Origin of the sequence: Paraglaciecola sp., from assembly GCF_039964565.1 — a bacterium.
Classification (GTDB): Bacteria; Pseudomonadota; Gammaproteobacteria; order Enterobacterales; family Alteromonadaceae; genus Paraglaciecola.
Genome location: NZ_JBDVXF010000049.1, coordinates 57,672 through 115,342 on the forward strand (window position 1 = coordinate 57,672; position 57,671 = coordinate 115,342).

Sequence of the window (57,671 nt, forward strand, 5' to 3'; positions counted from 1 at the left end):
GTCCATTTACGTTGGGACGCCATGTATTAAAACTATCAGCTAGCATTGGAGTCACAGTCTACCCTTGTGATCATACTGATGCAGAACAACTCATTCGCCATGCAGACCAAGCAATGTACATTGCCAAACAAAAGGGAAAGAATTGCTATCATGTTTTTGATATCGAATCTGAGGATGCGATTACCAACCATCATGTCATCCTACAAAATATTGCTGCGGCCTTGAAAAAACGTGAATTTGTACTTTTTTATCAACCTAAAGTAAATATGGCCACTGGCGAAATTATTGGGTTAGAAGCCTTAATACGCTGGCAACATTCCACAAGAGGTTTGTTATCACCCTACGAATTTTTACCCTTCATTGAAAATCATCAACTCGGTATCGAAATTGGTGAGTGGGTGATAGAAGAGGCATTAAAACAATTGAATATGGGAGATAAAACCTCTACGCAACTGCCTATTAGTGTCAATATCAGCGCATTACAAATACAGCAACATGATTTTACAGAGCGCTTAGAGTCTCTGTTATCTGCCTATCCCAATGTAGCACCTGCTAATTTACAAATAGAAATCCTAGAAACCAGTGAAATTGGTGATTTGGACCGTGTTTCAGAAAGAATGAAAAATTGCTTAAAATTTGGGGTGAGCTTTGCCATTGATGATTTTGGGACCGGCTACTCTTCACTTACCTATCTTAGACGTTTACCTGTAGACGTTATTAAAATTGACCAAACGTTTATACGAGATATGCTCGAGGATCCAGAAGACAGAGCAATTGTTGAGGGAATTATTGCCTTAGCAAAGTCGTTTAACCGCGCAGTCATAGCTGAAGGTGTAGAAACCATCCGTCATGGTTCAATGTTACTGCAAATGGGATGCGAACTAGCGCAAGGATACGGTATCGCTAGACCCATGCCAGCGGAGCAATTAGGTGAGTGGGTAAAAAGTTGGACACCAGATATAGAATGGAGGAATCAGAAAACGTCAAATAAATCATAAAATCAAGTGTAAAACCTAGTCCCATTCACTAGTCAAATATCTATTGAGAAATCGAAATAGGTGCAGAAAAGTGAGCGTCAATGCACATACATAGTTACTAAGTCATTGTTAACAAAAAGCCCGCTCCTATGACTTCAATCTACGGCTATACAAATATACGTGGCTCACATTGTAGGTTTAAGAGCCACGAAAATTTATTTCTAATAAGCGCCAGCAGCATAGGTTAATTCATAACTGTGACTGTATATTTCTAAAATATTTCCAAAAGGGTCTTCCATATAAATCATTCGATAAGGTTTTTCGCCAGGGTAATAATAGCGAGGCGCCTGCATACGTTTTTTGCCGCCAGCGGCAACAATTTTATCGGCTAACCCCTCAACGTCTGGATCTTGAACACAAAAATGAAACACTCCAGTTTTCCAATATTCAAAATTATTTTCTGGGTTTTCCTGCCCTTTAAATTCAAAGAGCTCCACACCTATTCTGTCGCCAGTAGAGAGATGTGCAATACGAAAATGCTCCCAACCGGCGCCAAAAACATCGGTACACATTTCTCCTATTGCAGAGTCATCTTCAGTAATTGCTGTTGGTTTCATAATCAGATACCAGCCTAACACTTCAGTATAAAATTTTACTGCGGCTTCTAAATCCGGCACAGAAATGCCGATGTGAGAAAAGGTTCGTGGATAGGTTTTGCTCATTTTGTTTACTCCGTTTAATTAATAATAAAAATATACACTCACCCATAAATTACGTAAAATTATCATTAATAATTAAAATAAGTACATTTTGTAATGATAAATCACAGCTGGTTAAAAACATTCTGCACCCTAGTAGAAGTCGCACATTTCACGCACACAGCAGAAAAGTTGTATATGACCCAATCTGGTGTGAGCCAACATATCAAAAAGCTAGAAATACAGCTGGAGAGACAACTACTGATTAGGGAAGGTAAAACCTTTTCTTTAACCGCAGCAGGGCAACAACTGTATCAAAAAGGTATTGAATTACTGCGTTCGAGTGACGATTTAGAAGCCTTAGTTAGACAAGATGAAGAAAAGGTTGGCTTAGTAAAAATTACCTCTCCTGGCAGCGTGGGTCTAAAACTCTACCCACACTTACTTAATATTCAGCAAGTTCACCCTAAATTGTCTATCGACTATAGCTTCGCTCCCAATAAAAATATTGAACAAGAATTATCTAAAGGAAATATTGATTTGGGACTGATGACCCAGTTGAGCCAAGCCAGCACACTCACCAGTCTAAAAATTGGCGATGAACCTTTGGTATTAGTCACACCTTGCGATGTAAAATCAATTCAATGGCAAAGCTTAATTGAACTAGGCTTTATCTCTCATCCTGATGCAGCACATCATGGGCAATTGTTATTGAGTGAGAACTTTCCTGACTTTGAACATATAGAGCAACTACCCCACAAGGGGTTTTCTAATCAAATTAGTTTGATTCTCACTCCTGTTAGCAAAGGCTTAGGGTTTACCGTTTTACCGTTATACGCCGCGAGGGCGTTTGCGGCTCAGCACCTCATACACATACATAACTTAGAAAAATCCGTATGTGAGACCTTGTATTTATGCGTCAATCGCCGCTCGCCGTTAACCAATAGAAGTAAGTTTATAAAATCAGAACTGCTTAACTTTCTTGCCTAGTTTTGTGCTTAAGCTGTGGGCGCCCCCCATTCGACGCAGAACAATTCTAAAATACTCATCTACATAATGTGGCTTAACTCAAATTAACAGCGACAATACTAGGTGGGCAACATGGCACTGAGCATAGCTTGGCGCAAAGTGCCTTGTATAGGTGTGGGTTTATGTGAATCCCTGTCTACAAAAACGTGAGTTAAACGCCCTATTGCTGAGGCGTTTTTTTCCTCTTCTTTAAAAATAGCGACAACATAATCGACTGAACTATTGCCAATTTTGTCTACACGCAATCCACCCACTAACTTTTGTGGATACGAAACTGGGCTAATATAATTACAGCTAGATCGAACGATAAATCCAATTTGTTGACTTGTTTGCGGTATAAAATTACCTTGTTCAATCAAAAACTGATTAATCACAGTGTCGAAAAATGAGTAATAGTTAACGTTATTCACATGACCAAACATATCATTGTCCATCCACCTTGTGGTTATTGGAAAATGAAACATAAAATCACTCTTTACTTGCCCTTCCATTAGTTATCACACCGTATTTTCTGTTACTTCTTTTGTAATCGATATTTAATCACAAATTATGCAGCGCGGGGGAATCTTAGTGATATTTAAAAAGGTTAGTAATTTGATAAAAAGGTTGACGCTGGAAGTTTACTCACACACAATAATTGTTAACGAGATGTTTATTTTTAATTAACAAAACGTATTCCCAACCATAAAAGAGACCGAATTGTATGATTTTAAATCACCTATGGGGTTTATATACACACCCAAAAGAAGAATGGCAGGTAATTGACGAGCGACATGAGAGTTATTTTTATAGTTTAAGCCATATAGCTATCATTTCTTTAATTCCCGTTTTGATGAGTTATTATTCAGCAGCCCATCTTGGGTGGAGTATCGGTGTCGGCGATATAATTAAATTAACTAAAAACAGTGCCATGCTCATGAGTATTGGTATGTATTTTGGTTTAATGACGGGAGTCATTGCGTTAGCAGTATTAATTCATGAATTAGCTAAAGCGTTTGATTCATCCCCGACATACACCCAATCACTTGAATTGGCTGCTTACACTGCTACTCCGTTATTTATGGTTGGTTTTGCGGCCTTTTATCCGGTGTTGTGGTTTGTTATGTTTGTTGGCCTAATTGGTCTAACGTATTCGGTTTATTTGCTCTATGCTGGCACGCCAATTTTGATGCATATTCCTGAAGGTAAAGGCTTTATATATGCAAGTACAGTAGTAACGTGTGGATTGGTCTTGCTGGCTATACTAATGGCGGCGTCAGTAATATTGTGGAGTATGGGAATGGGCCCCGTTTACGTGGGTTAACGTCTCTAGCTCACATAAAATGCCATAAAAAAACACGGTTGACTCAACCGTGTTTTTTTATGTTCGTCACTTAACAAAGCTTTAATCTAAAGTCAGATTAATCTTGAGTCATATTGTGCATTTCTAAGTTGTTCAATTCAACTTGCACACCCTCGTTTTTTGCCCCTTCATTTCGCATGTTATCAATACGCTGCAAATAAGCATTATCAATATCGGCAGTAATGTAGTTTCCGTCAAACACCGAGGTTTCAAAACGTTTGATCTCAGGATTCAACTCACGCACTGCATCGATTAGATCAGTAATATCTTGAAAAATCAAACCGTCTGCACGGATCAAATCATTGATTTGTTCAATCTCTCGGCCATATGCAATCAGTTCGTTAGCCGACGGCATATCAATCCCATAGACATTAGGAAAACGAATCTCAGGAGCAGCAGACGCAAAGTAGACTTTTTTCGCTCCCGACTCACGGGCCATTTCAATAATTTGCTCTGACGTGGTGCCACGTACAATTGAATCATCAACCAATAACACACTTTTATCTTTAAATTCCGAAGGAATCGCATTAAGTTTACGACGAACTGACTTACGACGCATAGTTTGACCGGGCATAATAAAAGTTCGACCAATATAGCGATTTTTAACAAATCCTTGGCGATAAGGTCTATCTAACTCTAAAGCAATTTGCAGCGCAACATCACTCGACGTTTCTGGGATAGGAATAACCACATCAATATCTATATCAGCCCACTCTTTGGCTATTTTTTGTCCCAGTTTACGTCCCATATTCACTCTAGATGCATACACTGAAATGCCATCGATAAATGAATCGGGTCTCGCAAAATATACAAATTCAAATATGCACGGAGCATTAACTGGTTGATGAGCACATTGTTGAGTATGCAATTCCCCAGACTCGGTGACATAAATAGCTTCGCCAGGCGCCACATCTCGAATAAAGGTAAAACCTACCGCATCAAGTGCCACACTTTCAGAAGCCACCATATATTCATTTCCGAACTCAGTTTTACGCTTACCTAAAGCCAGAGGTCGAATACCAAACGGGTCACGAAATGCCAGCATGCCATTACCAATAATCGCAGCGACTACTGCGTAGGCACCGCGGATTTTCGCATGAACTTTGGAAACCGCTTTAAATACTTCTACAGGCGTTAAGTGCAACCCCTCAGTATTTTGTAGTTCATGAGCAATAATGTTTAACAACAACTCCGAATCAGATGTCGTGTTAATGTGTCTTCTGGCGACTTTGGCAACTTCATCTTGCAGTTCATGGGCATTGGTTAAGTTACCGTTATGAGCGAATGCAATACCGTAGGGCGAGTTCACATAAAATGGCTGCGCTTCTGCCGAACTAGAACTGCCGGCAGTTGGGTAACGCACGTGTCCTATGCCAAATTGCCCCGTTAGTCTTTTCATATGGCGAGTATGAAACACGTCTCTGACCAAGCCATTATCTTTGCGTAGGTGAATAACATCATTATCTACAGTTACTATTCCAGCAGCGTCTTGACCTCTATGCTGGAGCACAGTCAGGGCATCATATAAAGCTTGATTGACTGGGCTCTTACCCACTATTCCGACAATACCACACATGCTATTTACCTTTTTAAACGGGCTTTATAAAACTTGAGTTATTTTGCAAGTATTCAAAAAACCACTCAATGATTAAACTAAATTCTGGAATTAGTACTGACGTCTCCCACAAGGTTGACGACGAAAATGGAGTAAATGTATCTAAGAAAAATAACAAAGCACTGACAACTAATATGCCTCGCAAGGCACCAAATACCAAACCTAAGGCTCTATCAGTGCCGCTCAGTCCAGTAAATTGGACCAACTGGGAAATAAGATAATTGACTAAACCACCGATAATTAAGGTCGACACAAACAGTATTGCGATGGCAACACCATTTCGAATCATCAAATCGTCAAGTTTAGTGAGATAAACGGCTAGATCTTTATAAAACTGGCTTGCAATAAAAAACGCAGTGAACCAAATAGCCAATGAGATTGCTTCTTTTACAAAGCCTCTAATTAAGCTAATAACGGCGGAAAACAAAATAACAGCCAGTATGGCGTAGTCAATCCAATTCATAAGACTCGTTTTTTTACCGTTTAAATGTCGAGATGTTTAGGCCCATCATTGCCCTTTTAACACCACAGAATTAAAATCGCGCGCATTCTATCAAAATGACTAGCGGAAATCCTGAAAAATTTCGCTGCTTTATTAACAATTCAACACTCATTTACGTCTAAAACTGCTCATATTATTGAACAGTGAATGGGGTCACCCTGCCTTGTAATTGCGTTAGTTCTTTTAGGTGCGAAAGTGCGTTATCTAAGTTGCTTTTTTGCAAATCAGGACCAACAAAGACTTTTGTCAAGGTTCCAGAGTTGGTTTTTACGGGCCGGCTAAAGGCTCGATAGCCCGCTTTTTCTAGGCGACTCAACAGCTCTTTTACATTTTTTTGATGGCGAAAGCTACCCAACTGCACCACCCACCCCGCACTCGCTAGTAAGCTATCAACATCTTGCTCTACTACTGTTTGCTGTTGCAAACTGCTAACCTGTGGTGTTTGTGTATCGACTTCATCTTTATTCGTTTCTTGAGAAGTTTCTTCTGGGTAGACATCAGCCACTTGAACATCTTCGGTGCGACTTTCAAGTTTTGCTTCAGGCTCTGAGGTAAAGTTAGAATTTTCGTCCACAGCCTGTTCAGAAATCACTTCGACTTTACGAGTCGCAGCTTCTTTGACTTTATCAGTGTCAAAAGCACTGGGTGATTTTACGGTTTTCATAGCCGGTTTTTGAGGTAACTCTACAAATAGATTACGTTTTGATTCTTGCTTACCATCTAATAAATCAGGCAAAAAGATCACAACTATCGCAACAACTATGGCGGTTCCTACCAAACGGTTTTGTAATGCGGATGACACTCTACGACACCTTTTCGTTAGGGGGTAACAACCCCATTTTTAATACATTTGTAACAGTAAAAAAAGAACCAAATACAATGACAAAGTCCTCATGATTAGCCGTGTCTAATGCACATTGATAGGCCAATTCAACTGATTCATAGTCTAACACTTTTTGTTCACTGGGTAATACTGCAGAAACCAAGGTACTTGCTTTTGCCCCCCTAGGCACATCTAAACTCGCACAGTACCATTCCGAGACTATGGGTAACATTGGAGCGAGCGTGTCCTCTATGTCTTTATCAGCTAACATCGCAACAACAGCTATTACCCGTTTATGGCGCATCTTTATAATGTCGCTGGCTAATAAACGAGTTGCCTGAGGATTATGGGCTACATCCAACATCACTAAGGGATTATTTTGGACCACTTGCCTTCTGCCGGGCAAACAGGTTTGCGCAAAAACTTGTGCCATTGAATTAGTGTCCAACTTTATACCCAAGGTTTCCAACACTTGTAAAGCGGTCGATGCATTTTGGGCAGGAATGTTAGGCACAGGTAGATTGTCATAGTGTGTATTGTCCCCTTGCCAATGAAGTCCCTGTGAATCTATTTGGAAGTCAAAGTTTTTGCCTTGCCATAAAGGCGCAACTTGATATTCAAATGCGGCCTCAACCAATGTAGAAGGAGGCTCCCGTTCACCGATAATTGCGGGAATATTCGCTCTAAAAATTCCTGCTTTTTCAATAGCGATTAACTCTCTCGTATTTCCAAGCCAATCCTGATGATCTAAATCGATACTCGTAATTACCGCTATATCAGGGTCAACAATATTAATTGCGTCTAATCGCCCACCCAAACCTACTTCTAACAATAAATATTTAGCATCCGATTCGTACATTAGCTGCAACGCTGCCAATGTACCGAATTCAAAATAAGTAAGGGCCGTATCACCTCGCGCTTGTTCCACCTTCAAAAACGCCTGACAATGAGCATTTTCAGTCAACATCATTCCAGCGACTCTTACGCGTTCACGGTAATCTAAAAGATGCGGAGAACTAAACACAGCGACAGAATTTTGAGAGGCCAAAATAACTTGTTCAATCAAAGCACAAGTCGTGCCCTTACCATTGGTACCAGCTACGGTGACAAGCACTCGCTCACTGAAATCGAGTTGCAAACGTTTAAAAACCTCAGCTACACGCTCGAGACCTAATTCAATATTACTTGGATGTATCTGTTCAAGATAAGTTAACCAATGGTCAAGAGACCAAGCCTCTTTCTCAAAGGCTTGGGGATCTGCTAGTTTAGACATTATTTAATGATGTTGGTGATGTAGTTTTGACAATATACTAAATAATTTATCACGCATTTCACGGCGGTCCACTATGATGTCAATAGCACCTTTTTCTAATAAAAATTCGCTACGTTGAAACCCTTCAGGTAGGGTTTCGCGAACAGTCTGTTCAATCACTCGTGGTCCAGCAAAACCAATCAAGGCCTTAGGCTCAGCCACGTTCACGTCACCCAACATTGCCAAACTCGCTGAGACTCCCCCCATAGTAGGATCCGTTAGTACAGAAATATACGGCAGGCCTTTTTCACTCATTTTTGCCAATGCAGCACTCGTTTTAGCCATTTGCATAAGCGACAAGAGTGCTTCTTGCATACGTGCTCCACCACTAGTAGAGAAACACACCAGTGGCATATTAAGCTCCAAACATGCGTTCACTGCTTTTACAAATCTAGCACCCACGACTGAAGCCATTGAACCGCCCATAAAAGCAAACTCAAAAGCAGCAACGACTACAGGCATACCATTCAATTTGCCTTGCATAACGACTAATGCGTCTTTTTCGTTAGTCGCTTTTTGCGCACTGGCTAATCTGTCTTTATATTTTTTCGAATCTTTAAATTTAAGTAAGTCTTGAGGTTCAAGATCGGCACCCAACTCTACCCTTTCACCTTTATCTAAAAAGTGATTGATACGAGCACGCGCTCCAATACGCATGTGATGACCACATTTAGGACAAACACCTAATTGTTTCTCTAATTCTGTTTTATACAGCACGGCGTCACATTCGCCGCATTTAGTCCAAATTCCCTCGGGCACATTACTTTTAGTCGAAGACTTAGTGCGCGGTAGTATTTTTTCAATCCAACTCATATAAAATCCTGTTATGCAATTTGCAATAAAACGCAACAAATTGACAATATTCAACGGTTTATTAGTACCCGTTTTAAGCCCTATAGGCCAAAAGAAACGCTATTAAATCACAACATCGATACATCACGAAATCAAAACTGGTCTTAGAAGTATCAATCAGGTAAAAATAATGGTCCTAATGGTGTTTTAGGTAGATCAAATTCTTCTGGGTAAGTTACATGCACCAAATATAGACCATTAGGTTTGGCGGTCGCTGCAGCCTTAGTACGATCTTTACCTTGAAGCAGCGTCTGTATCCACGTTGTGGTTTTTTCCTTGTTACCCACTTTCAAAAGGGAACCTGTAATATTACGCACCATGTGATGTAAAAAGGCATTTGCAGTGACATCAATCATAATGTAATCACCAAATCGAGTCACACTAATACTCGTCAAATTTCGCACCGGTGTATTCGCCTGACAATTTACCGCTCTAAATGCACTAAAGTCATGTCGTCCAACCAAATATTGCGCAGCATCATGCATCAATTCGTGGTCAAGATCACCACTATGAATATGGGTCACACCTTTTGGAAGAATGCTATTGCGTAAACGATGGTTATAAATAATGTACCGGTATCGCCTTGCGGTAGCAGAAAAACGTGCATGAAACTCATCACTGATATTTTTTACCCATTTAATGGCAATGGATTTAGGTAAAAACCGATTCAAACCTATGGTCCAGGCTCGGTCGGGCCGCTGACTAAGGGTATCAAAATGTACAACTTGGCAAGTCGCATGAACTCCAGCATCGGTACGTCCCGCACAAGTCACATTGATAGGTTCGTTCGCAATTTTAGCTAACGCCTCTTCAACGTGCTGCTGCACACTCGCTACAGTTTGTTGGCGCTGCCAACCATGATAAAGCGCGCCGTTATATTCAATGCCCAGAGCTAATCGCATTTGTGTACTATTGCCATTCAAAAAATTCGCGGTATTGTAAGGAACTTCAATGTAAATAACAGTGGTTTTTAGTGATTCCTTGGTAATGTTTACATTTAAGTTTGTCGCATACCTTTAGTCAGGCTTAAAATCAGCCGAATGTAGATTATGTTTTTTCATAAGCTTATGCATATCAGTACGGTTTCGACCTGCCAATTCAGCTGCTCTTGTCACGTTTCCATCTGTCATTTTAAGCAGTTTCAATAAGTACTTTTGCTCAAATGCATCTCTTGCTTCAGTTAAGGTTGGCCATTTTTGTTCAGAAGCCGACAACGCCTGTTCAACTAAATGAGAGGCAATCACTGGTGTTTGCGTCAAGGCAACACATTGCTCTACTACATTAACCAGTTGTCTCACATTGCCTGGCCACAAACAGGTCGTTAATAATTGCATCGCATCGTCAGAAAAACGACTGACCTTAACTTGGTGGCGTTCTGCGCTACTTTTTAGTAAATGCCGAGCTAACAACGGAATATCTTCGGACCGCTCTCTTAAAGTCGGTAGAGTTATATTCACCACATTCAGTCGATAATATAAATCCTCTCTAAAGTTTCCTACTTGCATTTCCTTGCTAAGGTTTTTATGGGTGGCAGAAATAATCCTCACGTCGATTGGAATTTGTTTACTACTGCCCACAGGACGTATCGTTTGCTCTTGAAGTGCCCTCAGTAATTTAACTTGAAGTGACACTGGCATATCACCAATTTCATCCAAAAATAATGTTCCACCATCAGCTTCTCTAAACAAACCTTGATGTTCGTTTACTGCTCCGGTAAATGATCCCCTTGCATGCCCAAACAGTTCTGACTCGAGTAAATTCTCTGGTAACGCGCCACAGTTAATTGCCACAAAAGCCTTATCAGCTCTTTTGCTGGCTTTGTGAATCGCACTGGCTAATAATTCTTTTCCGGTTCCACTAGCGCCACTTATTAGCACGCTGACATCACGCTTGGCTACGCGGAAAGCCTGATCAAGTAATTGTTCCATTTGCATCGAACGTGTAATGATCTTTTCACACCATTGCCCTCTTTGCGCCCCTTGACTTTGACTCACGGCTTTTTCCATTAAGCTGCGTAATTCTTCATGATCTATAGGCTTAGTCAAAAATCCAAACACACCTCTTTGGGTAGCCTCTACGGCGTCTTGAATCGTCCCATGTGCTGTCATCAATATCACGGGTACATCTTTTCTAAGCGCCATGATTTCTTCAAAAAGGCTTAAGCCGTCCAGTCCAGGCATGCGTAAATCACTCAAAACCACATCAAAATTTTGGCTATTGATGAGCTTTAATGCCTCTTTACCTCCCCCTGCACTTTGCACATTGTAGCCTTCTCCTCTAAGCCTGATTGCCATTAAGCGCAATAAACTCTCGTCATCATCAACCAACAACACATTGGGATCTGATACATTCGACTGACTCATTCTTTATCCTCTTCAATACTTTCCATAATAGATGCTTCGATATTGAGCAACTGGTCAATTTGATTTTGTTGTTTGTCTAACAGTATTTGCTGCTCTTCAATGTTGAACGATTGATGAGTATTAATTTTACTCAATGTTACCAACGCAGATTCCATTTCCAACAACCCTTGACTAGGGTAATAAAGCGCTATCATTATAAAGCGCTGCATAGGCTGAGTTAGCTTAGGTAGGATTGACTCCACCCAACCCTGTGCTCGCAATCTATCTTGATATGGCGTGCTTTTGCCTTGGCTTAGGAATACCTTTTTTAAAACATCGGTATCTTGATCTGACAACGCTTCTATTTGTTTTTTACGTTCTGGCCACGAAACCTCTTCGATCTGATACCAATATTGCAACCAATATTCGATATAGCAGTTATTCTCATCCAATGAGTTCTCCCATACACACATAGGCGGACGCTGTGGAGCATCAATTGTTACCTTGGGAGTTATCGAGTCGGGCCGAGAAGAAGACAACAATTCGCAACTAGAAAACAAAGTTGTGACACTTAGCAGGACTATTAATTTCAATCTCATATATTCGCCTCTTTACTTGGGATATAGACACGAACACACACGTCAGCATAATCCACCTCTACAAATTCAGCCTTTCCAAACATCATTCTGGCGCAATCAGCTACTATGGATAATCCAAGCCCTGAGCCTGTTACTCTATCATTTCGGGTACCTTCACCTCGACTAAAAGGTTGAAATAATATGTTTCGTTGCTCATCTAAGATTTTCTGGCCTCGGTTTGCAAAATCTAGGACTTGCATATCGCCCTGTTGATAGAGCCTTATGCTAATAGGTCTACCTCTACTGCCATGGGCAAGGGCATTTGAAACCAAATTATCCAAGATTCTCCTAAACAGTTTTTTGTCTGCGAAAATACTGGGTAAATCTAATTGCATGTCAATCTGGTTGTCATGTTGTTTAATTGCTAGACTATTTTCGGTCACAAAGTCATCAAAGAAACTTTTAGTTTTAAAATTAGAAAATACCGGTTTAGCCTGTTGTAATAACAAATTGTAATCAAGCAACTGCACTATTAGTAAGTTTAATCTATCGGTACTGCTGTTTAATAGCGACAACACTTCCTCTTGCTCTGCATTCAATGGGCCTACGACTTGCTCTGTTAGTAAAGAACACCCTTCTTTGATGCTGGCTAAAGGCGTTTTTAGCTCATGAGACGCATGGCGTAATAACGCGTGGCGCAGGTTTTCCAATTGAATTAGACGACCCGCCAAGCGGTGCAACTTCTGCTCTAATACAATCAACTCCTTTGGTCCAGTCGTAGAAATAGGGGGTAAGGTATTCTCTTGACGCGAAATAGCAGTAATGACTCGTTCAAGTCTTGTCACTGGTTTTAATATTGCCTTTGAGCCAAGAGCAATTAATAAAAATGAAGCCCCTAATAACCAAGCCGTCAACCAAAATTGTGTTTGTTGCACAGAACCAACATAAATTTGTTGATCTTGTATTCGCTTATCAAGACTACTGTCTATCTGTGTCGCTAAATCGTTTAGATTTTGTTTAAATTCAGCGAGTTGCGCATCTAATAGCAACTGGTCTTCGGTACCAGAATATTGTTTAATCCAAACAACTCGTTCAGTTAAACTATAACAATTCTGTTTCTCTGAAAGTTGCTCACACACAGGCGTTTGGTATTCTGAAAATCGTTGGGTCGATTTTTCAATCAAAGGTTTTAAGGCGTCCTTTTTGACTATATGATATTGACGCACAAGCCGCTCAATATCTACCGACAACCCTTCCATCTTACTCACTTGCCTAACGGTATTAACAGAGTATTGGGCTTCGTTGGTGGCAATTTGTGCAATTTCACTTAACTTAATTTGGCTGTAACCAACCAATAACGCCAAGGGCACAAGAACAACGACAAAACTAACCAATGTTAGTTGCCGTAATGAGCCTAGTTGCATGGCAACTCCCATTAATTTTTTCATTTTATCGAGTTGTCAGCATAATAAAAAAAGACCGAACAAGTCGATCTTTTCTGATTATATTTTCTATATCCGTTTTTCGGGAATATTCGTATTTTTGTCTTTTACCAAGTTAACTTTTGTATTCGCCAACTCAACGGAACTTATTTTTCCATCGCCATCCGTATCAATTTTACCAAACGAGGCGAGTACTGCGGGGTTCGCAACCGCTTCTTTAATTGTAATCTGACCATCCTTATCCAAATCAAGCTTCTTTATTAGTTCACCGTCAGCCATTGCTGAAACCGTAATAAACATTTGCACCGTCGTAAATAGAACCACAAACGAAATGAAATTTTTACATTTTCTCATGTCATTACCATCCTCTGCTAATGTAAAACGAGATTCGGTAAAACCCAAAACATTACCAAACCTATTTAAAACAAGGCATCCGTGCCAAAAAAATAACGCGAAAGAATGTTCGCATTAAGGATAAAAGTGCGGCTAATTGCAAACGCCATTACAACCAACCAATATCATCCACTTATATCCTTCACCACATTCAATGTCCGTAGATTACACTCGAGGAACCAGTCAAGTGGAACGTGATTACTGAAGATGGTATTACATTGTTCATGCCATAAATAATTTTTACTTATTTATCAGACAGTTACATCAACAACGACGAATCAAAAATACAATAGGCACCAAGAACCAAACTTAAATGTAGCTATTTTGCGACACCAATAATATCAAGACTATTTATGTATGTTAAATCATACAGTTAGCATGTCTATTATTTGAAACACCACTCAAAAAACAGACAGATAGTGACTATAACAATAAGCAAAAGTTAGGGTTTGATTGACAACTTACTTTGAATATATTGGCTATGAGGTATGTACAATAAATCTGCTATTTTTCTGATTGTATATTCTTCATCAGGGCTGAGTTCATGGTCAGCGTAGGCAATAGACCATAATGAATCAAGTACCGCCCTTTTTTCTTCGAGACCATATAAATCATTAATAACACTAGTAAACTGCTGAAAATCAGTTGATTCATCTGCCTGTGCGCGGCTCATCTTGCATAGTGTTTCAAGTTCGTCTTTGGTCAATAAGAATAGTTTATCCAGTTGCTTGCGATAGTTGTCCTGCTCCAACTGTTCAAGTTCATCATCAGCCCGCATCACTTCATATAATAATACCGCTGTGGCCAATTCAATGGTGTGTTGGCTGTTACTTTTATCTGCGTTTATATGACTTTTAAACCATTCTTGAATACTAGATATCATTGTGTATTACGCTCCCGTTTTAATTAATTGCACGAGTGCCCTAGCTCCCTCATAGGCTGACTCTATGGAAGCACCAAAACTCCAGTCCCCGCCAACATATATTCCATGTTGATGGTTAGACAACATACCTAAAGGATTTTGCCCGGCACTAGGTCTAGCATATCGCCAATAGTGCGCGTAGGTATCTGTCACAGACTGTTTAGATAATCCAAACAACTCACATAGTTCCTTGGTCGCAATAGATATCGCCTCATTCATTGCTTGAGAACCTAAATCGTCTGACAATTCGTTAGTGAGTTGGGCTACCCAGATTTCGTTTTGTTGTGCAGTCATGACTTCAGGTCGTTGTGGCTTACTAGAATCTCGCACTAAGGTCTGGATAGGGTGTCCTTTTAGATAGACTAAATCAACTGCAGAGGTAACTAGTTGGTCTAGTTTTAGTGCAATTGACCAACAACTTGTCCAAGTTTGTGAAAAAGTGGGTAGCACTAAAGAGACGTCGGATTGCTCAATTATTGTTTGACTTTGTGGCCATGGGGCAGTTATGACTAATTTATCAAATCGCTCAGACTGCCAATCAGCATTTATTTTTAATTGCCATCCTTTATCGTGATGATATCGCACTTGGCTAACTAAGCTGTTCGTATGTAATTGCGCATTGTTAACCCAGTGACGACATGCAGCATTCATTTTCTGATTAAAAACGTAATACTTGCGGTCACTTTCGAGTATTTCCAGCGGAGTCTTAACACCACTATTTTGATGGGTAATATATATATCTTGAGGCCATTGACTCGCAATACCTTGATTGCAAAGTTGTTGCATATACTGTGCAAATTCGATTGTTTTGACTGGCACAATAGTGGCACCCATATCACACTGACCAAAATCGGTTTTTTTGGTGCTGGCTCTACCTCCACAGCCACGAGACTTTTCAAAAATGCTGACATTAAAGTTTTCAGAATCAAGAAAGTCCGCCAATAAACTCCCTGTGATCCCCGCTCCTACAATGGCAATTTTCATATATTGTCTCCATTGTCTGCGAACACAATCATATGCTCTAAGTCTAACCGAATGCCTATCAGTTCATTCAACTGATGGTCATGATGACTCGGTGCCAAGCACAATACCTTGGCATGTCCAACTTGCTGTAATTCTAATTGATACAAGATGTGCGAACCTTGAAACGACCTATCGATTACTTTTGCCAAGGTCTCACTTTTGTCATCATGGATGATATCGTCTGGGCGAATCAAGAAGACAACTTTATCACCTTGTTTAAAACCACTGCCAGGCTCAATAGTAAAAACCCCTAAACCACTATTCAATTTAATGTTGCTATCTACAGTTGCAGGCAAAAACACACCATCACCAACAAAGGAGGCCACAAATCGGCTCTTTGGTCGATGATACAGTGCGTAAGCATCAGACCATTGTAGTAAGTGGCCTTTATTCATGACACCGATCACGTCAGCCATGGCAAAGGCTTCATGTTGATCATGGGTTACCATCAAAGCGGTGGTCTTTTCGTGTTTCAAAATAGTCCGCAATTGTTTTGCTAACTCATCTCTTAATTCCGCGTCTAAACTAGAAAAAGGCTCGTCCAGCAACAGTAAATCAGGTTTGGCAGCCATTGCTCGCGCCAACGCAATACGCTGTTGTTGGCCACCTGACAACGCATGTGGGTAGCGACTGCCATACCCTGACAATCCTATTAATTCCAGCAATTCTGTCACTCGCTGGTGTTTTTGTGCTCTATTTTGCTGGTGCAAACCAAAAGCGATGTTTTGCGCTACGGTAAGATGAGGAAATAATGCATAGTCTTGAAATACAACTGATACGTGACGTTTTTCAGGTTCTATATGATTATTTTTATCGGAAACTAACTGTTCACGTAACCTAATTGTCCCATCTGTTAACTTTTCAAAACCTGCAATTGCTCGCAAAAGAGACGTTTTTCCACAACCAGATGGACCTAATAAACACCCTATTTGTCCGCTTGATAATTCAAACGTCACATCTTGTGCGGCTTTTACGTTTTGGTAACTAACCGTTACATTTTTGAGACTTAACATGGTTACCTTATTTGATTTGAGAGGTAATTTCGCTGGGCTTATCAATTAAAAGAGTCAGTAAGACAACTGGCAATATACCTACACAAACAATGGCTAATGCGGGCAACGCTGCGTCCATTAATCTTTCATCTGAAGCCAATTCAAATGTTTTAACCGCTAGTGTATTAAAGTTAAACGGTCGTAAAATCAAGGTGGCGGGTAGTTCTTTCAATACATCAACAAAGACTAATAACAGTGCACTCAACACACTCGTTTTCATTAGGGGCAAATGAATCTTTCTGAGAATTTGAAACGGTTTGTATCCCAAAGATCGCGCAGCGTCATCCATACTGGGTTTCACTCGCGCCAACCCTGTGTCAACGTTATGCATCGCTACGGCTAAAAATCGACTGCTGTAAACCAAAATCAATGCAAACAATGAACCTGAAAACACTAAGCCTAAACTTAAATCAAACCAGCTTTCAGTCAATCCATTCAGTCTTATGTCTAGCCAACTTAATGAAATCATCGCACCTATGGCTAGAACAGTACCTGGAATGGCATAACCTAGATTCACCACGCCGACCAACATTCGAATCGACTTGATTGGATGGAGACGTTTTCCGTAAGCGAAAAATAAGGCTAAAACTACAGCAACAAAAGCGGCAATCGCTGCCAAGTAAAAACTATTCCACAACAATAAGCCAAATTCAGCACTAAATTGCTGTGAGTAGGTTTTTGAAGCCCAAATAAACAACTGTAAAACCGGAAAAATGAACCCCAAGCATACCGGTAACAAACAAATAAACGGCACCCAGAAAGCTTTACTACCCGTTAACTTTATTCTTTTTGCTTGTTGTGTTTTTTGACCTTGAAAATAATAACGAATTTTACGTCTTGATAGAAATTCTAGAATCAATAACAACATCACAAAACTGGTTAAGAGTGCCGCCAGTTGCGCAGCCGCAAGACCGTTTCCTAACCCAAACCAAGTTCTAAAAATACCGGTAGTAAAAGTGCTTAACCCAAAATATTGCACTGTGCCGTAGTCAGCAAAGGCTTCCATCATGGCTAACGCAGCGCCCATCAATATTGCAGGGCGAGCCAAAGGCAGCACAACCTTAAACAGATATTTTCTGGAGGAGACCCCTAAACTTCTCGACACATCTTCAAGGCTGGCAGGTTGTTCACTAAATGCGGTTCTAGCTAACATATAAACATAGGGATACAGAACCAAAGACAACATAACGATCGCCCCAGGCAATGAACGAATGTCTGGGAAATAATAATCACCATATTGCCAGTCAAATGTTTCTCTTAATAACGTTTGTATTGGGCCCGCAAAGTCCAACAAACCTGTATAGGTATAGGCAATAATGTAAGCTGGCATCGCCATTGGTAAAAGAACCAACCACTGCAATTGTTTACGGCCGGTAAACTCGTACCTAGCAATACACCACGCTAAAACAGTCCCTATCACTATGACGATTAATCCAACACCAAAAGCCAAAACAATAGAATTGACAATATAGTCTGCTAATACAGTTGTATAGAGATGTTGCCAGATTTCAGTTTGAGGAAAAAACACGCTGACAAACACTAGGCCAATGGGTGCAGCAAGGACAAAGCAGCCTAGTGTTATACCGATTAACCAAAAATTGAACGGGCCAAATGGCCAGTTAATTTGTCTCATACCCAAACTTAATTTAGTTTAGACAGGGAATACCCCGTCGAATTTACTTCCACCCAGCGCGATCCATCATCTGTACTGCAGCTGAATTCAATTCTCCGAGTTGACTTAACGGCACCTGTTCTGTTTCAAATACACCAAAGGATTGCAGGATATCACTGTAAGGAATACCAGCTAAAACAGGATATTCATGGTTGGTTTTTGCATACCACAATTGTGATTCTTCACTGAGTAAAAAATCAATTAACTTAAGTGCGGCGGCTTTGTTAGGAGCATTTTTTGCCAGTGCAACTCCTGAGATATTGATATGGGCGCCTCTGTCCTCCTGATTTGGCCAAACGACTTTAACTTTTTTGGCTTGCTGTTTTGTTGTTTCATCTTTAGAACTCAACATTCCCGCAAGATAATACGTGTTAGCTATAGCCACATCACATAAGCCAGAGGCGACACCTTTGATTTGATCTCTGTCTCCACCTTGAGGAGGCCGCGCGAAATTCTTAACAAGACCATTTACCCATTCCTCAGTGGCAGATTCGCCTAGTTGTGCAATTAAGGAAGCCACCATAGATTGATTGTATATATTATTAGAGCTACGAATACATATACGCCCTTTCCATTCAGGCTTGGTCAAATCTTCCATTTTTGTAATAGATTGCGCCGCAACTCTGTCGACTGAAACCATTAAAGGCCGAGCGCGTAAAGACAATCCTAACCAATGTCCCTGCTCATCATGATAATTATTGGGTAATTTAGAAATGGCCTCAGTCTCTGAAATTTCTTGAGTCAAACCTTGTTGTTTAGCGCGATACAAGCGGCCAACGTCTGTAGTTAACAGTAGATCCGCAGGGCTATATTTACCTTCGCTCTTTAAACGCGTAATCAAATTATCTGCTTTACCCGTTACTAAATTGACTGAGATACCGGTTTGCTGAGTAAAAGAATCCAATAAGGGTTTGATCAACGCTTCTTTACGAGCTGAATACAAATTAACCTGCTCTGCCACTACTGCCGGAGACAGCAACGTCACGATAACAAATATACACGAGATGATTTTTTTCAAGAGGCATTCCTACTTTCAAAAGACATAATACAATGATAGAAACCGGATGTTAGTGTAATTGAGAACTATTCTCAATACCAATTTATTCCTCATACATCAAATAATGGCTTGCTTGCATACCTAACGATTCATAAGTTTTCTGAGCAATAGCGTTTTCTTTTTCAACGTATAACCTAAAACCGCAAACGTCTTTTTGTTGCTCGGCCAAAATTTTAACCTGAGAATATAGCTGGGCATAAATCCCCTTACGGCGATAATCAGGAGAAATATACACACTTTGAATCCACCAGAATACCGCATTGCGCCAATCGCTCCACTCGGTAGTGACCATTAGGCTTCCCACTACCTCTTGTTCTTTTTCTGCGACTAAATAGAATCCTTTAGTCTCATCAGAAATCAATGCAGAGACTCCCTTAGTCAAAGTGTCCATATCCAATTCTTTCTGTTCTGTTTCCCATGCCATTAATTGATTAAACTTCACTAAGGGGGCCACATCGTTGTGCTTAGCAACGCGTACTTTAACTGTTTCTACCATCTTTCTTACACCTTAATTATATCTTGAACACCACGTCGACAGTATTGCCTTTGTTTGTATACTCTACTGACTCACACAACTCTTTAACTAAGGAAATACCACGACCATAACTTTTCTCGAGGTTTTCCAGTTCTGGCATGTGTTGCTGTTTAAAACCTTTTCCTGAATCTTTAATTTGGATTGCCAAAGCATTTTCATCAGGCAAATATTCAGCGCTAATAACGATACTAGCAACCTCAAGTGAGGACAGTTTTTCTTCACGTAACTTAAAGTACTCAAAAAAACCTGAGTCTGATTGTTTTAATTCCGAATCAAGCTCCAATACACCATGTTCAAGTGCATTATTGTAGAGTTCACTCAACACCGTGAACAATTCCGAATGTACACCATACAAACTTAGTTGGTTGGTAATAACACTCACTAAATCCACAACAGGATCGCTAGATTTGATATGTTTAGCGTCTAACTCTAATACCATTTTAAGTGGTATTTTAGAGGCGACGCGTTCGTTAGTGACCTGCTCTAACGGCTGACTAGTAAATATAATAACGGTAACATCGTCTTTACGTAGCCTTGCGCCTAAATACTCCTTAGCTTTGTCGATGATACCTTCAACATTAATGTTAGGTTGGGCCAATAACCAGGATTCAATGCCCTCACTACCTAACATTTGGTATGCTTCATTTTCAAGTTCAACTATGCCATCGCTAAATGCCACCAACCTGTCGCCAAATTGCATTTCATAACGTTCTACGTCGGCTTCAAACTCATGATTTTCTAATATTCCAAGAGCCATGTGGCGGGAATCAAAACGTTTTACTATCTTTCCAGTTTGATCCTGTAAAAGCAGGCTTGGCATGCCTCCATTCCAGATATCCACTTGCTTTCCCGTGTGATTTATTTCAACTAGCGCCGCTGCAAAAAACATATCATCTGGTAGCAACATTAAAAGCGTCTGGTTGATGGTTTCTGCCATTTCCATTAACGACAGACCTTTTCTAGACATAGCTTGAAACGCTTGTGAAACCGGCAGCGCGCCAATAGCCGAGGCTAAACCATGACCAGTAAAATCACCAATTAAAAAATACATTCCACCGGTCGGACTTGCACTAGCGATGAACAAATCACCATTAAAATCACTGGCTGGATTGAGGCAATAATCTAAGTAACGAGTAAAGGATTTATTAACCGACAACGCGTTGGCAAAGATGTGTTCCACAATCTTATGCTCACGTTCAACTGCGTTTCGATAAAAAGTCAGCTGCTTATTTTGTTCAAAGGTTTTTTTGCTGAGTAATCGGGTACGCACATGAGCGCGGATTTTCGCTGCCAGAATAACCTTATCAAAAGGTTTTGCTACAAAATCATCGCCTCCCACCTCTAGACATCTGGCTAGAGATTTTTCATCATCTAGGGCGGTGATAAAAATAATAGGTAAATAGATATCACCAGCGAGTTTCTTTAATTGTGTTGCAACCGCATATCCATCCATTTCTGGCATGATAATATCCAGCAAAACCAGGTCTGGTTTAATACGCTTTGCCAATTCAATGGCCACCATTCCATCTTCGGCTTCAAAGATATCTAAATACCCTTGTTGCTCCAGCATATGCACCAATAAAAATCGGCTAAGCGTGTCGTCGTCTACAACCAGAATACGCATAAATATTTATGAAACGTTATACAATTAGGAATTTCTTATCGAAGCGAGCGATTTGCAGGATTTTTAACACTTGGGGACGGCAATGGGTAATTTTAAAAGACTTCACGGTATCACATAAACTTTTTTGCATGTTCAACAACATTCCCAAAGCCGAACTATCCATATATTCAGTTTTTTGCAGATTGATTACAATAGTCGTAACTGCTTCGTTGCCCTCAGAGTAGGCCAAACGAAAATCCTGAACTTTACCAAAATCGAATTTTTCTTCGAGGAAGATAGTTAATTCACTTCCGTCTTCAGAAAACTCTCTATCTAAACTCATTCACTACCCCTTACAAAAAGAAACGTACTATTATGTTCCACTCTATACTGGGTTATTAAATAATAGTTTTACAGCTTTGCCTACAAAGAATCACTTTTTTTTATTAGAATGAGCGCCCTCCCCGCTCAGTAGCAATAGGGTTAAATTAAATATGAGTGAAAATAGACTGGTATACAGCACACAAACTGGCCGCATTGAAAACAAAGAAGATAAAAAACAACAAATAAAAACTGATGGCATTGTACGCATCCGCCGTGAAACCAAAGGCCGTAAGGGTAAAGGAATGACAACAGTGACAGGTTTAGACCTCCCCGAAAAAGCACTCAAAGACTTATGCAGTCAGTTAAAGAAAATGTGCGGTACCGGAGGCGCAATGAAAAACGGGGTAATTGAGATTCAAGGCGACAACCGCGATAAAATCAAGGCAACACTAGAACAACTAGGCCATAATGTGAAATTAGCGGGTGGTTAATCGCCAGTAGTAATACAAATTAGGAGTAGCCATGCATCATCTCTCGTTGTCAGAAGTCAGTATTATCTTAGTAGAGCCTTCGGACACTCAAAGAAAAATCATTATAAAACAATTAGCTGCCGCGGATATTAATCATGTTGAAGCGGTCGGTAGTGTCAAACAAGCACTTGAAACTATTACTAAGCAAGGCGCGGACTTAGTTGTCAGTGCGATGTATTTTGAAGATGGGACCGGTCTAGATATCATTAAACAATTAAAAAGCAGCGACTCTCATGCTGCGACCCCGTTTATGTTAATTTCCAGCGAAAATCGGGTTGAAAAATTAGAAGAGTTTAAGCAATCTGGTGTCGCAGCGATTTTGCCAAAACCTTTTACCCCTGATAATTTATCTAAAGCGTTAAAAGCATCGTTAGATTTGATCAACTCTGACGAACTGGATTTAGAGCTATTTGATGTACACGACGTTAGAGTATTATTAGTCGATGATAGTAAACTCGCACGAAACCATATTCGAAGAGTACTTAACGGCCTAGGACTACAGCAGATTTTAGAAGCTGAGAACGGTGCTGAAGCCTTGACTCTGTTAAAAGACCAAACGTTCGATTTAGTTGTTACCGATTATAATATGCCTGAAATGGATGGCAGAGAGCTTTCAGAATTTATTCGATTTAATCCTGAAACTTCACATATACCTATAATTATGGTCACCAGCGAATCAAGCGCGAGTTTACATATGGCTAATATCCATCAAACCGGTGTTAACGCTCTTTGCGACAAACCATTTGAGGTAAACGAAGTACGCAAAATGTTAGTCTCGTTACTAGGTCAATAACGATAATAATAAAGTGTTATTCATTATTCTTAATAAACGAAAAATTTGTGCTTAAGCAATCGTTGACATATAGGAAGCGGCTTTATAGATTCAGTGGCACAGCAGCATATTTTTAAACCTAGGTTAATCCTAGGTTTTTGTTATCTATACTGAAACCTCCCTATTGGGGAGTTATTTTTGAAATTATAAGTGAAAACCATGTCATCAACAGAATTAGAAGAACTTAGAGTAAAAATCACTGACCTTGACACCCAACTACTGACTTTTTTAGCTCAAAGGCAGCAATATACTAATCAAGTAGCTGAAACTAAGATAAAAAACCATATCCCTGTACGTGATCAAAAACGTGAAGAACAATTATTAATTAGGTTGATAAAAGAAGGCAGTAAGCACGGTTTAGACGCCCATTACGTCACGCAATTATTTCATGTCATTATTGAAGATTCAGTATTAAACCAACAAGCGTTGTTAGCGGCAAGAGCAAACCCTGGTAGTAATTTACCACTTAATCGTGTGGCTTTTTTAGGCGACAAAGGTTCTTACAGTTATTTAGCTACCCAAAAGTATTTTTCACGGCGCCCCGGTGAACTGCTTGAAATTGGTTGCCAAAGCTTTTTAGAAATCATTAAGAAAGTAGAAACTAACGAAGCAGACTATGCCGTATTACCGATTGAAAACACCTCCTCAGGTAGTATCAATGAAGTATACGACCAACTGCAACACACTCACCTTTCTATTATTGGTGAACTCACCTACCCCATCAAACATGCGTTATTAGTGAGTCAAGACACCGACGTAAGCAAGATAAAAACATTGTATGCCCATCCTCAAGTTTTCGCCCAATGTAGTCATTTCCTCGCGGAGTTGGGAAATGTAGAGGTTAAGCCTTGTGATAGTACTTCGGCGGCAATGTTAAAAGTGGCGGAATTAAATACTGATGATGTAGCTGCCATGGGAAGCGAAAGTGGTGGAAGTTTGTATGGTTTGCATGCAATTAAGTCCAACTTGGCGAATCAGAAAGAAAATCATAGTCGCTTTTTTGTCGTGGCTCGTAAACCTGTCAACGTGCCTCTGCAAGTGCCTGCCAAAACAACCTTGGTCATGTCTACTGTACAAAAACCCGGAGCCTTAGTAGAAGCACTTATGGTGCTACGTGACAATAAAATTAATATGACCAAACTTGAATCTAGGCCTATTACTGGTAACCCTTGGGAAGAAATGTTTTACCTTGATGTGGAAGGTAATGTGCAAGATGGGCCGATGCAGCAGGCACTAGAAGAGTTACAAGCCATGACCCGCTATTTTAAAGTATTAGGTTGTTATCCAAATGAAGAAATCAACCCAACAAAAGTTGCGGCGGTAAGCGCTTTAGCTGAGTAGTGACGATAAACTACTTTTTTTGCTAAACTTTTTGTTAAATAAAAATTTGTAAACACAAAAAAACGGGGCAATTAAAATGGCCCCGTTTTTCTATTTTCTATTTTCTATTTTCTATTTTTAATGATTAAAGTCGTAACACTTCGAAGCTCAACAATCTTCACTCAAAGAACGGTCGTCATCTGCTTTGAGTAATAACTTTCTACTATCCACCAAACACTGCTTAGCATAATCGCCAAACCACGAACCAATATTCAGGAACTGCTTAACAAATTCACCTTTATTATTACTTTCAACTAAGGTCAAAGCCTGATTAAATTTGGCACTAAACTCAGTTAATATCTTAACGCTATCCTTATTATCAAAAATAATATCAGCATATAGCACAGGATCCTGAGCAAATAACCGCCCTACCATCGCCAATTCTAAACGATAAATTGGTGAACTTAAGGAGATTAACTGTTGCAGATCTGGGTTTTCTCCAGACAAATGTGAACCAAAAACAAAACTACAAAAGTGTCGCATAACCTGTATAAATACCATGGCGTCATCGTGCTCTTTTGCAGTAGTTTGCTGCAATATTCCACCCCAAATACGGATTTGCTGCAATAACCATTCGTATTGTTCACAATGACGTCCATGACATACCACTACAACCTGTTTAACCATACTCGCAACGTCCGGTCCAAACATTGGATGTAGCCCTAAGACTGGTCCCTTATGGGCAGCCATCATGGCCGCTAAAGGTTTTTGTTTGGTACTAGTAATATCAACTAACACGCAGTCTTGGGGTAAGTTGGTTAACTTTGAAATAACGCTCTCAGTTAACTTTATGGGCACTGCTACCAACACCAAACCGGCATCATTTAGAATAGAATCGGCATTTTCCCAATCGTCTTTTTCTAGCAGTTGCACTGGATATCCACTGCGCTTAAACATATCCACAAACACTCTACCTAACGCACCAGCGCCACCTATCACCACTATTTTTTGAATCTTTGGGTTAGTACATAAATAGTCAACATTTTGAGTATGATAAGACTCACGCATGATCCTACGCAGTAAATCTTCTACGAGAACCGGGGAAACATTCAGCTGTTCTGCTTCTGATCTTCTCTTGGCAATCAATTCTGCTTCACGTTCAGGTACATAAATAGGCAAGCCCACTTTGCTTTTATATTTACCCACTCGGGCTGTCACTTTCGCCCGTTTCGCCAATAATTCAACTAGTTGGTTATCAATATCATCTATTTGTTGCCGCAGTTGATTAAGTTCGTTCGGGGATACGGGCATTACTTTTCCTAGTTTTCAGCATCAATAAACTTATTTAACCGCATAGGTAACACGGTTATCAACTTATCTCGCATATGATTAATCAATTCTTCAGTGGTTTGCCAATTAATGCAACCATCTGTAATAGACACACCATATTCTAATTCACTTGGGGTTTTCCCTGAACTACTTTGATTGCCATGATTTAAATGACTTTCTAACATGATCCCAATAACAGATTGATTACCTTCAAGAATTTGATTTACGACGTTTTTAGCAACCAAAGGCTGTCTACGAAAATCTTTGCTAGAGTTTGCATGACTGCAGTCAATCACTAGACCTGCGCTCAACTTGGCATTTTCTAGTTCAACTTCACAATCAGCTACACAAACCGAATCATAGTTGGGCTGCTTACCGCCACGCAAAATAATATGTCCATCGGGGTTACCTTGAGTTGTAATTACACTTACTTGCCCTTCACCGTTGATACCCATAAAACTGTGGCCTGATGCAGCTGATTGCAACGCGTTAATGGCAATACCTAGACTACCGTCAGTGCCATTTTTGAAACCTACTGGCATAGATAGACCACTGGCCATTTCTCTGTGAGTTTGGGATTCAGAAGTCCTTGCCCCTATGGCAGACCAGCTAAATAATTCTGCTAAATATTGTGGACTGATAGGATCCAGTGCTTCGGTTGCAACGGGCAATTCTAGCTCTGCCAACCAAATCAATAGTTCTCTAGCTTTACGTAATCCGGTTTCAATATCAAAGGTATCGTTAATATGTGGATCATTAATCAAACCTTTCCAACCAACGGTGGTGCGAGGCTTTTCAAAATAAACTCGCATTACTATATATAAGGTATCTTTACAGCTCTCATGCAACTCTTTTAATTTAAGAGCGTATTCTTTGGCTGCATCAATATCATGTATCGAACAAGGGCCGCATATCAGTAAAAACCTGTGGTCTTTACGATGCAAAATATCACTAATAACTTGCCTAGAAGTTTGCACAACTTGTAAAACAGAATCACTCACTGGCAATTCAGACTTTAGTGCTTGAGGGGTGACTAATACTTTCTCAGAAGAAATATTAATATTGTTATTGCTGTCACGTAACATGTTTTAACTCTTTTAAAATAAACTAAAATTTGGCATTGGGTCAATAATGAAGCGACCTTTTGCAGCTGATTTTCTGTAGCACCACGAGATGTAACGATAAATGTACATCAAGAATTTTATTATTTTTAATTTTGGATTGACTTTTTACCAGCTATTAAAACTTACAACAAGTTTTAATTACTTTTATTGGAATAGTTGGTTAGTTTTCAGACGAATAGACCAATAATAAGTAACAAACTAACATAACAGAAAAGTCATGTGGTTTTATACCCAAGCTAAATAAATGCATTGAAACGACTTATTCTCATCCTCTAAAGCGAAATTAATCTTACCGGCAACTTGACATGCAACCATTGGGTTGCTCATTATATTCTGACTAACAAAAATGGATAATTAATGGATATTTTTACTGCTTTGGCAGATCCGCAAAGACGGCACATAATTGAAGCCCTGCATCTGCACGGAGGTCTATCAATCAAACAATTAACACTAGGATCTAACGTATCAAGGCAAGCAATAACTAAACATCTAAATATTTTGATTAAAGCCAAAGTTATACAGGCTGATTTTGTTGGTAAAGAACGGATCCATAAACTAGATCCTAAGGCAATGCAGAGTTTGTTTAATTGGTTAGCACCATTTGCCCAAAAGTGGGACGACAGACTAAACGACTTAATTCAATATATTGGAGATGACGATGACAACCAAAAATAAAATTGACGCAATTGTAAGAGAAGTCGTTTTTAACGCCCCCATTGAGAAAGTATGGCATGCGATTACCCGACCTGAAGAAATTCAAAAGTGGTTTGGTTCTGCCGCGAGTTTTGAATTAAAACAAGGTGAGCACGGATACTTTGAATGGGAGCAGGAATGTGAAGGCAGATTTGCAATGCGTATCGAAACAATCACTCCACCTCGCTATTTTGCTTGGCGCTGGATGTTCCAACAAGACGCAGTATTTGATGAAGCGACATCGACATTAGTAGAGTGGACTCTCACATCTACTAAATCTGGAGGCACTCACTTAAGTTTAATTGAATCAGGTTTTTTACAATCAACACACAAACAAGCCAATGTTAAGGGGTGGGATCAGGAATTGGGCGATTTACAACAATATGTGGACTCAGTCTAAAAACTAACCTGATGAGCTAAAGTTAAGTAGATATTGTTTTAATTACTTGTGCGGGTACCCCTGCTACCACGGTATTCGGCGCTACATCTTTGTTCACCACCGCTCCAGCGGCGATAACAGCATTGTCACCTATAGTTACGCCATCTAAAATTTTCGCGCCCATACCTATCCAAACACTGTTTCCGATAGTAATGGAATTGGCAGTTTCTATACCTTTATTACGCTTGTCTGGTTCCAAAGGATGAGTCGCGGTAGAAATCAATACGCCAGGAGCGATCATAACATTATTGCCAAAAGTAACAGGTGCGGCGTCTAATATTACTAAGCCGTGATTGGCGTAGAAATTTTTACCTGTTGAAATGTTATAACCATAATCGCAATAAAAGCTAGGCTCTATCCAAGCACCTTCACAATGACCAAACAGTGATTTGAGAATTTTTCGACTGCCTTTTCTATTATCGATATCAAACTGATTAAACTGATGGCAAAGTCGTTTAGCATTTGCTCTATCTTGCTGCAACGATTTATCGCTTGGGAAATACTCTAGCCCCTGCAACATTTTTTGCTTTTCGGTTAATTGACTCATTTTACTTCAATCCATTCTTATTAAAGGCATCTAAAAGCGCCATGCTACAAAGCGGCTAATTTTTTGACCTTGCGCCATATCCACAGTTTTCACATCGATAACCCCCTGCTCGCGCAAGCTTTTGTAAATCTGCGGCAAGTTATCTTTCTTAGAAACCAAACTGCTAAACCAAATGATTTGTTGGGAAAATTCTCTACTTTCAGCAATCATTCGTTGTATAAACCGCAACTCTCCGCCTTCACACCAGAGTTCATTAGCTTGTCCTGCAAAATTCAAGGTAGGATTTGACGGCACAGGGGTTTGATGTTCGCCTCGTTTTGATTTGTTTCTCGCTAGGTTTTTTACTTTACGCTGAGAGCCTGCATTGGCCTGCTGAGGCGATTGATGAAAAGGAGGGTTACACATACAAAAAGCAAAGTGTTCATTTGCTTTGACAACACCAGCAAAAATCGCTTTTGGCTGTTTTTGTAGCCTAACTTTAATATTATCCGTTAGTACCGGATTAGCGGCAATAATCGTGTTAGCGGATTTAACTGAAACAGGATCAATATCTGTTGCCACCATTTTCCAACCATATGACCTTGTAGCAATAATAGGATAAATAAGATTGGCACCTGTGCCTATATCGAGTCCTTTAATCGTTTTGCCACTAGGGATCTTGGCATTATTATCTACCGCCAACAGGTCGGCTAAATAATGTACATAGTCTGCTCTACCGGGCACAGGGGGACATAAATATCCCTTGGGAATATCCCAAAACTTCACCTGATAATAATGAGCTAATAACGCCGCGTTTAACGCTTTAACCGCACTAGCATTCGCAAAATCAATGCTCTGAGCGCCATCAGGCTTAGTAACCAAAAATGAACGCAAAGCTGGGTAGCTTTGCACCAATTGCGCCAAGGGGTAGCTTGCTTTATGTAAACTTCTAGAGTGTTTCAAAGTTTAATATTAATCTATTTCTAGTTTGGCTAACATATCTACCGCTAACGCTTCAGCGACTTTGATGCCATCAATACCAGCAGACCAAATTCCACCAGCATAGCCAGCCCCTTCTCCCGCAGGATATAAACCTCGGGTATTAATACTATTTAAATCTTTACCGCGTTTGATACAAATAGGTGAGGAAGTACGGGTTTCGACTCCAGTTAACAACCCGTCTACTTTAGCAAACCCCTTTATTTTTCTATTAAATGCTGGAATCGCTTCACGAATGGCTTCGGTTACATAGTCGGGTACAACTTTCGCCAAATCAGTTAAACGAACGCCTGGCGTATACGAGGGTTTCACATCCCCCAACTGCTCACTGGATTTTCCTTGTAAAAAATCACCAATCAACTGGGCTGGCGCATGATAATTTTCTCCTCCAACCTGATAAGCCAATTCTTCAAGCTGTCGTTGTAAAGCAATGCCTGCCAGTGGATGATCGGGATAGTCTTTTTCGGGAGTAATTCCTACTACTATGGCACTATTAGCATTACGTTCATGACGTGAATATTGACTCATACCATTGGTCACGACCCGCCCCTCTTCTGACGCGGCTGCCACTACCGTGCCACCAGGACACATACAAAAACTGTAGACCGAACGCCCATTTTTACAGTGATGCACCAATTTATAATCTGCCGCACCTAAAATAGGGTGACCCGCATTATCACCAAAACGGCATTCATCTATCATGGATTGTTCGTGCTCTATTCTAAAGCCCACCGAAAAAGGCTTGGCTTCAACATAAACGTCTTGCTTGTATAACATTTCAAAGGTATCGCGAGCGCTATGCCCCACAGCTAAAATCGCGTGTTCGCAAGCTAAATATTCTCCATTAGATAAGTGTAATCCTTTAAGTTGCCCGTCGAGGACATCAAGCTTGTCAACTCGAGTACTAAAGCGAATTTCACCACCCAATTCAATAATTTGCGCACGCATTTTTTCAACCATATTCACTAATTTAAACGTTCCGATATGGGGTTTACTCACGTACAAAATTTCTTCTGGTGCGCCAGCTGCCGCAAATTCATTGAGTACCTTACGGCCATAATGTTTGCGGTCTTTAATTTGACTATATAATTTGCCATCTGAAAACGTTCCTGCTCCACCTTCGCCAAACTGCACGTTTGATTCAGTATCTAACGGTTGCTTGCGCCAAAAGCCAAACACGTCTTTGGTGCGCTCCCGTACCGCTTTTCCGCGTTCTAACACTATTGGCTTAAATCCCATTTGCGCTAAAATAAGCGCGGCAAACAAGCCACATGGGCCCAACCCTATTACTACAGGGCGTGTATTGAGATTTTGCGGCGCTCGTGCCACAAATTTGTAGGTCATGTCGGGGGTTTCGCGTACATGTGGATCATTAACAAATTTAGTTAATAATTCGGCTTGGTTAACCACTTCAACATCTAGCGAATAAATCAGCAAAATATCGGTTTTATTTCTGGCGTCGTAAGCTCGTTTAAACACTTCAAACGACAACATATCTTCTGAGGCAATATCCAACTTCTGCAAAATCGCAGCAGTTAGTGCCTGTTCATCGTGATTTAAAGGTAATTTTACTTCGTTTAAGCGCAACATAAGGTGTCCAGTGATAAAACATTAACAATTCGCAAAGGCCCGTCAAAGCCGATCATTTTCTTAGGCTGCGCATTTTATGTCAGATAGAATACATAACCTAGGTAAATTCTTCATTGAAATGCAGATACAGTTCTTGTTTTTTGCCTGCGCTACTTTATGATCGCCGTAATCAAATAAACTACACTCAAGATAAGTACAATCATGACCTTTGTCGTTGCTGACAACTGCATTAAATGTAAATTCACCGACTGTGTACCTGTATGCCCAGTGGATGCATTTTATGAAGGAGAAAACTTTTTAGTTATTCACCCAGATATCTGCATTGATTGTGGATTGTGCGTGCCCGAATGCCCTGCTGAAGCCATATTTCAAGATACTCATTTACCCGAGGCACAGCAACATTATTTACGACTCAACGCTGAGCTTGCTGAGGTATGGCCCAATATTACCGAATTAAAACCCGCACCCGAAGACGCCAATGAATGGCTTGATGTAGCCAATAAATTGCCGTTGCTTATTAAATAACCTTTAGCCGCATCGATTTAAAATAGCTGAAGAAAAGCCTTTACCTCAAGTTAACCTGAGGTTTTAAAGTGTTGTGACATTCAAAAAACAACACCTTAAAAGGAACATTTATGCAAAGCAGACTTGAACATATTAACCTCACTGTATCCAACACCATCAACGCAGCGGCTATATTGGGCGACATCTTCGATTGGCAAATCCGCTGGCAAGGTCCGGCAAAAGACAACGGCCATACTATTCATTTGGGTGGCAACGACACCTATCTCGCGTTGTATAGTCACAAGGATAAACACTATACAACTAACAATCACAAAACCATTACCAAACTCAACCATATCGGTATAGTGGTAGAGGATCTAGCTGAGGTAGAACAACGAGTGATTGCTAAAGGATTTATTCCACACAACCACGGTAACTATGAGCCCGGCAGGCGCTTTTATTTTAATATTGAAGACAATGTTGAAATAGAAGTTGTGAGTTATGGGTGATTAATCACACTATGACAATTGGATTTGCGAGCTTGGTAAATACTTACTGCAACTTTTTTAAGAATGTGATTTACCAAGCTTTGACATTTGCACTTCAAATTCAGCAATAGCTTGCCAAAATAACGCCCCCAGTAGGTAATCAAAAATCGGCGAGGTAATATTGAAATTAGCTTTGGCCATTTTATTACGTTTATGATGACGCACCTTGCAGATGACGTACTCTTGCACCTTCCCAGTAAATGGTTATATGTAATTGAGTAAATTTCCGTAGCAGAGTTATCACCCGCTCCTTTGTGTACACCTGAGTTTTTCAGCAGGAAAAAAGTCCGATAGCAGTGACTTTGATATTAATCTCTAGGTACTATTGCATCATTTTTCCACTCTTAGCCATAAAGGACAACTGTGCGTGAAAACACTTACCTTTCTCTTGATTCATTTTATTTTGTGCCTGCAATATTTACATGCGCAAGAAACATCAAAAGATTTTGTGCTCCCTGACTATAGAAATATTACGGAGGCAAGCACTGAAAATTGGCTAGAGCTTGCAGGCGTGTTTGGAGGCATTACATACTTAGGCGCAAAAGAATGGGAATGGGGAAGCTCAAGCTTTAAATTTAATGAGGAAGGCTGGTTCGGTATGGATACCGGCAGTGGCGGCGCTGATAAGTTAGGGCATTTGTACTCTTCTTATGTGATGGCTGAGTTTCTTACCCATCGAATGAGTAAAAAAGGCTTTAGTATTGAGTCTTCAGCGAAATATAGTGCCTACTTAAGTTGGGGCTTAATGTTATATGTTGAAGTATTCGACGGCTACTCCGCAGACCATGGTTTTAGCTACGAAGATCTAATTGCCAATACAACCGGAATTGGCGTGTCATATTTAAAAGCTAAATACCCAAACTTATTGGGAGACACACTAGATTTAAGAATTGAATATTCTCCCTCAAAAGGCATGAAAGGCTTTCATCCCGTCACAGATTATTCGGGTTTAAAATATTTGGCAGTAGCAAAATTAAGTGGCATTGATATGTTCAAAAATACACCACTTAAATACTTGGAATTTCAAATAGGCTATTACAGTCGAGGTTTTAAAAAGGATGACCGACCGTTCACCGACTTTAAAACCACAGAGACATTTGTTGGTATTAGTGTAAATTTATCTGAGCTTATTTTTAAACCCTACCGAAAGAAATTGGGTAAAGTAGGTCAATATGCCAATACTTTAACGCAATATATTCAAGTACCTGACATTTCAATTCGTGAAAATATCAAAAGCCGCTCGCTCCTTGTAACAGAACAATAATATTAACAACGTTACACTGGCAACGATAATAAAAAGGAGAGCGGCTTCGCGATAGATCTTTGATCTTTTGACTTACCCTTAGAATCAAAAACCATCTAGCGGACGCCGCGCGCGATAATGACGCGAAGCGTGCTTTTATTTCTCAACTCACAGACGACACTGCAATTTGCTGCGGCGCGCTTTGTTGTTGGCTGAGTTTGAATGACAACTTACGCGCCAATTGTGAGTAAATCTGCTGAATATCAATGTTGGCCTGTTGATTAAACATAAAATGTTGCCCTGTATCGGCTAATTCACGAATTTGCATATCCAATGGTAATTGCGCCAATAACTCTGTTTGGTATTTTTGTGCAATTCGCTGACCACCATCGGCACCAAAAACGTGCTCTTTGTGACCACATTGAGAACAAAGGTGGTAACTCATGTTTTCAACTATGCCCAAAACGTCAATATTCACTTTATTAAACATGGCTATCCCTTTTATGGCATCCACCAAGGCTAAGTCCTGAGGAGTAGTGACAATAACGGCGGCAGTTACTGGCATATTTTGCGCAAGTGTTAATTGAATATCCCCTGTGCCTGGCGGCATATCAACTATGAGGTAGTCTAATTCGTCCCACATGGTTTCGTTGTACAGTTGCTGAAACGCTTTGCTAGCCATGGGGCCGCGCCAAATGGTGGCTGAATCGTCGTCGACCAAATAACCGATAGACATGGTTTGAATGTCGTTGATTACAACTGGATACATTCTTTTATTATCAGGAGATCCTGGTTGCTGCCCTTTAGTACCCAGCAAGGTTGGTAAAGAAGGGCCATATATGTCCGCATCCAAAATGCCAACTCGCGCCCCTTCGAGTTTTAATGCAGCAGCTAAATTAATCGCAGTAGTGGATTTACCCACACCACCTTTTCCAGAGGCGACTGCTATCACGTTTTTCACTACTTTAGGGTTTTGCCCTTTTATAGAAGGGATCTGATATCTCAATTTAATTGTCACGTTGTGGGTAGTGGCAAAACGTTCGAGATGATGATTAAACTCTCCGTTCGCGCCCAGCAAACTATTACAGACAAAAGGCAAACTTAGGTTAATTGTTTGATCTTTCGTTGTGATGTATCCAAGCGTATCTTGAATACTGGGGAAAAGACCGGGAAGAATGTCATGCAAAAGAGTGACAAGGCTTGAATGTATATCTGACATAGTGACTCGTGTTTTATTAAAAAAGTTCTAGCGAACCAAGTGTTGAGTGATATTAGCATTCCTTAACAAAGGTCACACTGAGTGATTATCTTTACCTTAGCTAACGAATTCGCCAAATAGCGGGCAAAATCTTGTTGGCTACCCACTTTTCTACTCTAATTGGCCTCGTAATTGTTATGAGCAATCACAGTTAGCCTATATTGCATTTCATAGAATGTTTGTTAAATTCAACATTTATAAATCTTACTTAAGTATTTACTTAACTAACAACTGACTAAAACTCACTATGCCTAATAATAAGAAGCTTGTTTCACAACTCAGTAATTTCGATATTCGTCTGTTAAAAATCTTTAGATCCGTGGTTGAATGTGGTGGTTTTTCAGCGGCCGAAGTTGAACTTAATATCAGTCGTTCAGCCATCAGTATCAGTATGTCGGACCTTGAAGCTAGGTTGGGATTACATCTGTGTCAAAGAGGACGCGCCGGATTTTCGTTAACTGATGAAGGCACACAAGTGTATCAGGCGAGTTTGCAGCTTATGGCCTCGTTGGAAAACTTTCGAACTCAAGTTAACAGTATTCATGCTGAACTCACTGGCGAACTCAACATTGGCATTACAGATAATTTAGTCACCTTAGAACATATGTCGATTTCCAAGGCCCTGAAAGCGCTAAAAACTAAAGGCCCTGAAATTGTCATTAATATTAGAATGATCCCTCCTAATGAAATTGAGCGTTATGTTTTAGATGGCGCGCTACATGTGGGTGTGGTTCCTAATCTGCGACCATTGCAAGGTTTAGAATACTCGAGTTTGTATGAAGAACAATACATGTTGTATTGCAACTATCAACATCCGCTTTTTAACATCGCTGACGAAGACCTTACGCCTAAACAAATATGTGAATATGAAGCTGTGGCACCGAGTTATGCACAAACCGCACAAACTAGAAGTTATTATCAAAACTTAAATACTACTGCCACAGCAACAGATCGCGAAGGAGTGGCATTTTTAATTTTAACGGGTTGTTTTATTGGATACTTGCCTACCCACTATGCCAAACGCTGGGTTGTTTCCGGAGAAATGCGTGCGTTGTATTTAGACGATTTTGATTTCAATTTTAATACCGAATATCAAACCGTTTTACGCAAAGGCTCTAAACCTAACCAAGTAGTTGAAACCTTTTTACAAGAAATAAAACTCCCTTCCCAATAACATTGAACAACCGCATAGAGCTACCATTTTGGGTAGCTCGCTAGTGGCATTTATGTTCAAAAATACACTGTCCCCTTCTAGGTCACATTAAAGTTAAGTAAATACTTATCTAAACATTAATTATATTAAATTTAATAACCTGACAAAACTGAAATACTAATCTTAGCCACGCTTGTCCTACTCATGAATAAAACGAGTTAGCAGTTGGCGAAACGATCAGTGTCTAACTTGGCATTACCTATTTATTTGATTACCTAGTCCCACAAATTTTCTAATAAATGCGGGCTAACGTAACAAACCACTAAGTAGCCGGTTTAAGACGTAAAAATTAATAACAATAGAAGGGAACATATAGTGAACACACATAATCTGTACAAATATAACCCCATTCTTACGGTTATTTCTTTGGCACTAACATTGTCAGTGCCGCAAATTGCAAGTGCCACAGAAAAAGTTTGGGAAACCATTGAAGTCAGCGCTCAAAAACGTAACGAAAATATAAGTGATGTGGGAATTGCCATTACGGCTTTCAGTGGAGAACAGTTAAAAGCATTAGGTTTAGAAAGTAGCACCGAGCTCATTGCGTTTACACCCGGCGTGTCACTAGCAGGTGATATTGGTGGGCAAAGAGCCATTTTCAATATTCGTGGTGTGGTACAAAATGACTATGCGGATTTAGCTGAAGCGCCAGTAGCGGTTTATGTAGATGGCGGGTACTTAGCCAGTACTCAAGCACAAACTTTTGGCCTATTTGATATTCAGCGAATTGAGATATTGAAAGGTCCACAAGGCACCTTATTTGGACGAAATGCAACAGGAGGTTTAGTCAACACCATCACAGCTAAGCCAACAGAAGACTTTGAAGGTTATGCTGAGTTTTCGGTCGCTAGTTTCGACCAATATCGTTTTGAAGGTGCTGTTTCAGGCGCCTTATCTGACGGTATTAGCGGGCGTTTATCTGCTTACTCGAATATTCAAGGTGAGATTTTAGAAAATATCTATGAAGACGGCGCATCTCCGGATACAAGACCTGGTTCTGTTGGTGGCGGACAAGACGGTTATAACGATGATACACAAGCTCTGCGTGCCCAACTGGATTTTGATTTAGGTACAGACGGCTCATTGTTACTAAGCGCGAATTGGGCCGACACTACAAAAAGCGAAGGGCCTTATCAAGTTGTCAATACCACCGAAATCAAAGATGCCGATGGTAACGTAATTGACGTGATCTTTGCTGCTGATGACCCCTTAGGCTGTGATGCGATTCAACTTGGTGAATGTATCGACGGTAATTTTAATGGTGATCCCGTTCGTCCTGTTCAAGGCGGTGACTTTAATGGCAACATCGACCCCGATGGCTCCGGGCCGAAGGTCAACAAAGACTTTGCTTTTGATGATCAAAATACCATCCAATCACTAGGTTTCTCAGCTGCACTTGATTATAGTTTTGATACTTTCGATTTCTTTTCTTTAACCGACTACAAAACCTTTGACCGCACTGTGGGCTTGGATTCCGATCAAACAGCCTCCCCTGAATTGATATTTCAATCAGATAGTACAATCGACCAATTTAGTCAGGAAGTCAGATTATCAGGAGAAGCCGATAGCTTTAAATGGGTCACTGGGTTTTACTATCTAAATGTAGAAACTGCTTATAGCCAAGGACTTGCAGCCTCGCCTACCGCCTATTTCTTAGGTGGAGAAGAAAACAATACTGTGGTGGATTTAGATACTCAATCCTACTCGCTATTTGCTCAAATCGACTACGAGTTACAAGATCAGTTGGTATTGGTAACGGGCTTGCGCTATACCAGAGAAGACAAACATTTTGTGGGTGATGTGTACCAAAACCCCAATACAAACGATAGAGTGATTGAGATTGATTTCAGCAGCACGTCATTAGAGCACGTAGATACAGATAATGACCAAAACCTATGGTCGGCTAAAGTGCAACTAGAGTACTCGACAGACACAGATCTATATTATGTGGGAATTAATAGAGGGGTGAAAGCGGGTAGTTTTAATGCGCCTTTATTTGGTGGATTTAGTAGCTACAAACCAGAAGAATTAACCTCTTATGAAGCGGGAATGAAATTAAATCTAATGGATGAGTTTGCGCTATTTAACGCCAATATTTTCTATTATGACTATAGCGATTATCAGTCTTTTTCATGGGTAAATAATTCAGGTTTGGTAGAAAATCAGGATGCCACTTTCACAGGGTTAGAGCTGGAACTATTCTTAACACCTAGTGAAGGACTAGACCTGATTTTGAACACTTCTTATACCGATGCCAAAGTAGAAAATCTTGAAGTGGCTTCAGGGATATTTGCTGATACAACACCAGCGTTTACTCCCGAATATCAAGCGTCAGCCATGGTTAGATACAATTGGGACTGGAACGAAAACAATATAGCAGCTCAGGTGAGTGCCAATTATCAAAGCGAAACCTTTCATAATGCACGGAACTTCACTGCTCATGAAATAGACTCTTACGTAGTTGCCAATGCTCGTTTGACATGGACAGATGCAAAAGAGTTATGGTCGGCAACGGCCTACGTAGACAATATGTTTAACTCTGAACATGAAATTATTGGTTTTGACGTAACAGGATTTTACGGCACATCTCAAATTTCTTATGCAAAACCTAGAGTCTTTGGAATAACAGTTAAACGTAATTTTTGATTAGCACTATCTAGCGCTAAATTGACATAAGTTATGAAACCGTTTCGTTAAAAAGTCCACTGTGTACAAGCAGTTAACGAAATGGTTTCAGTAAATGAGGTACAGCATGAGTACAACAGGAAAAGTTACTATCGATGATATTAATGCAGGTTTTGGCGACTTACATAAACCCTATAATAAGTCACAAGCCCTGCTTGAAGCTTCGCGCTGCACATACTGTTTCGATGCGCCTTGCATAAAGGCATGCCCGACAGGAATAGACATTCCTACTTTTATTCACCAGATACGTACACAAAACGTTAAGGGCGCGGCTAAAACCATTTTGTCTGAAAATATCATGGGTGGTACCTGCGCAAGGGCGTGTCCTACTGAAGTGTTATGTGAACGGGCCTGTGTCCGTCATCACGATCAAGGCAAACCTGTAGAAATTGGGTTATTGCAGCGCTTTGCGGTTGATCATCTTCTTGACTCTTCTGAGGAACACCCATTTGTAAGAGCCTCCGACACTGGCAAAAACATAGCTGTGGTGGGTGCTGGCCCAGCGGGGTTATCTTGCGCGCACCGCGCGGCTTTGTTAGGTCATAAAATCACGGTATTTGAAGCGAAACCAAAACCTGGGGGCTTAAATGAATATGGCCTTGCGGCTTATAAGATGGTCGATGACTTTGCTCAAAAAGAAGTGGACTTCTTACTTGGCATAGGTGGCATTGAAATAATCTATGAACAATATCTCGGTCAAAATCTCAGTTTAGAAAAATTGCGCTCAGAGTTCGATGCGGTATTCCTAGGCATTGGATTAGGTCTATGTAATCAACTCGGATTAGAGAGTGAAAACCTCAGCGGTGTCTATGACGCCATAGATTTTATAGAACAACTGCGACAAACAAATGATAAATCGACCCTGTCAGTAGGTCAAAATGTAGTGGTCATCGGAGGTGGAAACACCGCTATTGACGCTGCTATTCAGGCTAAACGCTTAGGTGCGAAAAACGTCACCTTAGCCTACCGTCGCGGCGAAGACAATATGACAGCGACAGACTGGGAAATAGACTTGGCTCGCAAAAATGGCGTCGACGTACGTTTATGGTTATCGCCCATAGAATTATCAGGTGAAGCACATGTTAGTAGCATCACATTTGAACAAACTACTATTGAAGCAGGACGTTTAATAGGTACTGGCATACATGAAAAGATCGAAACAGACATGGTTCTCAAGGCCGTAGGACAAAAATTAAATGCGTCGGTGTTATCAGATATTGTGATTGAAGGAGGCAAAATTAAAATTAACGACAAGTATCAAACCAGTATTCCAGGTGTTTATGCCGGCGGCGACTGTATCGATACAGGTGAAGATTTAACAGTGCAATCTGTAGAAGATGGCAAACGCGCCGCTCATGCAATGGGTCACACTTTGTTCGGCATTGAATTTAAGGAGGTCTAAAATGAATAAATTAGCCTGTAATATCGCCGGGATAGACAGTATTAATCCTTTTTGGTTAGCATCGGCTCCCCCCACAGACAAATACATTAACGTGGTACGTGCTTTCGAAGCTGGCTGGGGTGGCGTTGTTTGGAAAACCTTGGGGATCGATCCACCGGTTATTAATATGTCGAGTCGCTATGGGGTCCATCATGATCGCTCTCGAAACGTCATTGGTATCAACAATATTGAATTAATTACCGATCGCCCATTAGAAACCAATTTACGTGAAATAGAACAAATCCGTAAAGAATGGCCAGACAGAGTGATTATCGGTTCAATGATGGCGCCATTAGATGAAAACACTTGGAAAGAGCTCGCCATTAAAATTGCGAATTCAGGTGTCCACGGTATAGAGCTTAACTTAGGTTGCCCACATGGAATGTGTGAACGGGGTATGGGATCTGCTATTGGTCAAGTGCCCGAGCTAGTAGAACAAACCACTCGCTGGGTCAAAGAAGTGGTAGATATTCCAGTGTTTACCAAACTCACACCTAATATCACCGATATTCTAGTGGCGGCAGAAGCAGCGAAGCGAGGAGGGGCAGATGCTGTATCACTTATCAACACTGTCAATTCCATCGCCACAGTTGACTTAGATTTAATGGCTCCTACCCCCACTGTAGACGGCAAAGGCACCCATGGTGGTTACTGTGGCTCGGCGGTAAAACCCATCGCGTTACATATGGTAGGCGAAATCGCTAGAAACCCCGAAACCCGTAATTTACAAATATCGGCAATAGGTGGAATTGAAACTTGGCGAGATGCCGCGGAATTTATTGCCTTAGGCGCCAGTGGTGTTCAGGTGTGTACTGCAGCCATGTTATATGGCTTTCGTATAGTGGATGACATGATAGCTGGATTAGAAAACTTTTTAGACGAGAAAGGTTATGCCTCCCTCTCGGCATTTCAGGGTAAAGCCATACCCAACGTGGTTAATTGGAATGAACTCAACATCAACTTTGATACCAAAGCATTTATTAATAAGGACTCGTGTATTGAGTGTGGCCGCTGTCATATAGCCTGTGAAGATACCTCTCACCAAGCCATCACAATGCAACAAAATGCCAGTGGTGGTCGGGACTTCGTAGTGGTTGATGACGAATGTGTAGGTTGTAATTTATGTAAACATGTATGCCCTGTTCCCGAGTGTATTGAAATGCGTCCAGTCGATAATGGACTGCCAGTGCTTACATGGCCGGAGCATCCCAAAAACCCGCTACGAGTCGACATTGTGTCCCCTGAAAACACATTAGCAGAGACAGGAGAAAATCATGAATAACACTCATAATTTAACGCCTGAACAACTGCAAGCCAACTGGATGCCATTTACTTGTAATAGGCAATATAAGGCCGATCCTCGTTTAGTAGTGGGTGCAGATCGCATGCATTTTACTCTAGCAGACGGTCGAAAATTACTGGATGGTATTGCAGGTCTTTGGTGTTGCAACGCAGGCCATAACCGGCCTCGTATAGTTGAAGCCATACAAAAACAAGTGGCCACTTTGGATTATTCACCGGCTTTTCAAATGGGACACCCACTACAATTTGAGCTTGCCGATCGGCTAGCTAACATGGTGCCAGGTGATCTAAATAAGGTATTTTTTACTAATTCTGGGTCTGAATCCTGTGAAACCGCCTTAAAGATGGCCATTGCTTACCATAACGCAAGAGGTGAAGGTAATAGGACAAAACTAATCGGTCGAGAGAAAGGTTATCACGGCGTCAACTTTGGTGGCTTATCGGTGGGCGGAATGTCAGCCAACCGCAAAATGTTTGGCAACTTGTTAAACGGCGTGGATCATTTACGCCATACACATGGCATTGAGGACAACCTATTTAGTAAGGGTCAACCTGAACATGGAGTGGAGTTAGCAGATGATTTAATTAGACTTTGCGAACTGCACGATCCCTCTACCATCGCCGCCGTTATTGTCGAACCCTTAGCGGGTTCTGCCGGTGTGCTATTACCTCCTAAAGGGTATCTAGAAAAACTTCGAAAAATATGCGATCAACACGGAATACTACTGATTTTTGATGAGGTAATCACTGGTTTTGGTCGTATGGGCGCACCGTTTGCGGCGGAATATTTTGGCATTGAACCTGACATTATTTGCACTGCAAAGGGTTTGGCAAATGGTGTCATCCCTATGGGAGCAGTCATTGTTCAAGACAAAATTTATGATGCATTTATGCATGGTCCCCAAAATATGGTTGAATTTTTCCATGGGTACACTTTTTCAGGTAACCCTATGGCATGCGCAGCCGCAATGGCGACTTTGGATACCTACGAAGAAGAAGGGTTATTAACCCGAGGAGCAGAGCTCAGTGATTATTGGCAAGACGCTGCTCACTCGCTAGCTGACTTACCTTTAGTCAAAGATATTCGTAACATTGGATTAATCGCAGGTATTGAGCTGCTTCCTACGCCGGCTACACCGAGTAAGCGGGTTTTTAGCGCTTTTTTAAAAGCCTATGAAGCGGGATTACTAATTCGCACAACGGGAGACACCATAGCCTTATCGCCTCCGTTGATCATAGAAAAGTCACAAATAGATTTCGCCTTTAGTACCTTACGCGAAATTATACAATCACTGGATTAAAATAGAGTTATGCAACTGATACAACATATAATAAATGGCCAACCCACTTCAGGTGCCAGTAGCCAGACAACCGCTGTGTTTAACCCCGCATTGGGTCAACAAAGTGCTGAAGTCGTGACCGCTGTAGTTGAAGATGTCGAAACGGCTGTAGCAGCAGCCAAAGCGGCTTTTCCAGCTTGGTCTAAAATGCCTTCAAGTAAACGTGCTGATGTCATGTTCAATATGCGAACCTTGCTGCAAGCGCGTAAAGATGAAGTCGCAGAAACCATATCCAAAGAACACGGAAAAACTCATGATGATGCCTTAGGAGAAGTTACACGGGCGTTAGAAGTGATTGAATTTGCTTGTGGAATTAGTGACAAATTAAAAGGCAATTTTAGCCGTGATGTAGCGGTAGGTATTGATGTGACTGATGAACGCCAAGCTTTAGGCGTAGTTGCGGGGATAACACCTTTTAACTTTCCTGCTATGGTGCCTTTATGGATGATCCCTATGGCTCTTGCTTGTGGTAATACCTTCGTACTCAAACCGTCAGAGCGAGATCCTTCAAGCGCCAATTTAATCCACCAATTGTTTACCGAAGCAGGCTTGCCAGCTGGTGTATTAAATATCGTGCATGGTGACAAAGTGGCAGTGGATGCACTGTTAGATCATAGCGACGTCAAAGCTATCAGTTTTGTTGGCTCGACTCCGATCGCTGAGTATATCTATCAGCGTGGTAGCGCCAATGGCAAAAGAGTTCAAGCTTTAGGTGGTGCCAAAAACCATATGGTAATTATGCCGGATGCTGATCTTGATCAAGCAGCCGACGCTCTAATGGGCGCAGGCTTTGGATCTGCAGGTGAACGTTGTATGGCCATCAGTGTGGCTGTGCCAATTGGCCAAGAAACAGCTGATAAATTAGTCGCCAAACTACTACCGAGAGTCAAGGCTTTAAAAGTAGGTCCATACAGTCAAGCGGGTAACGAGATGGGACCGGTGATCTCTGCCGATGCCCAAAAACGCATTAAAAGTTTAATCGACCAAGGCGAAGCTGAAGGAGCCGATGTATTAGTTGATGGCCGAAACTTATCAGTAACAGGCTGTGAAGCCGGATTTTGGGTAGGAGGAACCCTACTCGACAAAGTCACTAAAGATATGTCAGTGTACCAACAAGAGATTTTTGGACCGGTATTATCTATATTACGTGCTAATTCCTATGCTGAAGCCACAGACTTAATTAATGCCCATGAATACGGAAATGGTACGTCTATATTTACCCGAGACGGAGACGCTGCCAGAGACTTCGCAGCTAATATTGAAGTGGGCATGGTAGGCATTAACGTACCTATCCCCGTCCCTGTCGCCTATCACAGCTTTGGTGGCTGGAAACGTTCAATATTTGGAGCCCATGGGATTTATGGGCCAGAAGCCGTGCACTTTTATACAAAATTAAAAACCGTCACTTCACGTTGGCCAACCGGAATACGTGCAGGTGCGGAGTTTACTTTCCCAACTAATTAATAAAAAAAACTAACTATAGATGGAGTAATTATGTCTACAACACGTTCAACTTTACGAGGTGGCTTGATCCAAATGGGTTTAAAGTCTTCTACAGATAATGATCCTGAAACCATTCGCAAAGCCATGATAGAAGCACACTTACCTTTGATTGATGAGGCAGGTGCAGCTGGCGTGCAAGTATTATGCTTTCAAGAAGTGTTTACTCAACCTTATTTTTGTCCAAGTCAAGATACAAAATGGTACGAAAGTGCTGAGAGCATTCCAAATGGGCCCACTGTTACTTTAATGCAGCAATACGCCAAAAAATATCAAATGGTCATTGTGGTTCCCATTTACGAAAAAGACGATGTAACTGGTGTTTATTACAACACTTGCGCGGTTATCGACGCAGATGGTAGCTATTTAGGTAAATATCGTAAAACCCATATCCCACAAGTGGCTGGCTTTTGGGAGAAGTTTTTCTTTAAACCCGGCGCTTCAGACTGGCCAGTATTTGAAACTCAATATTGCAAGCTTGGTGTGTATATTTGTTATGACCGTCACTTCCCTGAAGGATGGCGTGCGTTGGCATTAAATGGAGCCGAATATATTGTTAATCCATCTGCCACTGTGGCTGGTTTGTCAGAGTATTTATGGAAACTCGAACAGCCTGCATCCGCTGCCGCAAATGGTTGTTGGATTGGTGCTATCAACCGTGTGGGCGTTGAAGAACCTTGGAACATAGGTGAGTTTTATGGCCAAAGCTACTTTGTTAACCCTAGAGGTCAAATTGAAAAAGAAGCCAGCAGAGACCAAGATGAGCTGATCATCCATGATATGGACATGGATATGATTAAAGAAGTACGCAACAATTGGCAATTTTTCCGAGACCGTAGACCTAGTACTTACACAAAATTGACCGATGGTGAATAATAAGGCATCCCGTTAACTTTGTTTTAGTCACCCTTACAATTTAACGGTATTGTTACCCGCTACCCACAATGGCTGCACACGTAACGATGAAAAGTGGATGAGCGCTTGCTCATTCACTTGTTTTTTAAGGGAAATTTAGTTGTATTTTAAAGGTGGTGTGGTATTTAAAAATACCTACAGTATTTAATTACGGAGCATGTCATGGAAAATAATAATAACAGCGTGAAACCTACGCACTTTGATGCCGATCTGTGGAATCCAGATCTAGCGCCTACTACTGAGGCCACCCGTACTTGGAACTGGATACATTTTGCCTCGTTGTGGGTAGCGATGGTGGTATGTGTGCCTACTTACATGTTGGCCGCAGGTTTGGTATCCGAAGGCATGACATGGTACCAAGCGATAATTACAGTACTACTGGGTAACGCTATTGTGTTAGTACCTATGCTGCTAATAGGTCATGCTGGCGCCAAATACGGTGTGCCGTTTCCCGTTTTACTGCGAAGTGCATTCGGTACCAAAGGTGCCAAAATTCCTGCTCTCGCTCGCGGATTAGTAGCTTGTGGCTGGTTTGGGATCCAAACCTGGGTCGGAGGCAGCGCTATTTATGTCATTTTAAATAGTCTGACAAATAACAGCTTTCAAGGTTCTGCACTGCCATTGCTTGGTATTGATATCAGCCAAACTTTATGTTTCTTTGCCTTCTGGGGACTACATCTAGTATTTATACATTTTGGTACTGGCTCTATCCGCTGGCTCGAAAGTTATGCAGCCCCTTTTCTGATTGCCATGGGATTAGCTTTATTGTATTGGGCTTATGATACAGCTGGCGGTTTTGGTGAAATGCTTTCCGCTCCTTCACAATTTGGTCCCGGAGCCCCTAAAGAAGGACTATTTTTGCCAACCTTCATTGCAGGTTTGACGGCTATGGTAGGTTTTTGGGCCACCATGGCTTTGAATATCCCTGATTTCACGCGATTTGCTAAGTCACAAAAAGACCAGATGCTAGGTCAAGCCATCGGTTTACCTATTCCCATGGCATTATTTGCTTTTATTGGCGTAGCCGTTACCTCTGCTACTGTGACTATATACGGTGAAGCTATTTGGGATCCGGTTAAACTTGCCGGAAAAATGGGGGGAATGGGAATAATTGTAGCCTTAGCTACCCTAGCCTTAGCTACCCTTACCACTAACTTAGCCGCAAACGTAGTGGCTCCAGCATATGGTTTTTCAAATCTAAACCCTAGTAAAATAAATTTCAAAATGGGGGGCTATATCACCGCTGGAATCGGCGTGGCGATATTTCCTTGGAAATTATTGGAAAGCGCTGGGGGTTATATATTTACTTGGTTGATAGGTTATTCAGCACTTCTCGGCCCAATTGCAGGCATTCTGATTGCTGATTATTTTATCTTACGTAAATGCAAATTGAACATTGATGCGCTTTTTCAGCATAACGGCGAGTATGGCGCGACCAATGGCTGGAATGTCGCAGGAATGATATCTCTAGTGGTGGGAATTCTTCCTAACTTACCCGGATTTTTACACGCTGCTGGTATAGTCGAGTCTGTGCCTGAAATTTTTGATACTGTATATAATTATGCTTGGTTTGTAGGTTGTTTTGTTGCAGGCATACTTTATTTATTAATGGCAAAGAGAGGAAACTAACATGTCAATTCTTATCAAAGGTGGAACCGTTGTCACCGCCGATCTTAGCTACCGAGCCGATGTGTATTGTGCAGAGGGTAAAATTCAAGCGATAGGTGAAAACCTTGATGTGCCAGCGGGTTGCGAAGTTGTCGACGCAGGTGATTTACTGGTGATGCCTGGCGGAATAGACCCTCATACTCATATGCAACTGCCATTTATGGGCACAGTCGCCAGTGAAGATTTTTTTACCGGCACCAGTGCAGGCGCAGCTGGCGGCACCACATCTATAATTGATTTTGTTATTCCTAGCCCTCAGCAACCGATCATGGAGGCTTACAACCAATGGATGGACTGGGCGCAAAAATCCGCCACAGACTACAGTTTTCATGTGGCTATCACCTGGTGGGATGACTCTGTATACAAAGATATGGGCACTTTAGTTCATGAACACGGTATTAATAGTTTTAAACATTTTATGGCCTACAAAAATGCCATCATGTGTGAAGACGAAACCTTGGTAAATAGTTTCTCACGTTGCCTTGAACTAGGAGCCATGCCTACTGTTCATGCAGAAAATGGCGATTTGGTTTTTCACCTCCAGAAAAAAATCTTAGAACGCGGCATCACCGGTCCTGAAGGCCACCCGCTCTCTCGTCCACCTGAGGTGGAGGGTGAAGCTGCCAATAGAGCAATCCGTATTGCACAGGCCTTAGAAGTGCCGCTTTATTGTGTGCACGTGTCTTGTGAAGAATCATTACAAGCTATCACTAGGGCTCGCAACGAAGGCCAAAGAGTGTATGGCGAAGTATTGGCCGGACATTTAGAAATTGATGAATCCGTGTATCAAAGTGAAAACTGGGAATATGCGGCTGCCCATGTAATGAGTCCCCCATTTCGCTCTAAAAAACATCAGGACGCCTTATGGAAAGGATTACAGTCGGGTAACTTACAAACCACGGCTACGGACCATTGCTGCTTCTGCGCCGACCAAAAAGCCATGGGTAAGAAAGATTTTAGTATGATCCCCAACGGCACAGCGGGCATAGAAGACAGGATGTCAGTATTGTGGGATTCAGGTGTGGCTTCAGGCAAACTCACCCCTAACGAATTTGTCGGTGTAACTTCCACCAATGCCGCAAAAATCTTTAATATCTACCCGCGCAAAGGGTCAATTTCGGTAGGAGCTGACGCCGATATCGTATTGTGGGATCCTAGTGGCACACGGACGATTTCGGTAAAAACCCATCATCAAAATGTGGATTTTAATATTTTTGAAGGTCGCACTGTACAAGGTGTTGCGGTACATACCTTAAGTCAGGGCAAATTGGTGTGGACTAATGGCGAACTACGCACTGTTAAAGGGGCGGGTAAAAACGTGAAACGCCCGGCTTACGGCAGTACTTTTGACGCAATACAAAAACACACTGCACTTAACCAACCTCAAGCGGTCGCCCGAAGCGAATAAACTACGTGTTTGTTATTAATTAAATTTGTTATGACCTGTAAAAGCAAAAACCCGCCAATTGGCGGGTTTTCTTATAAGTTAACGGTAACGCAAAAAATTAAATTAACCTAGCTTCTCTTTAATACGTGCAGAACGACCAGAGCGTTCACGCAAGTAGTAAAGTTTAGCGCGACGAACAGCACCACGACGTTTCACTTCAATAGAACTGATTGCCGGGCTGTGTGTTTGGAATATACGCTCAACACCTTCGCCGTTAGAAATCTTACGAACTGTAAAAGCAGAGTGTAGGCCACGGTTACGTTTAGCGATTACTACGCCTTCGTAGGCCTGAAGACGTTCTTTTTCGCCTTCTTTAACGCGTACTTGCACAACAACTGTGTCACCAGCACCGAATGCTGGAACGTCAGTTTTTAGCTGCGCTTCTTCAATTTTCTTGATGATATCTTGATTTACTTTACTCATCATATCCTCTCATTCTAGATTAACTGTCTTTTTGAGTTATCTCATGCTGCGGCAAACTTTGTAGAAATAAATCTAACAACTTTTGCTGCTCCTCAGTCAGAGCTAGATCGTTTAATAATTCAGGGCGTCGTTGCCAGGTTCTACCTAACGACTGTTGTAACCGCCACTGCCTGATTTTGTCGTGATCACCACTTAACAACACCTTAGGAACCCGCTCACCGTTCAAGTTTTCTGGACGAGTATAGTGCGGACAATCTAACAAGCCGTGACTAAAGGAGTCTTGCTCAGCAGATTGTGCATGCCCTAACACACCGGGTACAAATCTTGACACTGCATCCATTAAGATCATCGCAGGCAATTCGCCGCCACTTAACACGTAATCACCAATCGACCATTCCTCGTCAACCTGTGTTTGTATTACCCGTTCGTCGATACCTTCGTAGCGACCAGCAACTAGGATCAAACTTTCATTTTCAGAAAGCTGTTTCACGCCTGCTTGATCTAGCTTTTTCCCTTGGGGAGAAAGGTAAATCACTTTTGTTTTTGTTCCGCCAGCTTGTTTAGCTGCCAGAATCGCGTCTGTTAATGGCTGAACCATCATCAGCATGCCAGGCCCACCACCGTATGGTCGGTCGTCGACGGTACGATGTTTGTCGTGAGTAAAGTCTCTTGGATTAAAACACTCTACTTGTAACAATCCGCTTTTAACGGCTCGCCCTACTACGCCCTGTTGAGTAAAAGTCTGAAACATTTCTGGGAACAGACTGACTACCCCAAACCAACGATTTTGTCCCTGACTAGGCTCGTGCATTAAAATGCCGGATCCCAATCTACTGTGACTGTTTTCGCCTGCCGGTCTACTTGCTTAACCACTTGGTCGAGCAAATAAGGAACCATGCGTTCTTTTTGACCAAAAGCGTCATTGAGGTTGGCTTTGACTAACATCACGTCATTAGCGCCGGTTTCAAATAACTCTTTTATAACACCCAAGTTATAACCTTTATCGGTTATCACTTGCATGCCGACTAACTCACGCCAATAAACATCGTTGTCAGCTAATTCAGGTAGCATCTCTGCTTTAATAGAAATCTCGAGGTTTTTGATACTTTCAGCATCATCTCGGGTTTCTACCCCAACCAACTTAGCAACTAAACCTTTATTGTGGGTTCGCCACTGGTCTACGACGTACTCTTTGCCTTCTTGCACTTGACCCAAAAGCCAAGGAGTGTAGTCAAACACGCCGTTTAAATCATGGGTATAAGAGGTGATTTTGACCCAACCTTTAACACCATAAGGTGCGCCGATTTTGCCAATCACTAATGTGTCAGACGTCAGACTCATTGTTTTAACCCTTCAAACTATGAAACTTCTGCAATTAAGCAGCAGTTTTTTGTGCATCTTTTACCAAGCGTGCAACACGGTCAGATAAGCCTGCGCCTACCCCAACCCAATGCTCAACACGACCTAAGTCCAAGCGTAAACGCTCTTCTTGGCCCTGTGCAGTTGGATTGAAAAAACCAATATTTTCAATAAAACGGCCATCGCGTGAACGACGACTGTCTGCAACCACTACTTGATAAAATGGACGCTTTTTAGCGCCACCACGCTGTAAACGAATAGTAACCATATATGCCTCAAACTCGTTGTAGCGTTAACGTTAACTTAATTTACCTTTAATTCTGACAGTTTTTAGCCAGATAAAAGGCCGCCGTATTTTACGGATTTGCAGCAGTTATGCAAGTTTAATTAATAAAAGAACCGAGATAATTGATATGTGGGTAATAGATAAATTCTATGAATGTAATTTTTTGAATGATTTATAGCAAATACAAAACCTTACCTTAGTTTTATTGGTTAGATTTTAGATAATGCCTCTTCATAGTTTTGTGCAACTTGTACATTCCATTCAGGGGATTTAATTGCTTGAGCATATGCGGCTACAAATGCGTGACCTTCGGGGGTTCTTGGAATAACCACAATGTTTGCGCTTTCAGTAAAGTTAGACTCCAAATTGGACATTAAAACGATTTCCTTTAAATCAGCTTCGCCCAAAGACACTTCTTCACTCAATCTAAAATCATAGATTGCCTTCTGCAAACGCCTCATGTTATCAATGTATTCTTGATTGGCTGTTAAGCGCACCATATCTAACACGTCTACTACACCGGTAAATTTAACGTACATATGATCATCTTCTAAAATTACCGAATAGCTCATTCCACCACCTCAAGGCAATACTTAATAGTTATATTACAGATTTGTGACAACGTTACAAACAACAAATGGACTAATTGGTCAGAATTTCGCTCCTGATGATAGAGGTTTTTGATCAGGCAAATAATAATCCCCAAACAACAACCTATATGTTCTATGCTATACACAAGTTAACCGATGTTGGCGACCTAGCACCATGTATCTAACAAGACTTCGAAGCAGCTATTTATTTTGTTTATTTATGCTATTTAGCGCCTGTAACGTTAAATGGGTCAGTGAATACGATGAACAAATAGATCAAGGTGTAACCCAATTGCACCGTAAAATAGAAACGTTTTTAACTACCTTAGAGCAACAGCAAATCCCAAAATGTTTATCAACCGAACATGTATTATTTTATCGACAAAGTTTAGTGGATGTACGCGCTCTAAAAATACGAGCTAAGGCTATTCCGAATAATGATATTACCTTACAACAATTGGATTTATTGGAGGAAAATTTGTCGTTAATGAATAAACTTCACGAAACTCAGGATAGTAGCAATAGTTGTATGCAAGCGGGAATGATTAGCTTTAATCGTTCCAATTTTGAAAGTATTTTCACCGCGATCTTAAAATTTGAGCTCGCTAAAAAACGCCAAGTTAAATAGCGAGAACGGATATGTCACTAAATCTTGAACAACTCAGCCAAGCAATGCTCACTGCCGCTAAAGGCCAAGTAGCTGAAAACTGGCCACAAATTAAAACTTATGCAAAACAAGAGGCAAAAAAACTGGCTGAAAACTTGGTATTAATTGAAAAACTCAAGCTCACTCAAGAAATTTCTGACGAGCAAGCCAAACTAATGCATCAAATGCAACGTAACGCCACACAAGCAGTACTGTTATCGGTACAAGGCATGACAGAACTAATGGCGGAACAAGTCCTCAATGCAGCCTTAGATGCGGTTAAAGAGACGGTGAATACAGCGCTGAATTTTACTTTACTTTAACAATAGAAAGCTAACTACGACCCATTAGCTGATTTACGGAAACTTGAATGGCTAACGCTTTGTGACGGCTCCTAACATTAACTAAACACCTTTTATTTCTGCTGGGTTTTACAAGATAATTTTGCTCAACCATCTCTAGGCAAAATAATCATAGGCACTGCCACACTATTACTGGCAATTAACTCACAGTTGACATTGCAAGCCTGATTTTCTGCTACGTATAAAACTTGTTTAAAACTTAATCCTGCAGAAATAGTGATCCTTTCGACTTTCTCATCAAAGTGTTGGTCTAAGGTGGGTTTTGGCGATTTGAGTTGTTTGCTTGCAGCAATCACTTTTAGGTCGTTAGAAGATGCGACTTCACTTAGTAAAAGCGCATATTTTTCAGCTGCACCTTTAACTTTGAGGCGAGTAGCTTTTTTATACCATAACAGCGCTTTTTCTGTATCTTGTTCCAAAAATATGCCTCTATGATAAAAGTAAGCTTTTTGATAAACAGCAGCCGGCTCATTGGCTTTGACGGCTTTATTTAAGTGCCTTAATCCTACTTTCACATTTTTATCTGTTGCCAAGCCCAATAAATACATAGTAGACAAAGCATGATGAGCCAACGAAGACCCCTCTCGGGCAAATTTCTTAAAAAACTGCAACTCACTCGCACAATCAGAATTGCAGTAGCGCATAGTATCATCGTTAGAAGCCATGACGTTTGCCGAAATCACCCAGCAAAACATGAAGAAAAGCGTTAATCTCATATCTATTCTTTACACAATTGAAGTAAATTTAAGACTAGCATTTACAATTGACCACCACAATTCTGGATATGTGACTTACACGGCCCCGTAGTTGACTAACAGCTTTAGGCCAGACATGCATATTGTAATTAATCTGTAGATTACGCGGTGTTTGATCCTGAATATTTTTGTTTGGTGATAAGTTTTATCACCAAACGCTGTGAACGCTCCTTAAACTAATGCTTTATCTCTTTGTTTTTAATGTTTTTTCGTGAAAACCAGTCAGGCCATGACTCCTTTTATGGGATTTTTACTTAGCCAGTTATTGCAGATACAGTGAAGAGATAGTATTAGTGGCCCATTAAGATCAATGGGTTTGCACAAGAATGACAATGAAAAACCGACAACAATCAAAATTGGAACAATCACTTGCGTTGGCTATTAAGTCTCATCAAAGTGGCGCTCTTGAAAAGGCTGTTAAACTATATAAAAAGATACTCCGAAAAATGCCCACTCACCCCGATGCTTTGCATTATTTAGGCATTGCGTTCCATCAATTAGGCGAGAGTGAAACCGCAATTACTCATATTGAGCGCGCATTAGCAGTGTCGCCCAATTACCCTGATGCTTTGAACAATTTAGGTAATATTTATAAAGAAATAGGCGCCCTTGAAAAAGCGCTTAGTCGCTATAAAAAAGTTTTAAAACATTGGCCCAAGCATGCTGATACTCATGTCAATATGGCGATTGTATTGCAGGAAACAAAGCAGCGTTCACAAGCGCTTAAACATGTGAATATTGCAATTGAAATAATCCCTGAGCATGGGCCAGCGTATTTTAATTTGGCTAAAATACAAGAAAACAATGAACAACTTGAATTGGCTATCGAGTCTTATAAAAAAGCCATTAGTATTGACCCAAGCAATCTCGAAGCGATTAAAAATTCAGCAAAACTTTTGCACAAATCGGGCCGTGAGAAAGATGCGATCATATTGTTGGAGCAGTATCTAAAACGCAATCCCACTAATCCAATTGCCCAGCACATGCTGGCGTCTTTTGGTGCTGCCGATACACCTGAACGTGCCAAAGATGACTATGTAAGACAAGTTTTTGACAGATTCTCAGCGAGTTTTGATAATTCGCTTGAGCGCTTGCACTATAAAGTTCCGGAGTTTATAAATAACGCTGTTATTCACACGCTTGACCAAAATGCGGTATCGGTAAACATTCTAGATATAGGATGCGGAACAGGTCTTTGTGGTCCTTTGTTGAAAGAGTACGCAACGTCCTTAACAGGCGTTGATTTATCCTCAAAAATGCTTGAAAAAGCCAAGCAAAGAAACACCTATGATGAGCTACACGAAGCAGAATTGACGCTTTATATGCAAACGTGCAATCGCCACTTCGACTACATTACATGTGCAGACACCTTTATCTACTTTGGCGAATTGCGAAACGCTTTCAAAGCTGCATACCACGCATTAAAACCCGCTGGTTATTTGATTTTTAGTATTGAGCGTCACACCTTAAATCAACAAAATTATCATCTGCAGTTACATGGCCGTTATAGTCATCATAAAGACTACGTGCAACAAACCTTAAGGGAGCTTGGTTTTGAGGTACAAAGTATTGACGACATAGTACCGCGCTTTGAAAGTGGCGAACCAGTGAAGGGAGCGTTAGTGATTGCGCAAAAAGCAATAACCCATTAACCATAAATACTTGCGTTCTAAACAGTGGTAGATGCATATTTACTGATGTTTATCGCAACACCTGATCTAATTCACGGTAAGTTATTATGGCTGTATCTGTAAGTTTTGAAACGTATTACTTGCGTCGATTTATTAACAATGGCGGTGTTAGTGTCAACCATTTTTACAGATTTTTTGAGCTCAATTGAAAATCAAATTGCTCTGACCCCATCGATTTATGACCCCATCGATTTAGACAAAGACTTGGCTGAAAGCTGGTCATTCGCCAAAACATTTAACATCACAAGGCTTCTATTATCGACGACATTAGCTTACATGAGGTTATGCAGACATAGCGTCGTCGATAATTAACTTCGATAATGTAACTAAATTAAGATTGTTTCTTAAATCGACGTAGTGCTAAACCCATAATACCCAATGCGAAGATTGCAATGGTTGATGGACCAGAGACCTCCCGGGCAAGCCAACGACCGTTTTCCAATGTGAAGTTTGTGTCAATAATAGTATTAGCGCTAACAAGAAGCGTCTCACCTGTCCTAGACCTAAAACACGCCCTGTCTCCCTGCTGCAAACAGCGGCTTGAGACAAGGCGAGTGATACGATCTATCGACTTTCCGTCGGCTGAGAATGTCATTTTGAGCCCACTCACCAGATCCGTTAAATCCCAAGTAATCCCGAACAAATCTGGACTCGTGAAGTCAAAACTTATGACACTTGCGGATGAAAATGGCGACAGACCTAACACTGCAGATTCTTCTATTTCGAATGACCCTCCCCAATTATTATTGCCGCCACATGTTGGATCGTCACAAACAAAATCATAAATGATCCCTGCATTAGCAAAACTGCTAACAAATAATATGCAACCGGCTAACGCCATTTTTATATTCATAATTAATTCCTAGTTTTAATAATTTTCCATAACAGCTAATACCAAGTCATCTGATAAAGTAACCTAATCATTCGTAAATAATCAGTCGATACCAGTGCCAAAGACCGGAAAACATAATCTTTGGCTGCGTTATATTAGTAAGCGTTTAATAGCTACAAAAACGACAACGAGTTGAAATTTTTTTATCATATGGGGAAGAAATACTAAAATATTAGAACGCATTTCAATGCAACCCGAAAGGTGAAATACATGGACGTATTTCATAAAAAAGTAACTGGCTCGACGGAACTCGAGACAAAAACCATCAAGGACGATGGCGCGAAGCGTGCTCTAGCTTCTAGCTTCTAGCTTCTAGCTTCTAGCTTCTAGCTTCTAGCTTTACAAAAAATTAAACCGCAGGTTTAACAACTCCCACAAAAAAAAAGGTCTTGGTATAACCCAAGACCCTTTTTCAAAATTGGTGCGGATGGGGAGACTCGAACTCCCACGGCCTAAGCCACAGCCCCCTCAAGGCTGCGTGTCTACCAATTCCACCACATCCGCGTATAAGTTTTAATTAGGAACGTCTTCTTCTTTAGGCGCTTCAGTTACAGGAACATCCGAATCTGAAGCAGCTTCTTGTAATGTCTGCTCTGTTACAGGTACATCTGATTCTACAGCTTGCTCTGCCACTGGCACTTCAATATTTTGCCAATCGTCTTCTGCTTTTTCTTTATCTGCTGTTTGATTACCCAAAATCAAACTAATAATAAAAAACAAAGTGGCAAGAATCGCTGTGGTTCGCGTCAAAAAGTTTCCTGAGCCAGTTGAACCAAATACAGTATTTGAACCACCACTACCAAATGATGCGCCCATTCCGGCACCTTTACCTTGTTGGATGAGTACAAATCCAATCAACATAACTGCGACAATCAAATATACAATAACTAATATTTCGTAAAAAACCATGTGCTGCCTCTACTGATTTGCCGCTTGGCAAATACTTAAAAAATCTTCTGGGTTTAAACTGGCACCGCCAATCAAACCACCGTCTACATCTGCCTGAGAGAACAACTCTTGGGCATTATTACCTTTAACACTACCGCCATACAGAATCACTATATTGGCCGCAATATTGTCATCTTGTTTTGCCAGGTGCGCGCGAATAAAAGCATGAACTTCTTGCGCTTGCGCTGGGCTAGCTGTTTTACCTGTGCCTATCGCCCAAATTGGCTCATAAGCTAATACAATATTAGAAAATTGACTTACGCCAACTCTACCTAATACCGCATCTAATTGTGCGGCGATATAATCGAACAATGTGCCGTTTTCTCGCACACTTTCTGGCTCACCTACACATAAAATAGGGGTTAACTCGGCTTTTAAAACCTGTTCAACTTTACTGGCGACTAATTCATCAGATTCAAAGTTATCTGCACGACGTTCAGAATGCCCAAGTATTACGTACTCACAATCAAACTCTTTAAGCATCGATACTGAGACTTCACCAGTATGCGCACCCGAGTCAAATTGACTGATATTTTGTGAGCCCAATTTAACCGCGCTGTTAAACAGTGAAAAATAAGGAAAAGGTGGACAAATTACTACATCCATATTTTCCAAATTAGCAGCGTTGAGATGCTTTTGCATTTGCTCAACCAATGCTTTGTCGCCATTCATTTTCCAATTTCCAGCAACTAACTGTCTACGACTTTTTGTTTGCACTTTCTGCTCCTTGTCGCACCAATAAAAAAGCGCGCGAGATATTAACTAACCCTATGACAATATACAAGTGGCTACACCTAATATTGCCCTGTAAACCATATCAATCGGTCACTTTACGCACAGCTTCTGCAATATACTCTGCCCATCGACTAGAATCTTGTGCATCATTCGCTTCAACCATCACTCTAATAAGGGGTTCAGTACCACTTTTACGTAACAATACTCGGCCTCTGTCATCCAACGCTTTTTCGGCATCCACTACTGATTGTTTAACTTCAGCACTTTCAAGTGGTTTAGTTCCTTCAGTGAACCTCACGTTGATAAGGGTTTGTGGGTATTTAGTCATACCCCGGCTCAATTCGTTTAAGGTCATATCTGCATTTAACATTGCAGCTAATACTTGTAAGCCTGCCACTATGCCATCGCCGGTAGAAGCAGCTGCCAAGTTCAGAACATGTCCTGA

General features: G+C 40.9%; 60 protein-coding genes and 1 tRNA gene (2 of these 61 cut by a window edge). 23 read left to right on the forward strand and 38 right to left on the reverse strand.

Annotated features, from left to right (window positions below; all coding sequences use genetic code 11):
• Window positions 1-998 carry the 3' end of an EAL domain-containing protein gene (locus tag ABJK37_RS23730; protein ID WP_348358979.1) on the forward strand. The gene continues 2,188 nt to the left of window position 1, outside the view, so only the last 998 of its 3,186 coding nucleotides appear in the window; its start codon lies off the left edge, out of view; the stop codon is at window positions 996-998.
• Window positions 999-1,198: 200 nt separating this feature from the next.
• On the opposite strand, the gene ABJK37_RS23735 is transcribed toward ABJK37_RS23730, so the two are convergent.
• A complete protein-coding gene (locus tag ABJK37_RS23735; protein WP_348358981.1) occupies window positions 1,199-1,699 on the reverse strand; it encodes a lactoylglutathione lyase family protein in 501 nt (166 codons plus the stop codon).
• 93 nt (window positions 1,700-1,792) lie between these two features.
• Here ABJK37_RS23735 and ABJK37_RS23740 point away from each other — a divergent pair, with 93 nt between their 5' ends.
• Window positions 1,793-2,665 carry a LysR family transcriptional regulator gene (locus ABJK37_RS23740; protein ID WP_348358983.1) on the forward strand — a complete coding sequence of 291 codons (873 nt, stop codon included), beginning with the start codon at window positions 1,793-1,795 and terminating at the stop codon, window positions 2,663-2,665.
• A 98-nt stretch (window positions 2,666-2,763) separates the two neighbouring features.
• Here the strand turns inward: ABJK37_RS23740 and ABJK37_RS23745 are convergent, their stop codons facing one another.
• On the reverse strand, window positions 2,764-3,195 hold the full coding sequence (locus ABJK37_RS23745) for a thioesterase family protein (RefSeq protein WP_348358985.1): 432 nt from the start codon (window positions 3,193-3,195) through the stop codon (window positions 2,764-2,766).
• 212 nt (window positions 3,196-3,407) lie between these two features.
• Between ABJK37_RS23745 and ABJK37_RS23750 the strand changes: the two genes are divergently transcribed.
• Entirely contained in the window at window positions 3,408-4,007 is a 600-nt protein-coding gene (locus ABJK37_RS23750; protein ID WP_348358987.1) for a Yip1 family protein, read from the forward strand.
• Between the two features lie 97 nt (window positions 4,008-4,104).
• Here the strand turns inward: ABJK37_RS23750 and purF are convergent, their stop codons facing one another.
• The 18 genes from purF to ABJK37_RS23840 form a co-directional block, all read right to left on the reverse strand.
• On the reverse strand, window positions 4,105-5,622 hold the full coding sequence (purF, locus tag ABJK37_RS23755; protein WP_348358989.1) for an amidophosphoribosyltransferase: 1,518 nt from the start codon (window positions 5,620-5,622) through the stop codon (window positions 4,105-4,107).
• A gap of 13 nt (window positions 5,623-5,635) precedes the next feature.
• Window positions 5,636-6,124 carry a CvpA family protein gene (locus ABJK37_RS23760; protein ID WP_348358991.1) on the reverse strand — a complete coding sequence of 163 codons (489 nt, stop codon included), beginning with the start codon at window positions 6,122-6,124 and terminating at the stop codon, window positions 5,636-5,638.
• Between the two features lie 172 nt (window positions 6,125-6,296).
• Window positions 6,297-6,965, reverse strand: a complete 669-nt coding sequence (locus ABJK37_RS23765; protein WP_348358993.1) for an SPOR domain-containing protein — start codon at window positions 6,963-6,965, stop codon at window positions 6,297-6,299.
• Between the two features lies 1 nt (window position 6,966).
• The gene (gene folC, locus ABJK37_RS23770) at window positions 6,967-8,259 is read right to left on the reverse strand and encodes a bifunctional tetrahydrofolate synthase/dihydrofolate synthase (protein WP_348358995.1); all 1,293 of its coding nucleotides are present in this window, start codon (window positions 8,257-8,259) and stop codon (window positions 6,967-6,969) included.
• Window positions 8,260-8,262: 3 nt separating this feature from the next.
• Window positions 8,263-9,111 carry an acetyl-CoA carboxylase, carboxyltransferase subunit beta gene (accD, locus tag ABJK37_RS23775; RefSeq protein ID WP_348358997.1) on the reverse strand — a complete coding sequence of 283 codons (849 nt, stop codon included), beginning with the start codon at window positions 9,109-9,111 and terminating at the stop codon, window positions 8,263-8,265.
• A gap of 152 nt (window positions 9,112-9,263) precedes the next feature.
• The gene (gene truA / locus ABJK37_RS23780; protein ID WP_348358999.1) at window positions 9,264-10,052 is read right to left on the reverse strand and encodes a tRNA pseudouridine(38-40) synthase TruA; all 789 of its coding nucleotides are present in this window, start codon (window positions 10,050-10,052) and stop codon (window positions 9,264-9,266) included.
• A gap of 114 nt (window positions 10,053-10,166) precedes the next feature.
• Window positions 10,167-11,513 (reverse strand): sigma 54-interacting transcriptional regulator, encoded by a 1,347-nt coding sequence (locus tag ABJK37_RS23785; protein WP_348359001.1) that lies wholly within the window; start codon window positions 11,511-11,513, stop codon window positions 10,167-10,169.
• Window positions 11,510-12,091: a hypothetical protein gene (locus tag ABJK37_RS23790; RefSeq protein WP_348359003.1), complete on the reverse strand. Its 582-nt coding sequence runs from the start codon at window positions 12,089-12,091 to the stop codon at window positions 11,510-11,512. Before ABJK37_RS23790 ends, ABJK37_RS23785 begins: the two co-directional genes overlap by 4 nt.
• Window positions 12,088-13,494 (reverse strand): HAMP domain-containing sensor histidine kinase, encoded by a 1,407-nt coding sequence (locus ABJK37_RS23795; RefSeq protein ID WP_348359004.1) that lies wholly within the window; start codon window positions 13,492-13,494, stop codon window positions 12,088-12,090. Before ABJK37_RS23795 ends, ABJK37_RS23790 begins: the two co-directional genes overlap by 4 nt.
• An 87-nt stretch (window positions 13,495-13,581) precedes the next feature.
• Entirely contained in the window at window positions 13,582-13,914 is a 333-nt protein-coding gene (locus ABJK37_RS23800; protein WP_348359006.1) for a hypothetical protein, read from the reverse strand.
• Window positions 13,915-14,347: 433 nt separating this feature from the next.
• Complete coding sequence (locus ABJK37_RS23805) at window positions 14,348-14,788, reverse strand: TerB family tellurite resistance protein (RefSeq protein ID WP_348359008.1); 441 nt, start codon at window positions 14,786-14,788, stop codon at window positions 14,348-14,350.
• 6 nt (window positions 14,789-14,794) lie between these two features.
• Window positions 14,795-15,811, reverse strand: coding sequence for an NAD(P)-binding protein (locus tag ABJK37_RS23810; protein ID WP_348359010.1), 1,017 nt, complete (start codon window positions 15,809-15,811; stop codon window positions 14,795-14,797).
• Window positions 15,808-16,863 carry an ABC transporter ATP-binding protein gene (locus tag ABJK37_RS23815; RefSeq protein ID WP_348359012.1) on the reverse strand — a complete coding sequence of 352 codons (1,056 nt, stop codon included), beginning with the start codon at window positions 16,861-16,863 and terminating at the stop codon, window positions 15,808-15,810. Before ABJK37_RS23815 ends, ABJK37_RS23810 begins: the two co-directional genes overlap by 4 nt.
• 7 nt (window positions 16,864-16,870) lie before the next feature.
• Window positions 16,871-18,535, reverse strand: coding sequence for an iron ABC transporter permease (locus tag ABJK37_RS23820; RefSeq protein WP_348359014.1), 1,665 nt, complete (start codon window positions 18,533-18,535; stop codon window positions 16,871-16,873).
• A 43-nt stretch (window positions 18,536-18,578) separates the two neighbouring features.
• Window positions 18,579-19,592, reverse strand: a complete 1,014-nt coding sequence (locus ABJK37_RS23825; protein WP_348359016.1) for an extracellular solute-binding protein — start codon at window positions 19,590-19,592, stop codon at window positions 18,579-18,581.
• Window positions 19,593-19,674: 82 nt separating this feature from the next.
• Complete coding sequence (locus ABJK37_RS23830; RefSeq protein ID WP_348359018.1) at window positions 19,675-20,127, reverse strand: GNAT family N-acetyltransferase; 453 nt, start codon at window positions 20,125-20,127, stop codon at window positions 19,675-19,677.
• Window positions 20,128-20,143: 16 nt separating this feature from the next.
• Window positions 20,144-21,790, reverse strand: coding sequence for a fused response regulator/phosphatase (locus ABJK37_RS23835; protein WP_348359020.1), 1,647 nt, complete (start codon window positions 21,788-21,790; stop codon window positions 20,144-20,146).
• Window positions 21,791-21,806: 16 nt separating this feature from the next.
• Window positions 21,807-22,112 (reverse strand): STAS domain-containing protein, encoded by a 306-nt coding sequence (locus tag ABJK37_RS23840; protein WP_348359022.1) that lies wholly within the window; start codon window positions 22,110-22,112, stop codon window positions 21,807-21,809.
• Between the two features lie 151 nt (window positions 22,113-22,263).
• On the opposite strand from ABJK37_RS23840, the gene yciH reads away from it, so the two are divergent.
• From yciH to pheA, 3 genes are all read left to right on the forward strand, one after another.
• On the forward strand, window positions 22,264-22,584 hold the full coding sequence (gene yciH, locus ABJK37_RS23845) for a stress response translation initiation inhibitor YciH (RefSeq protein WP_348359024.1): 321 nt from the start codon (window positions 22,264-22,266) through the stop codon (window positions 22,582-22,584).
• A gap of 31 nt (window positions 22,585-22,615) precedes the next feature.
• On the forward strand, window positions 22,616-23,416 hold the full coding sequence (locus ABJK37_RS23850; RefSeq protein WP_348359026.1) for a response regulator: 801 nt from the start codon (window positions 22,616-22,618) through the stop codon (window positions 23,414-23,416).
• 198 nt (window positions 23,417-23,614) lie between these two features.
• Complete coding sequence (gene pheA, locus ABJK37_RS23855) at window positions 23,615-24,796, forward strand: prephenate dehydratase (protein WP_348359028.1); 1,182 nt, start codon at window positions 23,615-23,617, stop codon at window positions 24,794-24,796.
• A 147-nt stretch (window positions 24,797-24,943) separates the two neighbouring features.
• Here pheA and tyrA read toward each other — a convergent pair whose 3' ends face one another.
• Complete coding sequence (tyrA, locus tag ABJK37_RS23860; RefSeq protein WP_348359030.1) at window positions 24,944-26,086, reverse strand: bifunctional chorismate mutase/prephenate dehydrogenase; 1,143 nt, start codon at window positions 26,084-26,086, stop codon at window positions 24,944-24,946.
• Window positions 26,087-26,094: 8 nt separating this feature from the next.
• Complete coding sequence (locus ABJK37_RS23865; protein WP_348359032.1) at window positions 26,095-27,189, reverse strand: 3-deoxy-7-phosphoheptulonate synthase; 1,095 nt, start codon at window positions 27,187-27,189, stop codon at window positions 26,095-26,097.
• Window positions 27,190-27,585: 396 nt separating this feature from the next.
• On the opposite strand from ABJK37_RS23865, the gene ABJK37_RS23870 reads away from it, so the two are divergent.
• Window positions 27,586-27,903: a winged helix-turn-helix transcriptional regulator gene (locus ABJK37_RS23870; protein WP_348359034.1), complete on the forward strand. Its 318-nt coding sequence runs from the start codon at window positions 27,586-27,588 to the stop codon at window positions 27,901-27,903.
• Window positions 27,887-28,321 carry an SRPBCC domain-containing protein gene (locus tag ABJK37_RS23875; protein WP_348359036.1) on the forward strand — a complete coding sequence of 145 codons (435 nt, stop codon included), beginning with the start codon at window positions 27,887-27,889 and terminating at the stop codon, window positions 28,319-28,321. The genes ABJK37_RS23870 and ABJK37_RS23875 overlap by 17 nt, the downstream gene beginning before the upstream one ends.
• 22 nt (window positions 28,322-28,343) lie before the next feature.
• On the opposite strand, the gene ABJK37_RS23880 is transcribed toward ABJK37_RS23875, so the two are convergent.
• The 3 genes from ABJK37_RS23880 to ABJK37_RS23890 are packed head-to-tail and all read right to left on the reverse strand — an operon-like array spanning window position 28,344 to window position 31,475.
• Entirely contained in the window at window positions 28,344-28,907 is a 564-nt protein-coding gene (locus ABJK37_RS23880) for a sugar O-acetyltransferase (protein ID WP_348359038.1), read from the reverse strand.
• 30 nt (window positions 28,908-28,937) lie between these two features.
• A complete protein-coding gene (rlmF, locus tag ABJK37_RS23885; protein ID WP_348359040.1) occupies window positions 28,938-29,849 on the reverse strand; it encodes a 23S rRNA (adenine(1618)-N(6))-methyltransferase RlmF in 912 nt (303 codons plus the stop codon).
• 9 nt (window positions 29,850-29,858) lie between these two features.
• The gene (locus tag ABJK37_RS23890) at window positions 29,859-31,475 is read right to left on the reverse strand and encodes an NAD(P)/FAD-dependent oxidoreductase (protein WP_348359042.1); all 1,617 of its coding nucleotides are present in this window, start codon (window positions 31,473-31,475) and stop codon (window positions 29,859-29,861) included.
• A 201-nt stretch (window positions 31,476-31,676) separates the two neighbouring features.
• Between ABJK37_RS23890 and fdxA the strand changes: the two genes are divergently transcribed.
• Window positions 31,677-32,000, forward strand: a complete 324-nt coding sequence (gene fdxA, locus ABJK37_RS23895; protein ID WP_348359045.1) for a ferredoxin FdxA — start codon at window positions 31,677-31,679, stop codon at window positions 31,998-32,000.
• Between the two features lie 110 nt (window positions 32,001-32,110).
• Window positions 32,111-32,488, forward strand: a complete 378-nt coding sequence (locus ABJK37_RS23900) for a VOC family protein (protein WP_348359048.1) — start codon at window positions 32,111-32,113, stop codon at window positions 32,486-32,488.
• 57 nt (window positions 32,489-32,545) lie between these two features.
• Here ABJK37_RS23900 and ABJK37_RS23905 read toward each other — a convergent pair whose 3' ends face one another.
• Window positions 32,546-32,668, reverse strand: a complete 123-nt coding sequence (locus ABJK37_RS23905; protein ID WP_348359051.1) for a hypothetical protein — start codon at window positions 32,666-32,668, stop codon at window positions 32,546-32,548.
• 226 nt (window positions 32,669-32,894) lie between these two features.
• Here ABJK37_RS23905 and ABJK37_RS23910 point away from each other — a divergent pair, with 226 nt between their 5' ends.
• On the forward strand, window positions 32,895-33,791 hold the full coding sequence (locus ABJK37_RS23910; RefSeq protein WP_348359053.1) for a DUF2279 domain-containing protein: 897 nt from the start codon (window positions 32,895-32,897) through the stop codon (window positions 33,789-33,791).
• A gap of 142 nt (window positions 33,792-33,933) precedes the next feature.
• Here ABJK37_RS23910 and apbC read toward each other — a convergent pair whose 3' ends face one another.
• Window positions 33,934-34,989: an iron-sulfur cluster carrier protein ApbC gene (apbC, locus tag ABJK37_RS23915; RefSeq protein WP_348359056.1), complete on the reverse strand. Its 1,056-nt coding sequence runs from the start codon at window positions 34,987-34,989 to the stop codon at window positions 33,934-33,936.
• 286 nt (window positions 34,990-35,275) lie between these two features.
• Between apbC and ABJK37_RS23920 the strand changes: the two genes are divergently transcribed.
• From ABJK37_RS23920 to hydA, 9 genes are all read left to right on the forward strand, one after another.
• A complete protein-coding gene (locus tag ABJK37_RS23920) occupies window positions 35,276-36,202 on the forward strand; it encodes a LysR family transcriptional regulator (RefSeq protein WP_348359059.1) in 927 nt (308 codons plus the stop codon).
• Window positions 36,203-36,556: 354 nt separating this feature from the next.
• On the forward strand, window positions 36,557-38,887 hold the full coding sequence (locus tag ABJK37_RS23925) for a TonB-dependent receptor (RefSeq protein ID WP_348359062.1): 2,331 nt from the start codon (window positions 36,557-36,559) through the stop codon (window positions 38,885-38,887).
• A 106-nt stretch (window positions 38,888-38,993) separates the two neighbouring features.
• Window positions 38,994-40,328 carry an NAD(P)-dependent oxidoreductase gene (locus ABJK37_RS23930; RefSeq protein WP_348359065.1) on the forward strand — a complete coding sequence of 445 codons (1,335 nt, stop codon included), beginning with the start codon at window positions 38,994-38,996 and terminating at the stop codon, window positions 40,326-40,328.
• A 1-nt stretch (window position 40,329) separates the two neighbouring features.
• Window positions 40,330-41,649: an NAD-dependent dihydropyrimidine dehydrogenase subunit PreA gene (preA, locus tag ABJK37_RS23935; protein WP_348359069.1), complete on the forward strand. Its 1,320-nt coding sequence runs from the start codon at window positions 40,330-40,332 to the stop codon at window positions 41,647-41,649.
• Window positions 41,642-42,970 (forward strand): aspartate aminotransferase family protein, encoded by a 1,329-nt coding sequence (locus ABJK37_RS23940; protein ID WP_348359072.1) that lies wholly within the window; start codon window positions 41,642-41,644, stop codon window positions 42,968-42,970. The genes preA and ABJK37_RS23940 overlap by 8 nt, the downstream gene beginning before the upstream one ends.
• A 9-nt stretch (window positions 42,971-42,979) precedes the next feature.
• On the forward strand, window positions 42,980-44,473 hold the full coding sequence (locus ABJK37_RS23945; protein WP_348359074.1) for a CoA-acylating methylmalonate-semialdehyde dehydrogenase: 1,494 nt from the start codon (window positions 42,980-42,982) through the stop codon (window positions 44,471-44,473).
• A 30-nt stretch (window positions 44,474-44,503) separates the two neighbouring features.
• Window positions 44,504-45,385: a nitrilase-related carbon-nitrogen hydrolase gene (locus ABJK37_RS23950; RefSeq protein ID WP_348359077.1), complete on the forward strand. Its 882-nt coding sequence runs from the start codon at window positions 44,504-44,506 to the stop codon at window positions 45,383-45,385.
• A 201-nt stretch (window positions 45,386-45,586) separates the two neighbouring features.
• Complete coding sequence (locus ABJK37_RS23955) at window positions 45,587-47,053, forward strand: NCS1 family nucleobase:cation symporter-1 (RefSeq protein ID WP_348359080.1); 1,467 nt, start codon at window positions 45,587-45,589, stop codon at window positions 47,051-47,053.
• Window position 47,054: 1 nt separating this feature from the next.
• Window positions 47,055-48,500, forward strand: coding sequence for a dihydropyrimidinase (gene hydA / locus ABJK37_RS23960; RefSeq protein WP_348359083.1), 1,446 nt, complete (start codon window positions 47,055-47,057; stop codon window positions 48,498-48,500).
• 102 nt (window positions 48,501-48,602) lie between these two features.
• On the opposite strand, the gene rplS is transcribed toward hydA, so the two are convergent.
• The 5 genes from rplS to ABJK37_RS23985 form a co-directional block, all read right to left on the reverse strand.
• Window positions 48,603-48,962 (reverse strand): 50S ribosomal protein L19, encoded by a 360-nt coding sequence (rplS, locus tag ABJK37_RS23965; RefSeq protein ID WP_215928779.1) that lies wholly within the window; start codon window positions 48,960-48,962, stop codon window positions 48,603-48,605.
• A gap of 19 nt (window positions 48,963-48,981) precedes the next feature.
• Window positions 48,982-49,773, reverse strand: coding sequence for a tRNA (guanosine(37)-N1)-methyltransferase TrmD (trmD, locus tag ABJK37_RS23970; protein WP_348359086.1), 792 nt, complete (start codon window positions 49,771-49,773; stop codon window positions 48,982-48,984).
• Window positions 49,773-50,303, reverse strand: a complete 531-nt coding sequence (gene rimM, locus ABJK37_RS23975; protein ID WP_348359089.1) for a ribosome maturation factor RimM — start codon at window positions 50,301-50,303, stop codon at window positions 49,773-49,775. Before rimM ends, trmD begins: the two co-directional genes overlap by 1 nt.
• 34 nt (window positions 50,304-50,337) lie before the next feature.
• Window positions 50,338-50,589 carry a 30S ribosomal protein S16 gene (gene rpsP, locus ABJK37_RS23980; RefSeq protein ID WP_215928597.1) on the reverse strand — a complete coding sequence of 84 codons (252 nt, stop codon included), beginning with the start codon at window positions 50,587-50,589 and terminating at the stop codon, window positions 50,338-50,340.
• Between the two features lie 227 nt (window positions 50,590-50,816).
• On the reverse strand, window positions 50,817-51,179 hold the full coding sequence (locus ABJK37_RS23985) for a hypothetical protein (RefSeq protein WP_348359093.1): 363 nt from the start codon (window positions 51,177-51,179) through the stop codon (window positions 50,817-50,819).
• A 193-nt stretch (window positions 51,180-51,372) separates the two neighbouring features.
• On the opposite strand from ABJK37_RS23985, the gene ABJK37_RS23990 reads away from it, so the two are divergent.
• Together ABJK37_RS23990 and ABJK37_RS23995 are read left to right on the forward strand one after the other, a co-directional pair.
• On the forward strand, window positions 51,373-51,825 hold the full coding sequence (locus tag ABJK37_RS23990) for a hypothetical protein (protein WP_348359096.1): 453 nt from the start codon (window positions 51,373-51,375) through the stop codon (window positions 51,823-51,825).
• An 11-nt stretch (window positions 51,826-51,836) separates the two neighbouring features.
• Entirely contained in the window at window positions 51,837-52,166 is a 330-nt protein-coding gene (locus ABJK37_RS23995) for a hypothetical protein (protein ID WP_348359098.1), read from the forward strand.
• Window positions 52,167-52,291: 125 nt separating this feature from the next.
• Here ABJK37_RS23995 and ABJK37_RS24000 read toward each other — a convergent pair whose 3' ends face one another.
• The gene (locus ABJK37_RS24000; protein ID WP_348359101.1) at window positions 52,292-52,921 is read right to left on the reverse strand and encodes a hypothetical protein; all 630 of its coding nucleotides are present in this window, start codon (window positions 52,919-52,921) and stop codon (window positions 52,292-52,294) included.
• A gap of 371 nt (window positions 52,922-53,292) precedes the next feature.
• On the opposite strand from ABJK37_RS24000, the gene ABJK37_RS24005 reads away from it, so the two are divergent.
• The gene (locus tag ABJK37_RS24005; RefSeq protein WP_348359104.1) at window positions 53,293-54,612 is read left to right on the forward strand and encodes a tetratricopeptide repeat protein; all 1,320 of its coding nucleotides are present in this window, start codon (window positions 53,293-53,295) and stop codon (window positions 54,610-54,612) included.
• A gap of 370 nt (window positions 54,613-54,982) precedes the next feature.
• Here the strand turns inward: ABJK37_RS24005 and ABJK37_RS24010 are convergent, their stop codons facing one another.
• The 5 genes from ABJK37_RS24010 to glmM form a co-directional block, all read right to left on the reverse strand.
• A complete protein-coding gene (locus ABJK37_RS24010) occupies window positions 54,983-55,504 on the reverse strand; it encodes a PEP-CTERM sorting domain-containing protein (RefSeq protein WP_348359107.1) in 522 nt (173 codons plus the stop codon).
• A 458-nt stretch (window positions 55,505-55,962) separates the two neighbouring features.
• Window positions 55,963-56,047, reverse strand: a tRNA-Leu gene (locus ABJK37_RS24015).
• 9 nt (window positions 56,048-56,056) lie between these two features.
• Window positions 56,057-56,452 (reverse strand): preprotein translocase subunit SecG, encoded by a 396-nt coding sequence (secG, locus tag ABJK37_RS24020; RefSeq protein WP_348359110.1) that lies wholly within the window; start codon window positions 56,450-56,452, stop codon window positions 56,057-56,059.
• 9 nt (window positions 56,453-56,461) lie between these two features.
• Window positions 56,462-57,208, reverse strand: a complete 747-nt coding sequence (tpiA, locus tag ABJK37_RS24025; RefSeq protein ID WP_348359113.1) for a triose-phosphate isomerase — start codon at window positions 57,206-57,208, stop codon at window positions 56,462-56,464.
• Between the two features lie 100 nt (window positions 57,209-57,308).
• Window positions 57,309-57,671, reverse strand: partial view of a phosphoglucosamine mutase gene (gene glmM / locus ABJK37_RS24030; protein ID WP_348359116.1) — the end only. 978 nt of this gene lie beyond the right edge of the window; only the last 363 of its 1,341 coding nucleotides appear in the window; its start codon lies beyond the right edge, outside the window — the gene reads right to left on this strand; it ends in the stop codon at window positions 57,309-57,311.

Excerpts from the sequence above, each read along its gene's own strand:
- ABJK37_RS23735 (WP_348358981.1), bottom strand. The coding sequence starts at position 1,699 with ATGAGCAAAACCTATCCACGAACCTTTTCTCACATCGGCATTTCTGTG.
- ABJK37_RS23740 (WP_348358983.1), top strand. The coding sequence starts at position 1,793 with ATGATAAATCACAGCTGGTTAAAAACATTCTGCACCCTAGTAGAAGTC.
- ABJK37_RS23745 (WP_348358985.1), bottom strand. The coding sequence starts at position 3,195 with ATGGAAGGGCAAGTAAAGAGTGATTTTATGTTTCATTTTCCAATAACC.
- ABJK37_RS23750 (WP_348358987.1), top strand. The coding sequence starts at position 3,408 with ATGATTTTAAATCACCTATGGGGTTTATATACACACCCAAAAGAAGAA.
- purF (WP_348358989.1), bottom strand. The coding sequence starts at position 5,622 with ATGTGTGGTATTGTCGGAATAGTGGGTAAGAGCCCAGTCAATCAAGCT.
- ABJK37_RS23760 (WP_348358991.1), bottom strand. The coding sequence starts at position 6,124 with ATGAATTGGATTGACTACGCCATACTGGCTGTTATTTTGTTTTCCGCC.
- folC (WP_348358995.1), bottom strand. The coding sequence starts at position 8,259 with ATGTCTAAACTAGCAGATCCCCAAGCCTTTGAGAAAGAGGCTTGGTCT.
- accD (WP_348358997.1), bottom strand. The coding sequence starts at position 9,111 with ATGAGTTGGATTGAAAAAATACTACCGCGCACTAAGTCTTCGACTAAA.
- truA (WP_348358999.1), bottom strand. The coding sequence starts at position 10,052 with ATGCGATTAGCTCTGGGCATTGAATATAACGGCGCGCTTTATCATGGT.
- ABJK37_RS23785 (WP_348359001.1), bottom strand. The coding sequence starts at position 11,513 with ATGAGTCAGTCGAATGTATCAGATCCCAATGTGTTGTTGGTTGATGAT.
- ABJK37_RS23790 (WP_348359003.1), bottom strand. The coding sequence starts at position 12,091 with ATGAGATTGAAATTAATAGTCCTGCTAAGTGTCACAACTTTGTTTTCT.
- ABJK37_RS23795 (WP_348359004.1), bottom strand. The coding sequence starts at position 13,494 with ATGCAACTAGGCTCATTACGGCAACTAACATTGGTTAGTTTTGTCGTT.
- ABJK37_RS23805 (WP_348359008.1), bottom strand. The coding sequence starts at position 14,788 with ATGATATCTAGTATTCAAGAATGGTTTAAAAGTCATATAAACGCAGAT.
- ABJK37_RS23810 (WP_348359010.1), bottom strand. The coding sequence starts at position 15,811 with ATGAAAATTGCCATTGTAGGAGCGGGGATCACAGGGAGTTTATTGGCG.
- ABJK37_RS23815 (WP_348359012.1), bottom strand. The coding sequence starts at position 16,863 with ATGTTAAGTCTCAAAAATGTAACGGTTAGTTACCAAAACGTAAAAGCC.
- ABJK37_RS23820 (WP_348359014.1), bottom strand. The coding sequence starts at position 18,535 with ATGAGACAAATTAACTGGCCATTTGGCCCGTTCAATTTTTGGTTAATC.
- ABJK37_RS23830 (WP_348359018.1), bottom strand. The coding sequence starts at position 20,127 with ATGGTAGAAACAGTTAAAGTACGCGTTGCTAAGCACAACGATGTGGCC.
- ABJK37_RS23835 (WP_348359020.1), bottom strand. The coding sequence starts at position 21,790 with ATGCGTATTCTGGTTGTAGACGACGACACGCTTAGCCGATTTTTATTG.
- ABJK37_RS23840 (WP_348359022.1), bottom strand. The coding sequence starts at position 22,112 with ATGAGTTTAGATAGAGAGTTTTCTGAAGACGGAAGTGAATTAACTATC.
- yciH (WP_348359024.1), top strand. The coding sequence starts at position 22,264 with ATGAGTGAAAATAGACTGGTATACAGCACACAAACTGGCCGCATTGAA.
- ABJK37_RS23850 (WP_348359026.1), top strand. The coding sequence starts at position 22,616 with ATGCATCATCTCTCGTTGTCAGAAGTCAGTATTATCTTAGTAGAGCCT.
- pheA (WP_348359028.1), top strand. The coding sequence starts at position 23,615 with ATGTCATCAACAGAATTAGAAGAACTTAGAGTAAAAATCACTGACCTT.
- tyrA (WP_348359030.1), bottom strand. The coding sequence starts at position 26,086 with ATGCCCGTATCCCCGAACGAACTTAATCAACTGCGGCAACAAATAGAT.
- ABJK37_RS23865 (WP_348359032.1), bottom strand. The coding sequence starts at position 27,189 with ATGTTACGTGACAGCAATAACAATATTAATATTTCTTCTGAGAAAGTA.
- ABJK37_RS23870 (WP_348359034.1), top strand. The coding sequence starts at position 27,586 with ATGGATATTTTTACTGCTTTGGCAGATCCGCAAAGACGGCACATAATT.
- ABJK37_RS23875 (WP_348359036.1), top strand. The coding sequence starts at position 27,887 with ATGACAACCAAAAATAAAATTGACGCAATTGTAAGAGAAGTCGTTTTT.
- ABJK37_RS23880 (WP_348359038.1), bottom strand. The coding sequence starts at position 28,907 with ATGAGTCAATTAACCGAAAAGCAAAAAATGTTGCAGGGGCTAGAGTAT.
- ABJK37_RS23890 (WP_348359042.1), bottom strand. The coding sequence starts at position 31,475 with ATGTTGCGCTTAAACGAAGTAAAATTACCTTTAAATCACGATGAACAG.
- fdxA (WP_348359045.1), top strand. The coding sequence starts at position 31,677 with ATGACCTTTGTCGTTGCTGACAACTGCATTAAATGTAAATTCACCGAC.
- ABJK37_RS23900 (WP_348359048.1), top strand. The coding sequence starts at position 32,111 with ATGCAAAGCAGACTTGAACATATTAACCTCACTGTATCCAACACCATC.
- ABJK37_RS23905 (WP_348359051.1), bottom strand. The coding sequence starts at position 32,668 with ATGGCCAAAGCTAATTTCAATATTACCTCGCCGATTTTTGATTACCTA.
- apbC (WP_348359056.1), bottom strand. The coding sequence starts at position 34,989 with ATGTCAGATATACATTCAAGCCTTGTCACTCTTTTGCATGACATTCTT.
- ABJK37_RS23920 (WP_348359059.1), top strand. The coding sequence starts at position 35,276 with ATGCCTAATAATAAGAAGCTTGTTTCACAACTCAGTAATTTCGATATT.
- ABJK37_RS23930 (WP_348359065.1), top strand. The coding sequence starts at position 38,994 with ATGAGTACAACAGGAAAAGTTACTATCGATGATATTAATGCAGGTTTT.
- preA (WP_348359069.1), top strand. The coding sequence starts at position 40,330 with ATGAATAAATTAGCCTGTAATATCGCCGGGATAGACAGTATTAATCCT.
- ABJK37_RS23940 (WP_348359072.1), top strand. The coding sequence starts at position 41,642 with ATGAATAACACTCATAATTTAACGCCTGAACAACTGCAAGCCAACTGG.
- ABJK37_RS23945 (WP_348359074.1), top strand. The coding sequence starts at position 42,980 with ATGCAACTGATACAACATATAATAAATGGCCAACCCACTTCAGGTGCC.
- ABJK37_RS23950 (WP_348359077.1), top strand. The coding sequence starts at position 44,504 with ATGTCTACAACACGTTCAACTTTACGAGGTGGCTTGATCCAAATGGGT.
- ABJK37_RS23955 (WP_348359080.1), top strand. The coding sequence starts at position 45,587 with ATGGAAAATAATAATAACAGCGTGAAACCTACGCACTTTGATGCCGAT.
- hydA (WP_348359083.1), top strand. The coding sequence starts at position 47,055 with ATGTCAATTCTTATCAAAGGTGGAACCGTTGTCACCGCCGATCTTAGC.
- rplS (WP_215928779.1), bottom strand. The coding sequence starts at position 48,962 with ATGAGTAAAGTAAATCAAGATATCATCAAGAAAATTGAAGAAGCGCAG.
- trmD (WP_348359086.1), bottom strand. The coding sequence starts at position 49,773 with ATGCACGAGCCTAGTCAGGGACAAAATCGTTGGTTTGGGGTAGTCAGT.
- rimM (WP_348359089.1), bottom strand. The coding sequence starts at position 50,303 with ATGAGTCTGACGTCTGACACATTAGTGATTGGCAAAATCGGCGCACCT.
- rpsP (WP_215928597.1), bottom strand. The coding sequence starts at position 50,589 with ATGGTTACTATTCGTTTACAGCGTGGTGGCGCTAAAAAGCGTCCATTT.
- ABJK37_RS23985 (WP_348359093.1), bottom strand. The coding sequence starts at position 51,179 with ATGAGCTATTCGGTAATTTTAGAAGATGATCATATGTACGTTAAATTT.
- ABJK37_RS23990 (WP_348359096.1), top strand. The coding sequence starts at position 51,373 with ATGTATCTAACAAGACTTCGAAGCAGCTATTTATTTTGTTTATTTATG.
- ABJK37_RS23995 (WP_348359098.1), top strand. The coding sequence starts at position 51,837 with ATGTCACTAAATCTTGAACAACTCAGCCAAGCAATGCTCACTGCCGCT.
- ABJK37_RS24000 (WP_348359101.1), bottom strand. The coding sequence starts at position 52,921 with ATGAGATTAACGCTTTTCTTCATGTTTTGCTGGGTGATTTCGGCAAAC.
- ABJK37_RS24005 (WP_348359104.1), top strand. The coding sequence starts at position 53,293 with ATGAAAAACCGACAACAATCAAAATTGGAACAATCACTTGCGTTGGCT.
- ABJK37_RS24010 (WP_348359107.1), bottom strand. The coding sequence starts at position 55,504 with ATGAATATAAAAATGGCGTTAGCCGGTTGCATATTATTTGTTAGCAGT.
- secG (WP_348359110.1), bottom strand. The coding sequence starts at position 56,452 with ATGGTTTTTTACGAAATATTAGTTATTGTATATTTGATTGTCGCAGTT.